Below are 57,671 nucleotides of genomic sequence, written 5' to 3' on the forward strand. Positions count from 1 at the left end.
CTCCAGCAGCACGGACTTGCCTTCCGACAGCTTGAGCAGGTCGTAGTAGGCCCCCAGAGCACCCTTCTCGTGCTCCAGGCTTTCGCGCAGGATGTCGCCTATATCGTGCTTCTCGGTCTCCAGCAAGGCTCCAATCTTGAGCGAAGGGTGGCCACCGAGCAGGGTAACCATTTCACCGGCCTTGTGCGCATGGCCCAGGCTTTCCTCGGCATTGGCTTTAAGCCAGGACACGATGGGAATACGGTTGTAGCCGTACACCATCAGTGAGTAATGGGTGTACTTCACCACACCCGCTAATTCCAGCTCCATGACACGGTTGAGTGCGTCAATGGCAGTTTGGTTCTTTGCTTGTTCCACACAGTGCTCCTGTTAGGTTTGGCCGTTGCCCTGCCTCTATTTGGTCAAAATCAGTTTGCCCTGGGATGTTTGGCGCAAACGGTAGACCGCGCCGTTGTGTTCAATTTCGATTTCCTGGGCACCTTGCAAGATGGCATGGCTTGTAAGGCGCTGGACGCCGGCGGGCAACGCACACGCCACCCGCGAAGTTTGCGGTGGTGGTGCCTGCGCGGGTTCTGCTGCGGTCACGGATGGGGCTTTTGAGTTTGTCATGGGGCCACGTCGTTAGAACCACCCGCCAGGGCAAGTCGCTGACACGCTGCCGACGCACCAACCCAGTGCAAAAAATCATGTTTCTTCATTTTCAGCTCCGAAAAGTACAAGTCTATTGTAAATAACAACGATTCGCATTTAGAATTACGGCATTCTTTTTCGCAAGCCACACCGCCCTGGGGTCCAACCACCTGCGGATTCAGCCAGCCAACAACCCTGACCGAGTCGCACCATGACCCCACACCAAACATTTAAGCAAAATTCGCCTCTAGCCCTCGTGAAATCTACACAGGTAGCTACCAATTCAATAGTAAAAACTGGTGTACACCTGCCGCTGGGTGCCCTGCTGTTGATGGGTTCGCTCAGCGCCATGGCGCAGACCAGCGCACCCGACACCGCAAAGACTCTCAAGCCCGTCGTCATCAAAGAGCGGGCCGAGGCACCCGAGGGCAAAGACGCCTTGCGCGCCACCACCACCACCATCGGCAAGGGCACGCAGGCCCTGCGGGACATTCCCCAGTCCATCACTGTGGTCACCGAGAAGTTGCTGGATGACCGCAACCTGGACACCCTCAAAGACGTGCTGCACAACACGGCCGGGGTTACCTTCCAGGCAGCAGAAGGCGGTGAGGAAGACATACGCCTGCGCGGCTTCTCGCTGGCCACCACGGGTGACATCTTTGTAGACGGCATGCGCGACCCGGCGTTTTATGACCGCGACACCTTCAACAACGACCGCATCGAGTTGCTGCGCGGCTCGGCCTCCATGTTGTTTGGCCGTGGCTCCACGGGTGGTGCGGTCAACCAGGTGTCCAAGGTGCCGCGGGCCATGACCGAAAACGAAGTCAGCACCACCCTGGGCAGCTTCAACTACCGACGCATCACTGGTGACTTCAACATCCACACCGGCGAAGATGCGGCCCTGCGCATCAACGCGATGGCGACCAAGGCCGACAACAATGGCGCAGGCAGCAGCATCGATAAAAAAGGCATTGCTGGCGCCTACCGTTTTGGCATTGGTACATCCGACGAGTTCACACTGGCCTTGTACGCCCTACAGAACGACAACGGCATGAACTACGGTATGCCCTGGATCAAGCCCACTGCCAGCGCACCGGTATCCAGCACCACGGTCAACAACAAGCTCGACCCCAGCGCCTACTTTGGCATGGCCAGCGACTACAACAACGGCAGTGCCAAGTACCTGACGCTGAGCCATCTGCACCGCTTTGCAGACGACAGCGAACTCAAAACCATGGTCCGCAAGGGTAGCTACGACCGCGACCAACGCGCCGGCACCGTGCGCTTTTGCCAGCGCACCACCAACGCCGCTAACGTGGTGAGCAACCCCCAGTGCCCTACTGCAACGGTTGCTCTGGATACCTTCGGCCCGTCCACCATCCTCAACCGGGGCAACAACGCCAAGAACCAGGATCTGGATTCGCTATACGCCCAAACTGACTACAGCCAAAAGTTGACCGCCTGGGGCGTCAAACACGAGGTGATGGCCGGCCTGGACTTTGCCCGCGAGGCCAAGAACGTGTATGCCGCCTCCGCAGTCACCAAACCTCAAACTCTGGCGGGTACGCCTTTTGATGGGATGGCCATCAATGAAGCGGCACGCACGGTGTTGCGTTCCAGCGCCTTTGAGGCACAGAACCTGGGCGTCTACGCCCAGGACATGGTGCACGTGGCCCAGAACTGGAAGGTGTTGGGCGGCCTGCGCTATGACAGCATGCGCGGCAACTTTGACAGCATCGCAACCACTGGCGCAGCCGTTGGCGCGATCAATTCATCCTACGCCCAAACCATTGGCGACTGGAGCCAGCGCCTGGGCGTGCTGTTCCAGCCCAACGAACTGCAATCGTTCCACTTTTCCTGGGGTACTTCGTTCAACACCTCGGCCGACACCTACTCCTACAGCGCGCTGAGCGCCAACACGCCGCCCGAGCAAAGCAACAACATTGAATTGGGTGCCAAGCTGGACTCAGCCGACAAACGCTTTACCACCCGCTTGGCGGTTTTCCAGTCCACCAAGTTCAACGAACGCAACACCGACCCCGACTCTTCTGCAGAAGCCTTCCTGCTCTCGGGCAAGCGCCACAGCAGTGGTTTTGAGATCGACGTTACCGGCCACCTCACACCCAAGTGGGAGGTGTTTGGCTCGTATATGTGGTTGCCCGACGCCGTGATTGACATTGCCTCGCCCACCGCAGCGGCTGGGGATCGCCAGGGCGAGCGTCCCGCGCTGACGCCCGTGCACAGCGGTACGGTGTGGACCACTTACCAAATTGACGCCCAATGGCGCATCGGCGCGGGTGTCAACTTTCGCAGTGAGCAGTCCGCCAACCGCAACCCGGGCTGGATGGCACCAGGATTTACCACGGTGGATGTGATGACCGAATACACCTTCAACGACCGCGTCTCGCTCAAGGGCAACGTCAGCAACATCGGCAATGTGGTCTACGCCGACGCGCTCTACACCGGGCACTACATTCCCGGCGCGGGACGCAATGCCCAGCTCACGCTCAACCTCAAGTTTTAACCAACTTGCCGAAACCGCTGTCATCATGCTGCTCCACCTACCCGATATCCTGACCCCCGACGAGGTGCACCAGACCCAGACCTTGCTGGCGGAGGCACCGTGGAGCGACGGACGCACGGGTGCGGGTGACCAGGCGCGCCAGGTCAAAAACAACGAGCAGTTGGACCACGACTGCACGCAGGCGCAAACCATTCGTGCCCTGGTGCTACGCGCGCTGGACCGCAACCCGCTGTTCTTCTCGGCGGCGCTGCCCAAGCGAATTTTCCCACCGCGTCTGAACCGCTATGGTGGCCAGAGCAACTACTACGGCAACCACATCGACGGCTCCGTGCGCTACCTGCCCGGCAGCGGACAGCGCGTGCGCACCGATGTGTCATGCACCATCTTTCTGGCCGAACCCGACAGTTACGACGGTGGTGAACTCTGCATTGCCGACACCTATGGCGAGCAGGCTATCAAGCTGCCCGCCGGCCACATGGTTCTATACCCCGGCACCAGTCTGCACCAGGTCAAACCGGTGACGCGCGGCCACCGGTTGGCCTGCTTTTTCTGGATTGAGAGCATGGTGCGCAGCGACGAGCAACGTCGCCTGCTTTACGAATTGGACATGAACCTGCTAGCGCTGCGCCAGGAACACGGCGATGGCGCTGAAACAACCGCACTGACCGGCGTGTACCACAACCTGCTGCGCATGTGGGCGGATACCTGATTGAACCCAAATAACACGATAGCCATGGAAACATTCATCTCCCTGCTTCTGAGCTTGGCCCTGTCCGTGGGCTGCGCCTGGTGGGTTTTGCGCAAATGAGCCGCAACCTGCGTATCGTGCTCACCGTGCTACTGCTGCACGGCGCGGCGCTGTGGGCACTGCAAACCGGGTTGCTGCGTCGCACAGCCGAGCTGCTGATACCGGCCATGATGCTGGCAGACATGGCCGAGCCAGCCGTAAAGCCTGAGCCTGAGCCACCTGCGCCACCCGTTCCAGTGCGCCAGCGCGTGGCACCAACCACACCCACGCCGCTGGCGGTAGCCAAGGCCACACCCGAGCCATCGCCCGAAGCGCCAGCGCCGGTCGCGCCTGCTACCCCCGTGGTCGGCAGCGAACGCCCCCTATCTACCAACACGGCCCCGGTGGTCGTAGCCGCTGCACCGCGCATAGAGCTGCCCTCCAGCGATGCGGATTATCTGAGCAACCCCAAACCACCCTACCCACCCATGAGCAAGCGATTGGGCGAGCAAGGCAAGGTGGTGATCCGCACCCTGATCGGCGCCGACGGCGTGGCGCAAGAGGCCAGCATTCACCAATCCAGCGGCTATGACCGGCTGGACCATGCCGCCCTGGCCACAGCGCGCAAGTGGCGCTACGTGCCCGGCAAGCGCGCAGGCGTGGCTGAGGCCATGTGGTTCAACGTACCGTTTACCTTTATTTTGGAGTAATTATGGAATCGCAACTCGGATTGATCACCCTGTGGACGCAGGGCGACTGGGTCACCAAATCGGTCGCACTGCTGCTGTTGGTGATGTCACTGTCTTCCTGGATCGTCATCCTGATCAAGGCACTGGACGTGTGGAAATACAAGTCCCTGGCGCAACGCACCGAAGCCTTTTGGCACAGTGCCGACTACGCGGGTGGCTTAAAAGCACTCGGCCCCCAGCAGGACAACCCCTTTGTGCAACTGGCCCATGCCGGCAGTGAAGCCACGGCTCACCACCGCAACACCCAGACCCAGCTGCACGACACGCTGGACATCAGCGACTGGATCAGCCGCACACTGCGCAACGCGATTGACGACAGCACCGCACGCTTTCAAAGCGGTTTGGCGGTACTGGCATCGGTGGGTTCCACCGCGCCGTTTGTGGGCCTGTTCGGCACAGTCTGGGGTATTTACCACGCTTTGATGGGCATTGGCGCTTCGGGCCAGGCCACACTCGACCAAGTGGCGGGGCCGATTGGTGAATCGCTCATCATGACGGCGCTGGGCCTGGCTGTGGCCATACCGGCGGTGCTGGGCTACAACGCCCTGGTACGTGGTAACAAATCCATTCTGACCAAACTCAACCGTTTTGCGCACGACCTGCACGCCTACTTTGTGACCGGGGCACGGGTGGGAACCACGAAGAAGGCCTAAGGAGAATCCGCTATGGCATTTGGAACACAGGAAGCAGCTCTGGGCGACGACACCGAGGTAATGAACGAGATCAACATGACGCCCCTGGTGGACGTGATGTTGGTGTTGCTCATCATCTTCATCATCACCGTGCCGGTGATGAAACACGCCATTTCAGTGGAACTACCCAGCGCCACGGCGCTGCGGCAGACCATCAAGCCCGAAACCATCGCGCTGAGCGTGGACGCACAGGGTGGTTATTTCTGGAACCAGAACCCGGTCAGTGAGCAGGAACTTGTGCGTTTGCTGGAAATTGAAGCCACCAAAAACCCCCAGCCGGAACTACACATCCGGGGCGACAAGGCGGTGCGCTACGAATTTGTGGTGCAGGCCATGGCGCAAGCGCGCCAGGCTGGTCTGCACAAAATTGGCTTCGTCACCGAGCCCAAGCACTAACGCCGTAAGAGGCTAGCCCGACTCACTCTTCCAGCAGGCTGCGCAGCATCCAGGCGGTTTTTTCGTGCACCTCCATGCGCTGGGTCAACAGGTCCGCCGATGGCTGGTCATTGGCCGCATCCGCAACCGCAAACACCTTACGGGCGGTGCGCGCAGTGGCCTCCTGCGCTGCAACCAGGTGGCGGATCATGTCGTTTGCCAGTGGCACGCCTTCCACCTCTTGGATGGATGCCAGTTTGACAAACTCCTTGTAGGTGCCCGGCGCGGGAAACCCCAGCGCCCGGATGCGTTCGGCAATCAGGTCCAGCGCGTTCCATTGCTCGGTGTACTGCGCCATGAACATCAGGTGCAGGCTGTTGAACTGCGGGCCTTTCACGTTCCAGTGAAAGTTGTGCGTCATCAAATACAGCGTGTAGCTATCCGCCAGCAAGGTCGATAGCCCCTTGACGATCTTTTCGCGGTCGCTGTTCTTGATACCGATGTCAATTTCGGGTGTCTTGGATTTCTTGTTTGACATGCTGACTCCTCTTTCCAATGGTTGAAAATCTAAATATATGGTCTATCAGAGTGTTTTCAACAGCGCAGCGATCGCCGCCGTGGCAATTTGCGCGTCTTCGCTGGACTTGACCCCGCTCACGCCCACCGCGCCCAGACATTGCCCATCTTTGAGGATGGGCACGCCGCCTTCGAGCATGCCGTCCAGGCTGGGGGCACTGAGAAACGAAACACGGCCACCATTGATGATGTCTTCATACACCTTGGTCTCGCGCCGGCCCAGTGCGGCGGTGCGTGCCTTGCCGGGTGCAATGTGGGCGGAAATAGCCGCAGCGCCATCTCCGCGCTGAAACCACAGCAGGTGGCCACCATCGTCCACAATCGCAATGCTAACGGCCCAGTTGTTCTTGAGGGCTTCGGCCTCGGCGGCGGCGGCCATGATTTTGACGTCGGAGAATTCGAGAACGGATTTGGTTTTCATGGCGGGTTGCTCCTCATAGTTGTGAGTTAAGTTGCAAGCATAACGCCCACGTATTCGGCCGTATGCAACCTGAACTGGACAACAGCCTTACGAAAAAAGTGGGCAATGGGCGGCTTGATTTGAGACCTGCCTCTTGAGAAACCCTAGAATTACCCAATCTGCACCGTGCAGATACTGAAGGAGTTTGCTTTATGACTGACCGCACTACGATTTTGACCCCCAACCAGAGTGGTTACCTCGTCTCGGACAACCAGCGCAACAAGGTCTTGCGCAACACCTACTGGTTGCTGGCTTTGAGCCTGATGCCAACCGTACTCGGCGCATGGCTGGGCGTTGAGCTGGGCTTGGCCGCACTGTTTCGCGGCTGGATGGGCATGATTCTGTTCCTGGGCGTGGCCTTTGGCTTTATTTATGGCATCGAAAAGACTAAAAATTCTGCCGCTGGCGTTCCCATGCTGTTGGGTTTCACGTTTTTCATGGGCCTGATGCTCTCCCCCATGATCCAGGCGACGCTGGGCTTCAAGAATGGCCCACAACTGATCATGATCGCGTTTGCCGGCACCGCAGGCGTCTTTATGGGCATGGCGACACTGTCCACCGTCATCAAACGTGACCTGTCTGGCATGGGCAAGTTCCTGTTTGTCGGCCTGATCATGTTGATTGTTGGCGGTTTGATCAATGCCTTTGTAGGCTCAACCGCCGGCATGATCGCGCTGTCAATGATCAGCATCGGCATTTTCAGCGCCTACATGCTGTACGACCTCAAGCGCATCATGGATGGGGGCGAGACCAACTACATCAGCGCCACCCTGGCTTTGTACCTGGACATCATCAACGTGTTCCAAAGCCTGCTGGCCCTGCTGGGCATCTTCGGCGGCGAGCGCGATTGATAGCCAAAACGCGCTATTGACCCCTAAAAAAGGCCCTTGTGGGCCTTTTTTTGTTGCCTAAAACCGGCGGTCATTCAATTTCCGCTCAACCTACCCAGTCAAACACCGCAATGCTTTCCACGTGCGCCGTGTGCGGAAACATATTGACCACACCGGCCGCAGAACAGCGGTAACCTCCCTCGTGCACCAGCACGCTCGCGTCGCGCGCCAGGGTCGCCGGATTACAACTCACATACACAATGCGTTTGGGCGGCGTCCAGGCCACCTCAGCGGCACTGGCCACGCCTTCTGCCACGCGCTGGCGCACACCAGCCAGCGCCTGCACCAGGGAAAAGGCACCCTCGCGGGGTGGGTCCACCAGCCACTTGTCGGCGGTGCCGTCGCCCACCAGCAGCTCGGGCGTCATTTCAAACAGGTTACGCGCTACAAATTTGGTAGCTGCTAACGTATGTTTTGCGAGGGCTGTAGTCTGATTGAGCTTAAGGTTTTCGCGTGAACGCTCAACCAACGCCTCAGCGCCTTCCACACCCAGCACCTCACGCGCCTGGGTAGCCAGCGGCAGCGTGAAGTTGCCCAGCCCGCAAAACCAGTCAATTGCCCGCTCATCACGGCCAACGTTCAAAAGACCCAGCGCCCGCGACACCAGCACCCGGTTGATATGCGGGTTGACCTGGGTGAAATCGGTCGGGCGAAACGGCATGGTGATGCCAAAGTCCGGCAGGGCGTAGGCCAGTTGTGGGGTCTCGTGGCCGGGCAACTCGTCCAGACGGTGCACCGTATCCAGCCCCTTGGGTTGCAACCACCATTGCAAGCCGGGGTTTACCGCGGCAAACTGGCGCAGGCGGTTCAGGTCGCCTGTCGACAACGGCTCCAAATGGCGCAGCACCAGGGCAATCACCTCAGTGCCGACACCGCCCGCAGGCATATCACCCATGGCCAGTTCGAGCTGCGCCAGTGTCTCCCGTGCATCCATCGATTCGATCAACTGGCGCAGCGGCACCAGCATGGCGCTGACCTGGGGTGCCAGCACCGGGCACACCTTCATATCGGCCACGTAACGGCTCTTGCGCTCGTGAAAACCCACCAACACAGCACCCTTTTTGCGCACAAAGCGAACCGACAACCGCGCCCGGTAGCGGTAACCCCACGACGGGCCTTCAATGGGGCGCAGCACGTTATCGGGCTTGACCTTGCCAATGTGCCACAGGTTGTCTTCCATCACCCGCTGCTTGACGGCCACCTGGGCACTGGCGTGCAGATGCTGCATCTTGCAGCCGCCACAGGCCCCTTCGTGCAGACCAAAGTGTGGGCAATCCGGCCGCACACGCTGTGACGATTCTTGGTGAATTACGGTCAGCGTGCCTTTTTCAAAGCTGTTCTTGGAGCGATGGATCTGGGCGCTGACCACTTCAAACGGCAGCGCGCCATCAATGAACACCACCTTGCCATCGGGCTTATGGGCCACGCCCTGGGCTTCCAAGTCCAGGGATTTCACACGCAGCCAGCCGTCTGGCAATACCTCGGGTAGTGGTGTTTCAGTCAAATTCAGGTCAGTCATGCCCCCATTGTCTCAGGTGCGCGACTGTGACAAAGCTCCTGGAAGGCCCACTACGCCGCCAGCGGCTTGGCGATTGCGTCAATGCGCGCGAGCACTTCGGGCGTGAGCTTGGGAGTCAGCGCCAAAGCACCCAGGTTGTCCTGCAACTGGCTCATCTTGCTGGCACCCAAAATCACGCTGCTGACACGCGGATTCTTGTTGGCCCAGGCAATGGCTAACTGCGCCACGTTGCCACCCAGTTCCGTCGCAATGTCACTGAGTTGCCCCACTGCCGCGTTCTTGGCGATATCGGTCAGGCCAGGGAGCAAAAAACTCAGGCTTTCCATGGAACCCCGGCTACCGGCGGGAACGCCGTTGCGGTACTTGCCGGTCAACAAGCCCGATGCCAATGGGCTCCAGGTTGTCAGACCCAGTTGCATGTCGTCATACAGGCGGCTGTACTCTTCTTCCACACGCAGGCGGTGGAACAGGTGGTACTGCGGCTGCTCCATCACGGGCTTGTGCAGGTGGTGGCGTTCGGCAATCTCGTAGGCAGCGCGGATGTCGGCCGCACTCCATTCACTGGTACCCCAGTACAGCGCCTTGCCCTGGGTGATCATGTCGCTCATGGCCCACACGGTTTCTTCAATCGGGGTGAATGGGTCCGGGCGGTGGCAGTACACCAGGTCAATAAAATCGAGCTGCATGCGCTTCAAAGAACCATCTATCGCCTGCGACAGGTATTTGCGGTTCAGGGTGTTGCGCTGGTTGACCTTGAGGCCTGGTGTTTCCAGGCCCCAATAGAACTTGGTGGACACCACGTAGTCCAGGCGCGCCCACTTCAGCGCCTTGAAGGCCTCGCCCATTACCACTTCGCTTTGGCCCTGGGCATAAATCTCAGCATTGTCAAAGAAGTTGATGCCAGCGTCCTTGGCTGCGGCCAGCATTTCGCTGGCGGCTTTGGTGTCCACCTGGTTGTGGTAGGTAATCCAGGAGCCCAGGGAGAGTTCACTTACTTGCAGGCCGCTGCGGCCCAGTCGACGGTATTGCATGGTGTTTCCTTGGGTTGAAAAGGAGTGGGAAAGTGGCAGGAGGAGGCAAGTCGCGCAGTGTAGATCAGGCTGCAAAATGTTGTTTGCCTGTCATTTTTCGACTGATAGCGGCAGAACCCTTTGTAGCGCAGAATAGCGTTACGCAATGCTTTTTGACCCTTTGCTGAACGAGGCGTCCCATGAACCGTCGTAATTTTGTCGAGCGCGTGGCGCTCACCGCTGGCAGCGCCTTGGCTGCTGCCAGTAGCCATGCTGGCGAAATGGCTGGAAGCGCTGCAACCAGCGCGCGTTTTGACGTAACCGAGAAGACTGTGGCCCAGTTGCAGGCTGCCATGCAGGCTGGCACCATCAACGCCCAGCAGCTTGTGCAGCTCTACCTGGCGCGCATTGCAGCGCTGGACAAGGCAGGTCCCAAGCTCAACTCCATCATCGAGCTGAACCCTGAAGCACTGGCCATAGCCAAAGCTCTTGATGCGGAACGAAAAATCAAGGGTGCGCGCGGGCCGCTGCACGGTATTCCGGTGCTGATAAAAGACAACATCGCCACTGCGGACGCCATGCAGACAACAGCGGGCTCGCTGGCACTGGTAGGCGCAAAGCCACCACGTGATGCATTTTTGGTCACCCAACTGCGCAACGCGGGGGCCGTAATTCTGGGCAAAACCAATTTGTCGGAGTGGGCCAATATGCGTTCCACCCGATCCACGAGCGGCTGGAGCGCGCGCGGTGGTTTGACCAGGAACCCCTATGCGCTGGACCGCAACACCAGCGGCTCCAGTTCTGGCTCGGGCTCCAGCATGGCCGCCAGCCTGGCCGCCATTGCGGTGGGTACCGAGACCGATGGCTCCATCACCTCGCCTTGCTCCCTTGCTGGTTTGGTGGGTATCAAACCCACCGTGGGCTTGGTCAGCCGCGCCGGGGTGGTGCCCATCGCGCATTCACAAGACACTGCCGGGCCCATGACCCGCACGGTGGCAGACGCTGCCGCGCTGCTGACAGCGCTGGCAGGCACCGATCCGCGCGACAGCGCCACCGCATTGGCTGACCAGAAGAAGGCCGACTACACCCAGGTGCTGGACCGCAACGCACTGAAAGGCAAACGCCTGGGCGTGGTGCGCAACCAGTGGGCGGCATCCAGCGACATCGTTGCGGCGGCCATTGAATCGCAACTGGCCGTGCTGCTTGCGCAGGGTGCTACGCTGATTGACGTGCCCGAAGTGCCCAACGCCACCAAGTACGGCGACAGCGAAATGACTGTTTTGCTGTACGAGCTTAAAGCCGACCTGAACGCCTACCTGACCGAGTACGCTCCAACCGCCCAGGTGAAAACGCTGGCCGATCTGATTGCCTTTAACCAAGACCACCGCAGCCAGGAGATGGGCTACTTTGGCCAGGAGCATTTCATCAACGCGCAGAGCAAGGGCGACCTGAACACGCAAGAGTACAAAGACGCGCTGGCCAACAACCACCGCTATGCGCGCGCCGAAGGCATTGACAAGGTGCTGCAAGAACACAAACTGGACGCGCTGATAGCACCTACCGGCGGCACCGCGTGGTTGACCGATTTCATCAACGGCGACGCCTCCGGCAGCAGTTTCACCAGCCCCGCCGCGGTGGCTGGCTACCCACACATTACCGTGCCTGCAGGCATGGTTCGCGGCTTGCCGGTGGGCTTGTCGTTTGTGGGAACGGCGTGGACCGAAAGCGCACTGATCGCCATGGCCTATGCGTATGAGCAGGCGAGTCTGCAGCGCAAGGCGCCTACGTATCCCAAGTCGGTGAATATGACGTAGCGAAGTAGCGGGTCGCTGGTGCGGCCCATTACCACTAGATCAACTTATCCTGCGTAATGCCCCGCCGGCCCAGGTAGCGTTTGAGCTTGAGCAGGGCTTCGTTCTGCACCTGGCGCACCCGCTCACGCGTAAGCCCCAGTCGCTCGCTGAGCACGTCCAGAGTCTCTGGGTCGTGCCCGTGCAGGCCATAGCGCGCTTCGAGCACCTCTCGCTCGCGCTGGGTCAGGGTGCCAATCCATTCATCCAGCAGCGCATCCACCTCGTGGGACAGGGTGACTTCATCGGGGGACAGCGTTACATCGTCCACCAGTCCATCGCCCAGGGTCTGGTCATCGCCGGCGAGGTCCAGCGATGCATCCAGCGAGCGCGGCGCCTCGGCCATGGACAGCAGATCGGCCACATGCTGCGGATCAGTACCCAGCAAGGCTGCAATGTCGTCGACACGAATCCCTTCGGGGCGCCTGGCCAATAGCTCGGAATCGTTTTCGAGCAAGCGTCGGGCACGCAACACGTGCTGCAATTCGCGCACCACATTAACCGGCAGTCGCACGGCGCGGCCCTGGTACAGGAGGGCGCGGTCTACCGACTGGCGTATCCACCAGGTCGCGTAGGTGGAAAAGCGAAAGCCCCGCTCGGGCTCGAACTTGTCGATGGCGTGCATCAAGCCCAGGTTGCCCTCTTCCACCAGGTCGGCCATGGGCACACCGCGCCCCATGTAACCCTTGGCAATGCTCACCACCAGGCGCAGGTTGTGCTCGATCATGCTCTGGCGGGCAGCAAAGTCACCGGCGCGGGCGCGCTGCGCAGTCTCAAATTCTTCTTCCGGGGTAAACAGCGCGGTGCGGCGAACGCCGCGCAGGTACAAAGACAGGGCGTCGGCCGATTCATCGGCCACGACATCACTACCGGAGTCGTCCTGCACAAGTGGCTTCAACGCCTGTATCGCTATCAGATCAATAGCGGGTTGTGTAGATTTGACGAGGGCTGATAGCGCTTTTCTCTCCAGGAGTTGGCCCACCACCTCCTGGTTGGCAGCGTTGCTGGCCGAACCGGGGTTGCGGGGCTTTCTCATGGTGACAGTCGCTACCGGGGCGGCAGGTATTTAAGCGGGTCCACCGGCTTGCCCTGGCGGCGCACCTCAAAGTGCAGCTTTACCCGGTCGGCATCACTGTTGCCCATTTCGGCAATCTTCTGGCCTTTTTTGACCGATTGGTCCTCTTTAACCAGCAGGGTCTGGTTGTGCGCGTAGGCCGTGAGGTAGATGTTGTTGTGTTTGAGAATGATCAGGTTGCCGTAGCCACGCAGGCCGGCGCCCGCATACACCACCTTGCCGTCGGCCGAGGCCAACACTGCCTCACCCGCGTTGCCACCAATGTCCAGGCCCTTGTTCTTGACTTCGTCGAATCCAGCCAGCACGGTGCCGTGGCTGGTGGGCCAAATCCAGCCCATGTCATCGTCACCAGCAGCAGGAGGCGCCGTCGCTGCGGCGGCCACCGGGGCAGACGTTGCGCTGGCCCCAGCAGATTCCGGCTTGGCCGATCCCGCCGCAATGGGCGTGGCGGTGGCAGCGCTGGTGGTCACCGGTCTGGTCATAGCCACCCCTTCGGCCACCGGTGGCACTACGCGCAGCACTTGGCCAATTTCAATGCGGTTGGGGTTTTCCACATTGTTCCAGCGGGCCAGGTCTTTGGGGCTCTGGCCAGTTTCCAGACCAATGGCGATCAGCGTGTCTTTGGGCTTGACGGTGTAGTAGCCGGGCTTGCCGGCATTCTCACTACCAGGGAGAAGCTTGTCATTCGGTTGCTGGGGTAGCGGTGCGGTCACAATCATTTTGCCGGACACCGAGGCGCGATCTTCCACTGGCGCGCGGTTGATGGGCTTGGAACTGCACGCAGACAGCACCACCATCACAAAACCCAGCAACCACCCAGCACGACGCAAAGAACCGGTCATAAAAACTTCCTTCAAGCAACACCCGATTTTAGAGGGACAAAATGCACCGCCTCCAGAATGGTCTGGCGCACGCCCTGGGCGGTCTTGTCCAGCACCAAAAGGGCCTGCGATCCGGGTGCACCAGCGGTAACCACAGGTGCCACCAGACGACCACCCACGGCTAACTGGTCTACCCAGGCCTGGGGCACGGCCTCGCCGCCAGCAGCGGCAATGATGCCAGCATAGGGCGCACCCTTGGCGTAACCCACCATACCATCACCAAACAACAAATGCAGATTGGCCAGGCGCAGGGGGCGCAGGTTGTCACGCGCCTTGTCGTGCAGGCCGCGCAGGCGCTCGATGCTGTAGACCTCGGTGGCCAATAGGCTCAGCACTGCGGCCTGGTAGCCGCAACCTGTACCGATCTCCAGCACCCGGCCCAGCTTGGCGGGGTTACCCAATTGCGCTTGCAGCAGCAGTTCCAGCATGCGCGAGACCACGCCGGGTTTTGATATGGTTTGCCCCAAGCCAATGGGCAGGCTGGTGTCCTCATACGCTTGGTTCACTAAGGCGCTGTCGACAAAACGGTGGCGTTCAATGGCACCCATGGCGCCCAGCACCTGAGCGTCCGAAATACCCTGGGCCGCCAGCTTGTGCACCATGCGATGGCGAACGGCGCTGGAGTCCATGCCATGCCCAGGCTGTGGGGTCGGTTGCTGCGCGGCCTTGATGCGACTGGGAGCGGCTGCCGTTGCTGGCGCATTGGGCAACTTGGTGGGTGTTGCGTGTGTTGTCGGCGCAGGTTTGCCCACGGCATTGGGCCGGTTCATGGCCAGGGTGGTGTCCAACCTGGCGGGGAAAGTTGGGCGCTGCTTCATGGGCACTGGGCGGTCGGGCTGGCCATGGACAGGCGTGAGACGCTTTGCGCCCAATAACCCAGGTGGTCGTGGTCGGTCAGGTCCACCTTCAAGGGCGTTATGGAGATATGACCCTGCGCCGTTGCGTGGAAATCCGTGCCTTCGGCATCGTCCTTGACCGCGCCTGCCGCACCAATCCAATACATGGTCTCTCCGCGCGGGCTTTTTTGCTGGATGACGCTTTCGGCCGCATGGCGCCGACCCAAGCGGCACAGCTTGGGGCTGCCGATCTGCTCGTACGGCAGGTTGGGAATGTTCACGTTCAGCAAAAAAGGCGCGGGGGTAATCAACTGCTTCTGGTGCATGGACTGCACCAGTTCGCGCACCTTGCGTGCCGCGCTGTCCAGGTGCAACCAGTTATGTTCTACCTGCGAGAAGGCAATGGATGGAATGCCAAACAAAAACCCTTCCATTGCGGCTCCCACGGTGCCAGAGTAAATGGTGTCGTCTCCCATGTTGGCGCCGTTGTTGATACCCGATACCACCAAGTCCGGGCGGTAGTCCAGCAAACCGGTGAGTGCGATGTGCACACAATCGGCCGGGGTGCCGTTCACATAACGAAACCCGTTTGCGGCGCGGTTCACTGACAGGGGCGAATGCAGGGTCAGCGCATTGGATTTGGCGCTGTTGTTCTGCTGCGGCGCAATCACCTCCACCTGGCCCAGGTCTTTTAACGCTTCATACAGCGCTTCTATGCCGCTTGCCTGGTAACCATCGTCGTTGGAAATGAGAATTTTCATAAGTTCGGGGGGAATTGCCGTCCATTGTAGGGCGCGGGTCGGTTCACCACAGGGCCGAGGGCGGGTCACCCCAGCGACAATTTTGACCATCGTCAAGGCCTATGATGCGTCCACCTTTTTTGGAGACTCCCATGCACGCCTGGCTTTGCGAAAACCCCACCGGTATTGACGCCCTGAATTGGAAAGAACTGCCCACGCCAGCACCCAAGGCAGGCGAAGTACTGATTGCCATCAAGGCTGCCAGCCTGAACTTTCCCGACATCCTGATCGTGCAAAACAAGTACCAGATGAAGCCCGCCCTGCCCTTTGTGCCGGGTTCAGAATACGCGGGTGTGATCGAGGCCGTGGGCGAAGGTGTCAAGCACCTCAAGGTCGGCCAGAGCGTGGCCTGCTTGAGTGGCACGGGCGGCTTTGGCACCCACACCATTGCACCAGCGGCCCTGTGCATACCGCTGCCCCCGGACTTCCCGTTTGTGGATGCGGCGGCCTTCATCATGATCTACGCCACCTCCCACCACGCCCTGGTGGACCGCGCACAACTCAAGGCCGGCGAGACCGTGCTGGTGCTGGGTGCCGCCGGCGGCGTGGGCACGTCGGCCATCCAGATCGCCAAGGCAATGGGCGCCCGGGTGATTGCTGCGGCATCGACCCAGGAGAAGTGCGATTTATGCAAAAAAATCGGTGCCGACGCCACCATCAACTACACCACCGAGAATCTGCGCGACGCCATCAAGGCACTGACCGATGGCAAAGGCCCGGACGTGATTTATGACCCCGTGGGCGGCGAATTTGCCGAACCGGCCTTTCGCTCCATTGCCTGGCGTGGCCGCTACCTGGTGGTGGGTTTTGCCTCCGGCACCATTCCCGCCCTGCCATTGAACCTGCCGCTGCTCAAGGTTGCGTCCATCGTGGGCGTGTTCTGGGGCGCGTTTGCCAAGGCGGAGCCCAAGGCCAATGCCGCCATGCTGGGCGAGCTGGTCCAGTGGTACGGCCAGGGCAAGATCAAGCCAGTGATTGACCGCACGATGCCCATGTCGGAGTTGAAGGCCGCCTACGCCCATATGGGTTCACGCGGGGTCATGGGCAAGCTGGTGATGGTGAACCCCTAGTCATACTCCGGCGGACGAAACTACCGGGAATGCTCTCCCGGCACGAGTCTGAGACTGCAAAGTTACTATGAAAACAGTAGCGCCTTACGTAACTCCGACGAGGGCTAACACGACCTTTTAGCGCATAGATACGCAAAAATTCGTTAAATCCTTCACGCAACCATTGGCGGCATCGCCTGGGGGCGGTTGCTGCACGAATCGGGCGCCAACCAGGCCTTTGGACCCATTTGGCACAATAGCCTCCATGGACATCACCGGACTCATCCTTGCAGGCGGGCGAGGCTCCCGTATGGGCAGCGTCGACAAGGGTCTGGTGCCGCTGAACGGCAAGCCCATGGTGGCACATGTGCTGGAGCGGCTCACCCCTCAGGTGCAGCATTTGCTGATCAATGCCAACCAGAACCAGGAGGCCTATGCTGCCTACGGTGTACCGGTCTGGCCCGACGCCCTGCCCGACTTTGCCGGCCCGCTGGCTGGCCTACAAGCGGGACTGATGCACTGCGAAACGCCCTACCTAGTCACCGCACCATGCGACTCACCCTTTTTGCCTGCCGATCTGGTCGCACGCCTGGCCCAGGCCCGGCAAGCGCAGGATGCTGACTTGGCCGTGGCCGTAACCGGTACGGGTGATACACGCCAGCTGCACCCAGTGTTCTGCCTGGTCAAGACCGCGCTGCTGCCCCACTTGAATGCCTACCTCGAAGGCGGTGGCCGCAAGATGGGCAGCTGGTTGGCCAGCCTTAAAGTGGCTGAAGTGCAATTCGAAGACGAATCCGCATTTCACAACATCAACACCGCAGACGAGCTGCGCATGCACGACTCGGACCGTGCCCTTACCGTTGCGCAGGCGCAGCGCATCATTCAGGACTTGGTGCAACCTATCCACGGCCAGGAACTGGTCCCAACCCGGGAAGCCCTGGGCCGTGTGCTGGCCCATGATGTGGTGTCACCCATCAGTGTGCCGGCGCACGACAACTCTGCCATGGACGGTTTTGCGTTCCAGGGCGCGGACCTGGCAACCAATGCGGCCACCACGCTCACCATCATCGGCAGCGCCCATGCTGGGCACCGCTTTGACAGTGCTGTCGGGCATGGGCAGTGTGTGCGCATCATGACTGGTGCGGTTATGCCGGCTCTGTGTGACACCGTCGTGCCCCAGGAGCTGACGCAGGCGCTGACCGATACCACAGTGTCGATCCCGGCGAGCACGATCCAGACCGGCGACAACCGACGTCTGAAAGGTGAAGACCTGATGGAAGGTAAACCCGCCCTGAGCCGCGGCCGCGTGCTGCGCCCGGCTGATATGGGCCTGCTGGCATCGCTGGGCATAGCTGAGGTGGCGGTGCAGCGCCGGCTCAAGGTCGCATTTTTCTCAACAGGGGACGAACTGCGCTCCCTGGGGCAGCCACTGGATGCTGGTTGCATCTATGACTCCAACCGCTACACCCTACTGGGCATGCTCACCCGTCTGGGTTGCGAGCTGATCGACATGGGCGTGGTCAAGGATGATGCCCAATCTCTGGAGGCGGCCTTGCGAACGGCCTGCGAAAACGCCGATGCCGTCATTACCTCGGGCGGCGTGTCGGTGGGCGAAGCCGACTACACCAAACCCATCATGGCCAAACTGGGCGATGTGTCCTTCTGGAAAATCGACATGCGCCCGGGCCGGCCCCTGGCCTTTGGCACGGTTGCTTCCAACGGCAAAAGGGCCTACCTGTTTGGCTTGCCGGGCAATCCGGTGGCGGTGATGGTCACCTTCTACTTCTTCGCTCGCGACGCCCTACTGCGCATGATGGGCGCCCACAACACCCCATTGCCGCACCTGCGCGCGGCCTCACAAGCCAACATCCGCAAGAAACCCGGCCGCACCGAATACCAGCGCGGCATCCTTTCCACCGACGCAACAGGCAACCCGGTGGTGCAAATCACGGGCGCGCAAGGCTCGGGCGTGCTGCACAGCATGTCGCAGGCCAACTGCATGGTGGTACTGCACGACGAACAAGGCCCCGTGCGTGCCGGCGAGATGGTGGATGTTGTGGTGTTTGACGGGTTGGTCTGACTTTGCGGCCATAGTCTCACCACTATTTCTACAATGACAACGGGCGTAAGCGGGCAATTTATGCAGGGTATTGCCTAAAGTTCTGCCAGATGCTGCAATTAAATGCATCATTGCGGTGACCAGTGCACCAAGGAACCCCCATAGACCGGCTTTATCTTGGTAAGATTCTGCCGGAAAGCAAATGAAACAGCAATTTCACCGCAAGCACAATGGTGCATGTGGGCAATGGGTGTGGTGCTTGTTACGCACGTCAGGGAGGCCTTAAATGGACGAAGTCAGTATTTCGGGCTTGAATATGGAACTGGACACCGGCAAAACCTATGGTGATTACCTGCTCAAGCTCGGTGAGCGGGTCCGCAGAATTCGCGCCCAACGGGGCATGACCCGCAAAATTCTCGCCCGTGACTCAGAAGTGTCCGAGCGCTATTTGGCCCAACTGGAAATGGGTCGGGGAAACATCTCCATCAACCTGTTACGTCAGGTAGCCCACGCCCTGGCAACCCCGCTCGCAGATCTGCTGCAAGAAGAAGAAGTTTCCGTAGAAATGAAACTTCTGCATGAGTTTTTGATGCGCCTTGACCAGAAACAGCTACAGAAAGTGTGGGATTTGCTGTTTGTCGAATTTGGCAGCATGCATTCGCAAGGCAAACGCGAGCGCATCGCACTCATCGGTTTGCGCGGCGGAGGCAAAACCACATTGGGAACCCTGCTGGCAAAGCGCCTCAATATCCCCTTTATCCGTTTGAGCCAGGAAATCGAACACGAAGCGGGTACATCGATGGACGAAGTATTCTCCCTCTATGGCCAGCCAGGCTATCGCCGCTATGAAAGGCGCGCACTGGAGACCGTTGTCACAAAAAACAAGCGCGCTGTCATCGAGATCCCAGGCGGGCTGGTGACGGAGCCCGCCACATTTGAGTTGCTGTTGTCGTCCTGCATGGTGGTATGGCTGATGGCATCGCCCGAAGAACATATGGCACGCGTCATTGCCCAAGGCGATTACCGCCCCATGGATGACAACAACGAAGCCATGGAAGATTTGCGCTCGATTCTGCAGGGACGCGCTCCGCTCTATGGCAAGGGAGACATCATTTTGAGCACATCCGGCCAGACCGTTGCACAGAGCCTGGATGCCCTCAGCAATGCAATAGAAACACACTATTCGGCAGGCAGCGGCACTGCCTAGCGCTGACGGGGACGCGATTCGGACCGAATCCCACTGCTAAATTCCAGTCCTAGCCCTCGTAGAATATACGTATAAAGCTATATATTTTATAGCATATCGTCCGATCAGTCGCATCGAAATGGCAACTGACTCCGGCCTGAGTCTGCACCACGAGGAGACTTTTCAGGTTACCTGAATCTCCCGAAAGCACGCCAGGACATGAAAAACCCCATTCGCCTGCAAGAAATTGTTAAATGCATTATTATTCATTTTCTAATTTAGATTAATGAAGAATGATGCATTTTCTGAGTGTGTATACGGATGTATGCGACCTGCAACATTCGCAATGAATTGGCGGAGACAGACCACATGATCACTTTTGACACCCATCCCGACCGCTACCGCCACTGGAAGCTTTCCTTTCAAGGCACAACGGCAACCTTGGCCATGGATATTGATGAAGACCAGGGCCTCAAGCCCGGGTACAAACTCAAACTTAATTCCTATGATCTGGGCGTGGACATTGAGCTACACGATGCGATCCAGCGCATACGCTTTGAGCACCCTGAGGTCAAAACCGTCGTACTGACCAGCGCCAAGGCGCGCATGTTCTGCTCCGGTGCCAATATCTACATGCTGGGCAGCTCTACCCATGCATGGAAGGTGAACTTCTGCAAATTCACCAACGAAACCCGCAACGGCATGGAGGATGCCAGCCAGCACTCCGGCCTCAAATTTCTTGCGGCGCTCAACGGTATAACGGCCGGTGGCGGCTACGAATTGGCGCTGGCTTGCGACGAGATCTTGATGATTGATGACCGCTCCTCGGTAGTCAGTCTGCCGGAGGTTCCGTTGCTGGGTGTATTGCCCGGCACGGGCGGGCTTACGCGCGTGATTGACAAGCGCCAGGTTCGCCGCGACCACGCCGACATTTTTTGCACCATGAGTGAAGGGCTACGCGCCGACCGCGCCAAGGCCTGGAAGCTGATTGACCACAGTGCAAAAGCACAAGAGTTCTCTGCCGCCGTGGACGCGCATGCCGCGCGCCTTGCCGATTTGAGCGACCGCCCCGGGCAGGGTGCGGGCGTAACGCTGACTCCGATTGCGCGCACCGTGGACGATGCCGGCTACCACTACCGCAATGTCGATGTTGCAATCGACCGCAAGCTGCGCACAGCGACACTCACACTTCAGGCGCCGGCGGGCGAACAGCCTGCTGACATCGGCAGTGTTGTCGCGGCTGGGGGCAACTGGTGGCCTCTGGAGCTGGCGCGGGAACTCGACGATGCCATCTTGCTGCTACGCACCAATGAGCTGGAAATTGGCACCTGGCTGCTGAAGTCCCGTGGTGATGTGGCTGCGGTGCTGGCGGCAGATGTGATGCTGGATTCAAACCGGGATCACTGGTTCGTGCGCGAGACCATCGGGATGCTGCGGCGCACTCTGGCACGGCTCGACGTGACCTCGCGCACCTTGTTTGCCATTGTCGATCAGGAGTCTTGCTTCGCAGGCACCCTGCTCGAAGTGCTGCTGGCCTGCGACCGCAGTTACATGCTGAGCCTGCCCGACCAAGAAGATGCCGAGCCACAACTGGCGCTGTCTGCACTCAATTTCGGCAGCTATCCCATGGTCAACCATGCCAGCCGTCTATCCACCCGGTTTTATGGCGACGCGTCGCAACTGGATTGCCTGCGGGCATTGGTCGGCAAATCAATCCGCACAGAAGACGCTGCAACGCACGGTCTGGTCACGGTGACACCAGACGATATTGATTGGGATGAGGAAATCCGGATCGCCATCGAAGAGCGTGTCAGCCTGTCACCCGACGCGCTGACCGGGCTGGAGGCGAGCCTGCGTTTTGGCGGCGCAGAGACCATGGAAACGCGTATTTTCGGCAGATTGTCAGCCTGGCAAAACTGGATATTCATCCGGCCCAATGCGGTCGGCGAGTCTGGTGCGCTCAAGGTGTTTGGCACCGGCAACAAGGCCCAATTCAACTGGGAACGCGTTTAACGCTTTTTATTGATTCGCTTGACAGGAGCAATGTGACATGAACATCGATTACAACGAACGGATTCCGAATAACGTCAATCTTTCCAGCGACCGCACATTGCAGCGCGCACTGGAGAAGTGGCAACCCAATTTCCTGAACTGGTGGAGCGACATGGGCCCCACCGGGTCCAGCAACTTTGATGTCTATTTGCGCACAGCAGTCAGCGTTGCGCCAAGCGGCTGGGCCAATTTTGGCCACGTCAAAATGCCCGACTACCGCTGGGGCATTTTTGTCCCAGAGGCCGACCCGAACCGCATGATTCATTTCGGGGCGCACAAGGGTGAGGCCGCCTGGCAAGAAATTCCGGGTGAATACCGCGCCAATCTGAGCCGCATCATCGTGGCACAAGGTGACACCGAACCCGCTTCGGTCGAACAACAGCGCCATTTGGGCCTGACAGCACCTTCGCAATACGACCTGCGCAACCTGTTCCAGGTGAACGTTGAAGAAGGGCGCCACCTATGGGCCATGGTCTATTTGCTGCACCGCTACTTCGGGCGTGATGGTCGGGGGGAAGCCGATGCCATGCTGGAGCGCCGCTCCGGCGATGCCAACAACCCGCGCATCCTGAATGCCTTCAATGAACGGACACCCGACTGGCTTTCGTTCTTCATGTTTACCTATTTCACTGACCGCGATGGCAAGTTCCAGCTGTGCGCCTTGTCCGAGTCGGCCTTCGATCCGCTGGCACGCACCACGCGCTTCATGCTGACCGAAGAGGCACACCACATGTTCGTGGGCGAATCCGGCGTGGCCCGCACCATCCAGCGCACCTGCGAGGTAATGAACCAGCTCAAAACAGACAATGTGCAGAGCTTGCGTTCCGCCGGCGTTATCGATCTGCCCACCATCCAGCGCTACCTGAATTTCCACTTCAGCGTGACCATTGACCTATTTGGTGCCGACCAGTCCAGTAATGCTGCGACGTTCTATACCACCGGGCTGAAGGGTCGGTATGAAGAAGGCAAGTTGGACGATGACCATTTACTCAAAGGCGACATCTATCCGGTTCTGAGCATTGAAGGAGGGCAAATCGTCTCGCATGAAATTCCGGCCTTGCTGGCCATCAATGAGCGGCTGCGCGATGACTACATCCGCGATTCAAACGGGGGCGTGCAGCGCTGGAACAAGGTTATAGAGAAGGCTGGTTGCGACTTCCGTCTGAACGTTCCCCACAAGGCCTTCAACCGCAAGATTGGTACTTTTTCCGAGGTACGCGTATCGCCAGAAGGCAATGTCATTGCTGAAGAGCAGTGGACACAGCAGCAGAGCAACTGGTTGCCAACGCCTGAAGACAGAGCCTTTGTAGCATCGCTGATGGGACCCGTCACCGAACCCGGCAAGTTTGCCAACTGGATTGCGCCGCCACCAATGGGCATCAACAAGCAGCCGATCGACTTTGACTATATTCGGTTTGCCTGAACCAGGGCTTGCGATGCAAGGAGGACGATGAATGACGGCCCATGAAACCGGCGTGGCACTTGCGCGCCAGCACCTGATCGATCCAGAGGTTTGCATCCGCTGCAACACGTGCGAAGACACTTGTCCGGTCAAAGCCATCTCACATGACGGCCGCAATTACGTTGTGCATTTAGACCTGTGCAATGGCTGCAACGATTGCATTTCGCCCTGCCCGACTGGCGCAATCGATCACTGGCAACAGGTCAAGAGCAACCAGCCCTGGACCACGTCAGAACAATTTGCCTGGGACGCCTTGCCCGTAGCGGCGCACTTCACTGAAAACGAGGTCGGTGCGGCCATCCCTGATGATGTCCTGCGCATTACCGACGAAGCTTCGGCAGGACAAGGTGGGCCCGTCTGCGCGCCATGGTCTGCGGCGCAGCCATATACGAGCTTGTATGCGGTTCAGGCACCCGCTATCGCTACCGTGATGGGCAATTTTCAATTGACTCATAACAACGCTGACAGCGATATCCGGCACATTGTTCTGGACTTCGGAACGCAGGCCTTCCCGGTGCTGGAGGGGCAATCGATCGGAATTCTCCCCCCGGGTACCGATGCACAAGGGCGCCCACACCACATCCGGTTGTATTCAGTGGCCAGCCCGCGCGATGGCGAGCGCCCTGGTTACAACAACCTGGCCCTGACCGTCAAGCGCGTAACGCAGGATGAAGATGGGAATCCATGGCATGGCATTGGATCGAACTACCTTTGCGACCTCAACCGGGGCGATAAGGTGCGGGTCACCGGCCCCTACGGCCTGACCTACCTGATGCCGAATCACCCTGGCACCAGGTTGATGATGATCTGCACCGGCACCGGAGCCGCACCCATGCGCGCCATGACCGAGCAACGCAGGCGCCGTCTGAGTCAAAAAGAAGGTGGAGAAATTTTGCTGTTTTTCGGTGCGCGCACGCAAGACGAATTACCGTATTGCGGACCACTGATGAAGCTGCCGAAAGAACTGATCGACGTTCAGGTGGCATATTCCCGCGAGCCCAATCAACCCAAGGAATATGTGCAGGACCGCATCCGCAGCCAGGCGGAAAAGGTCGCACATTGGCTAAGGGACGAAAACACCTACATCTACATTTGCGGGCACAAGAGAATGGAAGAAGGCGTGCATGCGGCGATGACGGACGTCTGTCGACAGTACGGCCTGGATTGGGCCTCCCTGATCCCGCAGTTGCGCGATGCTGGACGCTTTCATGCCGAGACCTATTGAGAAGCCAAGAGTAGCAAACGGTCAATTTTGAACTACCAGAAGAGGCCGTTGCACGTGACACGTCAGACGCGATCCAGTTCAAAGAGGTAGTGCGTATGGAAACCATCAATCCCGTGTCAAAACCGTCAATGCCGCATTCAGTGGCTGAGCCCAAATTTGAGGGGCTACAGGATTACCGACTGGACGACAACCTGACCTGCGACGGTGGTCGCATCCTGATTTCAGGCACGCAGGCGCTTGTACGCCTGACGTTGATGCAAGCACGATTGGACCGTGCCCGTGGCTGGAACACGGCAGGGTTCGTCTCCGGGTATCGAGGCTCACCCCTGGGTGCAGTGGATCAGGCATTATGGAAAGCGCAGGCACTATTGGACCAAAGCAGGGTGCGCTTCATGCCGGCGATCAACGAAGAGCTGGGCGCGTCGGCCGCACTGGGAACCCAGCGTGTGGCCGGTGACCCGCTACGACGCGTTGAGGGCGTCTTCGCAATGTGGTACGGCAAGGGGCCTGGTGTCGATCGGGCTGGCGATGCCTTGCGCCACGGCAATGCCTATGGTTCGTCACCGCGTGGCGGGGTCCTTGTCGTGGCGGGGGACGATCACGGTTGTGTGTCGTCGGGTCTTCCATTTCAGAGTGATCTGGCGATGATGGCTTGGAGCATGCCCGTTTTGCACCCCGCGAACGTGGCGGAGATGATCGAATACGGTCTGTTCGGTTGGGCGTTGTCGCGGTTTTCAGGTGCTTGGACGGGACTGATTGCCTTGTCAGAAACCGTTGAGGGAATTGCGACGGTTGATCTTGACCGCCTACGCACCACGTTTGACGCGCCCGTTGAACTTCCAGCCCATCCGGGGGGCTTGCATTACCGGATGCACGACCTGCCCGGGCTCGCAATTGAAGCGCGACTGGCTGCCAAACTGGATGCCGTGCGCGCCTTTGCTTATGCAAACCCCATTGATCGCCTGGTTGTATCAGCGCCGCGAGCCACTGTCGGCATAGTGACATGCGGCAAGGCCCATTTGGATTTACTCGAAGCTCTGCGGCGACTTGACATTTCGCTCGATGGACTAGAAGCGGTAGGCGTGCGTGTCTACAAAGTCGGATTGGTATTCCCACTGGAGCCCCGGCGCATGCTCGACTTTGTGCGTGGGCTTGGCGAGGTTTTGGTCGTAGAAGAAAAAGCCGCAGTCGTCGAAAACCAACTGCGGGCACTACTCTACAACCAGCCTACTACCCATCGCCCACGACTACTTGGCAAACTGGATCGTAACGGTCAACCCCTGTTGTCGGCGGTTGGAGAGTTGCGGCCTTCACGCATCATGCCGGTTTTGGCGCAATGGCTGGCAGGGCATTTTCCCTCCGTGGACCGCTGTGACCGCGTTCCTGCGTTCGTAGCCACTGCGATGCTCGCCAACTCGGCCGACGGGGTGCGACGTATCCCGTATTTTTGTGCAGGATGTCCGCACAACTTATCCACCCGTGTGCCTGAAGGATCTGAGGCCAACGCCGGCATTGGTTGCCACGCCATGGCGGGGTGGATGGACCGGGACACCACGTTTCCCCAGGTTCCGATGGGCAGTGAAGGTATTGACTGGGTGGCGCAGTCCTACTTTACCGATGCAGTGCACCGCTTTCAGAATATGGGCGATGGTACTTACTCGCATTCTGGCTACCTCGCCATCCGCCAGGCGGCAGCCACGGGGGTCAACATAACGTACAAAATCCTGTACAACGATGCAGTCGCCATGACCGGCGGCCAACCCGTGGATCGACGGCTCTCGGTACCCGAAATTGCACGCCAAATCGAGGCCGAAGGCGTAGCCCGAATTGCGGTGGTAACAGAAGATGGTGATCAATGGCTGCCACGCCGAGCCGAGTTCCCCGCGACCACGACCTTCCATGCACGCGGCGATTTGGACACCGTGCAGCGTACACTGCGTGAGACACCCGGCGTGACAGCGCTGATTTATGACCAAGTGTGTGCAACAGAGCAACGCCGACGCATTAAACGTGGGCTGGTCAGCCCGCGAACAACACGCGTCTTCATTCATCCGGACATTTGCGAGAACTGCGGCGACTGCACCGCAGTATCAAACTGCGTCGCCATCCGCCCCTTGTCAACCGAGTTGGGGCGAAAAAGGCAAATTGACCAAACGGTATGCAATCAGGACTACTCTTGTCTTGAAGCACTCTGCCCTGCCATCGTCACAGTGACAGGGGCTGAACTGCGCAAGCAGGTTGGAGTGGGTGTGGCGAAGGAAGCGCTGACCAGCGCCATCGCGGAACTCGACCAGCCACAGCCCTGGAAATGGGTGGCGCCCTATGACCTGGTCATTACCGGGGTTGGAGGCACAGGCATTATCACCGTTGGGGCCCTCATTGCCACCGCCGCACACCTGGAAGGGAAGAGTGCGTCGGTCCTGGATTTCATGGGCTTCGCACAAAAGGGGGGCGCTGTCATAGCTTTCGTGCGCCTTGCAACCAGTGCCGACTTGCTCAATCAGGCACGCATCGACACGCAGCAGGCGGACGCCATGATTGTCGGAGACTTGGTGGTGGGTGCATCGAATGACGCCCTGCAAAGCGCTTCACGTGGGCGAACCCGCGTTGTCGCAAACCTCAACCAGATACCAACCTATGCGTTTGTTTCCGACCCGGACGCAGACTTGCATGGGCCTGATTTGCTGGCAAAAATCGAGCACGCGATTGGAAGCAGCGCAGTTGCCACCTGTGATGCACAAGCATTGTCCGCGCAATTGCTCGGCGACACGTTGACAGCAAACGTTCTATTGCTCGGCTTTGCCTGGCAACAGGGACTGGTGCCTTTAAGCCGGGCCTCAATCGAACGTGCTCTGGAGCTCAATGGCGTATCTGTCGAAGACAACATATTTGCGTTTGCCTGCGGGCGTCTTGCTGCTGCGAACCCAGCTAGGCTCGACACCCTCTTGGGCGTTGCGAAGCCCGTCGCAGAGCCCACTGAGGCAGACAAGATTGATGCGATCATCAACCGAGCTCGACAGCGCCTGACCGACTACCAGAACGCCGCTTACGCGCTAAAGTACCAAAACTTTGTGGATCGTGTACGGACTTCAGAACGCGCAGCGTTGTCGGCAGGATCCCATCTGGAATTGACACGACAAGTAGCCATCAACTATGCCAAATTACTGGCACGAAAAGACGAATACGAGGTGGCGCGTCTCTATACCAACGGAAGTTTGGAGAGTGCCCTGCAAGAACAATTTACGGGAGACTATGCGGTGCAATACCATTTTGCACCTGCGTATTTTGGAACATCTCGAAAGGATGGGCAAAGGTCCGGCAAACGGCAATTTTCGTTGGGCGCGCGGTTTGGGTTAAGACTGTTGGCCAGTCTGCGTGGCCTGCGCGGTTCGATGCTGGACCCATATAGTTGGTCACAGTCCGCTCAGAGTGAGCGTGCCTTGGCAGGCGAATATGCCCTCACTATAGGTCAGTTGCTGCCAACACTCAACGCTGGCAATATGGGGGCAGCAGTTGAAATTGCCGCCTTGCCTGATCATGTCCGTGGTTATGGCCGAGTCAAAGAGAAGAGCATGCTACAAATGCGCGAGCGGATGGAAAGCTTGGTGCAAAGAAGATAGTTGACGCTCTGCCAATGAATTCAATTTTGGCTGTTGAAGTGGGCCTGTTGTAAGCGTCGTGATGCAATTGAACATAGGCGTTGTGGCCCGACTGCAGCACCAACCGGTTCAACCTGACGACAGGCGCGATTCCGACTTTCAACCTCAAGCATCGGCACAATAAGTAGGATCTGCGTACTGGGTCGGCGTGCAGCCGAAGGTGCTTCGAAACAGGCGATTGAAGTAAGACAGATCATTGAAACCACAGCTATAAGCAATAGTCGATATGAGTGGTTTGCTGTCACTCCGATGTCGATATTTCAGCGACTGACAAGCAAACGCCAAGCGCTTTTGTACCAAATAATCGGTTGGCGTGGTGTTCGTGGAGAGAAACGAGCGCTGCAACTGTCGGCTGGAAACCTTGAGATCCCGAGACATGCGCTGAATCGACAAATCGCTGTCGAAGAAGTGGGTTTCAATATAGTCCAGCGCACGTTCCAGTAGTTGTGCACTGCCCACTTCTGCGTCGATTTTTTGAGACTGGATGCCATCTCCGCCTGCGTACAACATGGCGCCTAGCAATCCATACATCGCGTCACGCAGGTACCCAGTTTGTGTCTGGTTGCCTCCGCGCTCGAACGCTTTGGCGAGCACAGCACAAATGCCCAACGCCGTGTGATCGGATCCGGACAAAAACATTCCCCCACGCAAAACGTCGCCAAAACGGGCCTGCAGCTCGGCACGGGGCAGGTGAACCGATAGCTGCCGGCTGTGACGGTTGAAATAAGTGAACTCCGAGGGCTCCGCACTGTCAATGAGGATGAAGTCCCCTGGCCGTAGGAGACGCGCCGTATCGCGTTGACTCATTAACGCTCGCCCTTCCTCTTGAAGAATGAGGAAATAGTGTTCGGCATGGTCTTGCACAAGCTCTCGCTTGGTTCTGCGAATAGTCTGGAGTTCATCAACGGCGACATGTGCGAACTCCATTCCACACCGCTCCTCCAAGCAGACAGCACCGCGCATCATGGTCTGGCTTCTTGCGGGATTCAGCTGAAAAGCGCCACAGATCGAACGCAGATCGGTTTGAAATTGATCAATCGGGAGATACGTTTTTGGAAGTTCCGTCAGCATTCCGAATTTTTTGTTTCATCCTTGGTCGCACGCCATCGGTAATTACCCGCGACTATGTTGAGCAGTGAGGCCCGATGTCGCAATGGTCCTATTCTCTTGTCGCGCTACGCCAAGACCGCTAAACCACCGTGCTTCTACGATGCATTGCCTGAATGAGGCTACAACTACAAGGATTGAGACAACATGACTGAATTTGCAATGATCATTGGCGGTACTCGGGTTCGTGCCGCATCTGAGTTTGATGTGATGAACCCGTCCATCGGCAAGCTGATTGCCAAAGCACCCAATGCCAGCGCGCAGGATCTGGATCGCGCTGTGGCCGCCGCTACTTCGGCTTTTGAACTGTGGTCCAAGCGAACGGATGCGGAGCGTTCGAAGGCATGCCTGGACATTGCTGGAAAAATTGGTGAGCATGCTGAAGAGTTGGCTCAGTTGCTGACTCAGGAGCAGGGCAAACCTCTCAACGGTCTGGGATCGCGCTTTGAATTGGGCGGCGCCCAGGCTTGGGCAGCCTACACGGCCAGCTTGTCGCTACCCGTGAAAACATTGCAAGACAACGAGCAGGGGCGGGTCGATTTGCATCGCAAGCCTCTGGGTGTCGTAGGGTCGATCACACCCTGGAACTGGCCGGTGATGATCGCGGTTTGGCACATCTTGCCTGCCGTGCGCACCGGCAACACCGTAGTCATCAAGCCGTCACCGTTTACCCCTTTGTCAACCATCCGGTTGGTTGAAATCATGAACGAGGTGTTGCCAGCAGGCGTAGTCAACGTGGTGACCTCAGACGATCGGCTAACCAACATCGGTGCTGCAATGGCTGCACACCAAGACATCCGCAAGATCGTCTTCACGGGCTCGATCAACACCGGCAAAAAAGTAATGGCAACAGCTGCCGACACGGTGAAGCGGCTGACTCTGGAGCTCGGTGGCAACGATGCGGGCATCGTTCTGCCCGATGTGGACCCCGAGGCGATTGCCGAAGGTCTGTTCTGGGGGGCGTTCATCAACAACGGTCAGACCTGTGCGGCCATGAAGCGGCTGTATGTGCACGAAAGCGTCTATGACCGCGTGTGCAACGCGCTGGTGGCCTTTGCGCGCAACATTCCAGTGGGTGACGGTCAGGACGAGAAGTCGATTCTGGGCCCGATCGCCAACCAGATGCAGTTCGACAAGGTCAAACGCCTGGTCGACGCGGCCACGCAAAAAGGACGCGTTTTGCTGGGCGGTCAGCCAGGACAGGGCCTGTTCTTCCCACCCACGCTGATTGCCGACCTTACCGCCACCGATCCGCTGGTGTTTGAGGAGCAGTTTGGCCCAGCGCTGCCCATCATTAAATACAGCAATCTGGAAGATGCCATTGCACAGGCCAACGACAGCCCCAACGGTCTGGGCGGTTCGGTCTGGTCCAAGGACATTGAAAAAGCCAAACAGGTGGCCAATCGCCTGGAATGCGGTTCAGTGTGGATCAACAAGCACGGCGCCATTCAACCCAATGCACCTTTTGGTGGCGTGAAGTCCTCAGGGTGCGGTGTCGAGTTCGGCGAAGAAGGACTGGCAGAGTACACCGACATCCAGGTGGTGTTCAGCTAAAAGGCATCTAACGGCCACAGCCAAACTTTAGTGCGGTGCTGCCTCAGAGCACCGCACTAAAGACGTTGGGCCGCTGCGTAGTTGCCCAAAGGCTGCGGTCGCGGAAAATTTCGACGGTTACCCAGATGCACCATTGTGCTTACTGTGAAATTGTTGTTGTATTGAATTTCCGTCGGCAACATATCAGCGAAATGCCGCCCTGTGGGCTTACGTAGCCGTTCTGACAGCTGAAACGACACCCCTATTTATAGCTTCTATCAGTTATTTAGGCATTATTTTGCGTAAATGCTTGACATTCTAAAACATCCGTCACTATTATGTGCATTATAGTGCACCAAATTCCAAGTGTGCACTGAAATTGCATGTGCAAATCGGCGCTGCATTCACGGAGAGATCAATGATGCTTGCGACCCAGACAGAGAACGCCAAACTCGGTGCACTTGGTATTGAATTTCCGCAGCCTTATAACGCGGCGGTGGACCTTGTTGAGCGCAATCTCCGTGCCGGTCGTGCGGACAAAATTGCCGTCCTTGATGATCAGGGAAGCTATACCTATGCACAAGTTGCGGATCGGGTCAACCGTTTTGCCGGGGCACTAACCGCGCTCGGTGTCTGCACGGAGCAAAGGATCTTGCTTTGCCTGCACGACTCCATCGATTTCCCAACAGCTTTTCTTGGTGCGATAAAAGCGGGCATTGTTCCAATTCCTGTCAACACGCTTTTAACGAGCAAGGACTACGACTTCATGCTGCGGGACAGCCGTGTACAAGTGCTGGTGGTATCTGAAGCTCTAGTCGATACGCTCAAACCAATTCTGTCAGGACAGCCCTATTTGAAGCACGTCATTGTGTCGGGTGAAAAATCGGGCGAGTACTTGCTTTTGTCCGACCTGACCGCTGCCGCATCGCCCGATTTTGACACTGCGCCTACGAGTAGCAACGACGCGTGCTTCTGGCTGTATTCGTCGGGTTCAACCGGGTCGCCGAAAGGCACGGTGCACTTGCACAGCAGCCTGATCTATAGCGCCGAAACCTACGCTAAACTGGTTCTGGGCATTCAGGAGAGCGACCTTGTCTATTCGGCAGCAAAGTTGTTTTTCGCGTATGGGTTGGGTAACGGTCTGACCTTTCCGTTTTCGGTCGGTGCCACCACCATTTTGACCGCCGAGCGGCCAACACCTGCAAGCGTGTCACGCATCTTGCGTCAGCGCAAGCCAAGCATCTTTTATGGTGTCCCTACTTTGTACGGTGCGTTGTTAAGCAGCCCGGACATGCCCAGCCCCGATGAACTATCGCTCAGACGCTGCACATCGGCCGGCGAAGCGCTGCCGCCGGATATCGGACGACGTTGGACTGACGCGACCGGCATTGACATCCTGGACGGTATTGGTTCGACCGAAATGTTGCATATCTTTCTGTCCAACCGTCCTGGCGACGTGCGCTACGGAACGACCGGCAAGCCGGTACCCGGCTACCAGGTCAAAATCGTTGACGAAAACAATGTCGAGGTTGCTGTGGGTGAAATCGGCGAGTTGCAGGTTCTGGGTCCGACTGCTGCGACCTGTTACTGGAACAACCCTGAGAAGAGTTGCAATACCTTTTTGGGTCAGTGGACCCGCTGCGGCGACAAGTACGTGCAGTCTGAAGACGGTTACTTCACGTACTGTGGACGTAGCGACGACATGCTCAAGGTGGGAGGCATCTATGTGTCGCCGATTGAGGTCGAAGCCAGCTTGTGCTCGCATGAGTCGGTACAGGAAGTAGCGATTGTTGGCCAGGCTGATGCCGATGACTTGATCAAACCAAAAGCCTACGTGGTCTTGCGGCCCGGGGTGGATCCAAGCCCGGAACTTGCGTTGGCTTTGCAGTTGCATGTGAAGCATCAGATTGCGCCGTTCAAGTATCCGCGCTGGATCGAATTTATTGCGGAACTCCCAAAAACAGCCACAGGGAAGATTCAGAGATTCAAGCTCCGCAGTACGCCACCGGACGCCGAGTCCGCCACAAACAAGCCTTGAGGCTTCAACCACAACACCTATCAGGAGACGAGCATGCGTAAATTCCTTACTTCGCTGAACACCCGCCGAAACTTTCTCACCACCGCTGGTGTGCTATCTACTGGAGTGCTTGTTCCAGCCTCCGTTGCAATGGCACAAAGCGCCAAGATCCGGGTAGGGCTGATGCTGCCCTACACCGGTACCTATGCGCCCCTGGGTAACGCCATTACCAATGGTTTCAAAATGGCGGTTGCGGAGCGGGGCGGCAAGCTCGGCGGGCGGGAGGTGGAATACTTTACCGTAGACGATGAATCAGACCCAGCCAAAGGCCCTGAAAATGCCAACAAGCTGGTGCAACGGGACAAGGTCGATGTGATGATCGGGACGGTTCACAGTGGTGTGGCGATGGGCATGGTCAAAATCGCACGCGATACCGGCACGCTGCTGATTATCCCCAACGCAGGGGTCAATGCGGCCACCGGCGCACTGTGTGCCCCCAACATCTTTCGCACGTCTTTCAGCAGTTGGCAAACGTCCTTCCCGTTGGGCAAGGTGATGGTCGATCGGGGACACAAGAACGTCATTACGATTGCGTGGAAATACTCGTTTGGCGAAGAGTCCGTCAGTGCATTTGCCGAGGGTTTTACCAAGGCCGGCGGCAAAATCAGCAAGGAACTGTGGGTGCCGTTTCCAACGGTCGAATTCCAGGCCTTGTTGACACAAATCGCCACCCTCAAACCTGACGCGGTGTATGCATTCTTTGCCGGTGCAGGGGCTGCCAAATTTGTCAAGGACTACGCTGCAGCAGGCCTCAAAGGCAAAATCCCACTGTTTGGAAGCGGTTTTATTACCGATGGAGTCCTGGAGGCGCAGGGTGAAGCTGCAGAAGGCATTGAAACCACATTGCATTACGGCGACGACATCGACACGCCACGAAATCGCGCGTTCCGGCTGGCGTATGCCAAAACATTCAAGAGCCAGCCCGACGTCTATGCAGTTCAGGGTTACGACAGTGGTCTGTTGCTGGCTGCCGGGCTCGACGCGGTCAAAGGCAATGTGGGCGACAAGGCTGGACTCATCGCTGCGATGGAAAAAGCCCGGATTGACAGCCCCCGCGGGCCGTGGACGATGTCCAAAGCACACAACCCGATTCAGGACATCTATTTGCGCAAGGTGGTTGGTAAAGAAAACAAGGTCATCGGCATCGCAGCCAAGGCGGTCGAAGATCCGGCGACCGGATGCAAGCGGGTCTGAGCCCGGTTATACCCGTTGAAGCCGACGCTTTATAAGCCCGCACCGGCCGCTGAGTGCTGCTGCCGGTGCAATCTGGACTGCCCGTCGCGATGGAATTTCTGATTCAACTGCTCAATAGCATCCAATACGGGTTGCTACTCTTTCTGCTGGCCAGTGGTTTGACACTGGTCTTTGGCATCATGGGCGTTATCAACATGGCCCATGGCAGTTTTTACATGATTGGGGCCTACCTTGCCTACTGGCTCACATCAAAAATAGGTAATTTTTGGCTGGCGATTCCGCTCGGACTCGCGATCGTCATATTGCTCGGTGTGGTCATTGAAGGGGTGCTGTTTCGACGTCTCTACCGACGCGACCATTTGCAGCAGGTACTACTGACCTTTGGTCTGATCCTGATCTTTGAAGAGCTGCGCAGTATCTTGTTTGGCGATGAGGTGCAAGGGGTTGCCGTTCCTGCGATCTTGAACAACTCGATACCTCTGACCGACAACCTCAGTTATCCCGTGTACCGGTTGTTTATATCGATGACATGCTTGCTGATCGCCGGCGCAATGTATTGGCTCATCCAGAAGACGCGGCTTGGCATGATGATCCGGGCCGGCAGCAGCAACAGAAGGATGGTGCAGTCGCTTGGGATCAATATCAACCGTATTTACAGCCTTGTTTTTGCCGTCGGCCTCGCATTGGCGGCGTTCGCCGGCATGATTGCTGCGCCAGTTTCATCTGTCTATCCCGGTATGGGCAATCAGATTTTGATTATCTGTTTTGTTGTCGTGGTCATCGGCGGCATCGGCTCCATCAAGGGTGCACTGGTGGCAGCACTGATGATTGGCATTACCGACACGCTAAGCAAAGTGTTCTTACCCGATTTTTCCGGCTTCGCCGTATACCTGTTGATGGCGATCATTCTATTGTGGCGCCCGCAGGGCCTTTTCAAAGGGGTTTGAAAAGCCATGCGTCTGCCGCCATCAACCACGCCCGTTCTGCTGGCGGTGGGTGCCATCTGCCTGGCGCTGGTTCCGCAGATTGGATCCACCTTCTACCTGCAACTGTTCAGCAAGATCATGATCATGGCGATCTTCGCGATGAGCCTGGACTTGTTGGTAGGGTATGCCGGTTTGGTGAGTCTGGGGCATTGTGCCTACTTCGGGTTGGCGGGCTATGTGGTCGCGCTGGCATCGCCGCAGTATGCGGCGGCCAGTCTGCTGGTAACGCTTCCACTGGCAATGCTGGCATCGGGGGTTGCGGCTTTGGTCATTGGGTTGCTGGTGCTGCGCACGTCGGGGGTGTACTTCATCATGGTCACACTTGCCTTCGCGCAGATGCTTTACTACATCTTTCACGACACCGCCCTGGGCGGAGGCTCCGACGGTATCTATATTTATGTGAAGCCGGAGCTGGTCATTGCCGGCACCAAATTCTTGAATCTGGACAGTCCCGCTCAGTTTTATTACTTCATATTTGGCTTGATGCTAGTCGTCTATATTGGATTGCGGGTAATTTTGCGTTCCCCATTCGGGCATGCGCTGGTGGGTATCAGGGACAACGAGAACCGCATGCGATCACTGGGCTTTCCGGTGTTCTTTTACAAGCTTGGCGCTTTCGTTTTGGCCGGTACGCTGGCCGGCATGGCAGGTTACCTGGCGGCCTGCCAGTTTGGTTACGTCAATCCCGAAATTCTCTCCTGGCACAATTCCGGCAATGTTCTGATGATGCTGTTACTGGGTGGAATGGGCAACCTGTATGGAGCGATCATCGGGGCATTTTCGTTGGTGCTGGTACAGGAATTGTTCTCCAGCGAGGCGCTCTTGGGTTCGATCGCCAAGCACTGGCAACTCGCCATGGGAACTTTCATCGTGCTAATCGTTTTGCTACTGCCCAATGGCCTGTCTGGCCTATTGGGTCGGCGCGAAGAACCTGCTGTCAATGAGGCCGAAGATGGCTGAACTGGCACTCAAAGTTACTGCGCTGACAAAACAGTTTGGTGGGCTGGCTGCCGTCAATGATGTGTCGCTGCAAGTTGCCAGAGGCACGCTGCATGCAGTGATTGGCCCCAACGGCGCTGGCAAGAGCACCCTGATTCATCTTTTGTCTGGCGATTTGTCGCCCACCAGTGGCAGTGTCGCCCTCAATGGGAGTGATATCACACACCTCGCGCCGGACCAGCGCTCGCGTGCTGGCATTGGGCGCAGCTACCAGAAAACCAATATATTTCCCGCCTTTAGTGTGTTGGAGAACTGTCGCCTTGCCGCTCAATCGCGTGAGCCGCATGCGTTTAACCTGTTTCGCTCAGCCGCTTCGTACCTTTCGATCTCGCAAGCAGCAAACGAGGCCCTTGACGCCGTCGGACTACAGCACCGGGCGCGCATCAAAGCAGGGTTCTTGAGCCACGGTGAGCAGCGCCAGCTGGAAATTGCGATGTCGTTGGCGACCAAGCCGCAAGTGCTATTGCTCGATGAACCCTTGGCTGGCATGGGTGCGCAGGAATCCACAAAGATGGTGACCCTACTGCAGAAATTGATCAAGAATCACGCCGTGTTGCTGGTCGAACACGACATGGATGCCGTATTCGCCTTGGCCGACGTGCTGACAGTGATGGTCAACGGACGTGTGTTGGAGTCGGGTACGCCCGAGCAGATTCGCAACAGTGCGCAGGTGCAGCGTGCTTACCTCGGAAATGAGGAGGCCGAGCATGGCTGATACGCCCATCATTGAAGCGCGCGGATTGAACACGTACTATGGTGCAAGCCATGTTCTTCACGATGTCAATTTTGCGGTACAGCCAGGAGAGACAATTGGCTTGATGGGGCGCAATGGCATGGGCAAGTCCACGTTGTTGAACAGCCTGGTGGGTCATGTGCGGCCGCGCACCGGAGTGGTGACGGTTAACGGAAAGGATATGACCCAGGCCGAACCGCACCAGATAGCGCAGCAAGGTATCGCCTATGTGCCCGAGGGTCGCGGTATATTTCCCAATCTTTCGGTGCGTGAAAATCTCATCATGGCGGCCCGCACCGGCAAGAACGGTCGTAACGAATGGACCTACGAACGAATACTGCAAACATTCCCCCGCCTGGCCGAACGGATTGAGACTGGCGGGCAAAAGCTGTCTGGGGGTGAGCAGCAAATGCTCACCATTGGCCGCGCACTCATGACCAACCCTGATCTGCTCATTCTCGATGAAGCCACAGAAGGATTGGCGCCAGTGATCGCACGCGACATCTGGAATATCGTGAAGACGATTCGAGCCACGGGCATTGCAACCATCATTGTCGATAAAAATTTTGCTGCAATTTCCGCCATCACGGATCGCAATGTCATTCTGGTCAAGGGCCGGGTCGTTTTTGACGGCAGCAGCCGTGTACTAGGCGAGCAACCGGAGCTTCTGCAACGCTACCTGGGGATTTAAGCGTGCCTAAATTGATTGCCGCTGGCCATCCACTGTAATTCCAATGGATTGATCCACTAATCGACGACGTCAAATCGGCTGAGGCGGCTGCCCTTGTTTTTTTGCGTGAGGCCTTGGGATCGCTTACGCGGTGGAAGGCCCGAAACCAGCCGATCGCTGCACGGGTTCCACCTCAGGTTTAGTCGAACGCCTACGCCTTCAGGACGGCTGATAGAGTCCACGTTTGTCGATCACGCGGCGTGCCTTGCCCACGGCGGTGCGTTCGATCGTCTCGGCGGCCTGCACCTTCACGATGGTGGTAATTCCGACAAGTGTTTTAATATGGTGCTGCAATTCGCGGCCGATGGAATCCATTTCCAGTTCGGTCATCCGATGTGAAAATTCAGGCCGCAACTCCGCAATGACATTCAGCGTGTCCATGTGGCCGTCACGCGAGACCACCAATTGATACTGGGGCGCGAGGTGTTGCTGTTTAAGAATGAGTTCTTCTATTTGGGTTGGGAACAGATTTACGCCACGGATGATGAGCAGGTCGTCTGAGCGACCGGTGATTTTGTCAATACGGCGCATGGAGCGCGAGGTGGGAGGCAACAGGCGGGTCAGGTCGCGCGTACGGTAACGAATGATGGGCAGGGCTTCCTTACTGAGCGAGGTAAACACGAGTTCGCCTTCTTCCCCGTCAGCTAGTACTTCACCCGTTTCCGGATTAATGATTTCCGGATAAAAATGGTCTTCCCATACGACTGGGCCATCCTTACTCTCAACGCATTCGCATGCAACACCCGGCCCCATCACTTCGGACAAGCCGTAGATATCGACGGCATCAATGCCAGCGCGCTGTTCAATTTCAGTGCGCATCGCATTGGTCCACGGCTCGGCGCCAAAAATGCCGATTTTGAGTGAACTGTCTGCCGCATCGAGTCCTTGGCGGGCAAACTCTTCGATCAGGTTGAGCATGTACGACGGCGTCACCATGATGATGGACGGTTTGAAGTCTACGATCAGCTGAACCTGCTTTTCGGTCTGCCCACCGGACATAGGAATGACGGTGCACCCCAGTTTTTCGGCTCCATAGTGCGCTCCGAGTCCACCCGTAAAGAGCCCATAGCCGTAGGCGTTATGCAGGATGTCGCCAGCCCGTCCCCCTGCCGCCTTGATCGAACGCGCTACCACACTCGCCCAGGTATCGATGTCCTTGCGGGTGTAGCCCACGACTGTTGGTTTGCCGGTGGTCCCACTGGATGCGTGGATGCGAACGACTTGTTCGCGCGGGACTGCGAACATGCCATATGGGTAATTGTTGCGTAAATCCGATTTGATCAGGAATGGAAACTTGGCCAGATCGCTCAAGGACTTTAGGTCAGACGGGTGGACACCCTTCGCATCGAATGACGCCCGGTAATGCGGAACGTTGTCGTATGCGTGCTGCAACGACCACTTCATGCGTTCCAGCTGAAGTGCCTGTAGCGCATCAGTGCTCGCCAGTTCAATCGATTCCAGGTCGGTGGGCCTGAGTCTGCTTTGCTCCATGGATGTCTCCTGTATTTATATCTGATGCAAGGCAGTACGGTGGTCCGTTCTACCTGGCGTCGACCGGGGACGATCCAGATAGGGCTATCGCCAGGAGCCAATTGCCGCTGGGTTCGAGCACCATCCATACAAAAGATGCACTATTGTGCATTATTTTTTGTGATTTACCATAATAAATATCAATTAAATGACTATTTCAGGGAAAACATGTAATATAAAGTCACAAATAATCGCTGAGATGGTCGGTAGCTTGCCCTGATTCCGGCGCACTACTAGCACAGAGAATTGCTCCACCCACTGGTCGCGGGTCTTATGGGCCAGAATTGTTGGTCGCCCTCAAGACCGATTGACTCGGGTTCACTTCAGACGATGGGGATGCGTGAATGCTGTAAGTCGGTCGTTGCGCACGAAACCACACAAGGTGATGCCAAGGCGGTCGGCCGCCTCGATCGCCAATGACGATGGAGCAGATACCGCACCCACCATTTCTATTCCGGCACGTGCCGCCTTGACAATGAGCTCCAGGCTGACGCGGCCTGAAAGCGTGACAACGCAACCAGCTGTGTTGATCCGATTCAACAGACAGCTCCCAATCACTTTGTCGAACGCGTTGTGCCGACCCAGATCCTCTGCACAGGCCAGCATGACGGCTTGAGGCGAAAACAGGGCTGCGGCGTGGGTTCCGCCGGTGAGATTAAAGACCGATTGACAGCTTTGCATGGCTTGCATCAGCGGTTCAAAACGGGCGGGTTCGAGACACAGGGTCTCGGGTACACGCGACAACCCACCGTATAGATCAGCAGCTTGGTCAATGCCGCCGCATAGACCGCATGAACTCGCAATCAATCCACTACGCCGGTTGCTGCGTACGCGTGAAGGGTCGACCAGAACCACCTTCACCACATCGGGAGCATCCGGACAAACTGCCAGCGATGCAATGTCGTCGATCGTATCGATCATACTTTCGGTTAACAAGAATCCAGCACATAGCGCGAGTGCCTCTGGCACCATCCCCTCGTTCAGAAGTCCCTCCTGTGGCAGGAAACCTGCTTCACCTGCTGCGTCGGTACGCGTCCACATCATGGTGTAGAGTCCAACTCCTTCGACATCGACAAACAGCGCCTGCTCATCAACGACCCAGCAGTCTTCCGATAGAACGGGTTGCGTGGAAGAAGGAAACCGATGCGCTCCAACTTGACGCATGCCACCGTACTGCGGTTGCATTTCAATCAGATCCACTCTGCGCATGATTCATCAAACTCAGGCTGGAACTGCCGCAGTCATGCGTCTGACGCTGACGCGCACGATGTCCGCACCAGAGCCGGTAGCATCGGTCAGTTCGAGCGACATCGGCGTAATAGCGTTCATGGTGGGCGCCTTAATTTTGGTCGCGTAAGGCGTTGCCCAATGGCCAAACTGACCCACAATGACCAAGGTGTCGGGTCGGATGCCCTGCGCTACGATGGCCGCGCCTTGGGTACTCCCAAGCACAGAAGTGATCTCCAACATATCGCCATCGTCAACACCGAGTCGGGCCGCAGCAGCCGTATTGATCATGATGCCACCGTGGCCCCTTACATTGCGCGAGAGCTCATCCATGAGTTGAATATCGACATTGCCACCTGCGTGATATTGCATACTTTTGGTAGCGATCAGCCAAAACGGAAAATCCTCTGGCTTTTGACCCTTGCGCACCAGCTCCCGCTCCCACAGCTCCGGAAAATCGTGCCAAACCGGTAGTGCCTGGTATTCCCCGAGTTGCTCGTCCCACCATCCAACATCGCCTTCATGCAACCGATTACCGAGCTCGCGCCCTGCGCGCATTAGACGCTCCTGATAGGGTAGTTCGAAGCGCAAATTGTTCTTTTTGATTGTCGGATATAGATACCACCCAGCCTTCGGATACGGTCGAGTCATAAACCCGTTGGTCTTGAACCAATCAAGACCATGAACCTCTTCTCCCTTCGTCAGGTCATGGCTGGCAGCATGGCACACTGCATTCCAGATGGAGTCGACAGAATGAACAACTGCAGGGTCGACCGAAAAATCTCGATCTTCAGTACGCAGCGGCACACCACAGGCGCCACTATTGATTGCCTTGTTGTACGCTTCGAGCAGGTTGGTGCGCTGAGCCAATTCTGTTGCTATCCACGTAAAGTCGCGCGCTTCGCCCTGTGGAGCCACCGCAGGTTGCCGCAGTATGTAACCTTGATGCTGCCAGTACTGTTCCATGAACTTGGTCTTGCCGAGACGTATCAACTGCGTGCTCTCCAGGTCACTGGCCTCTGGCAACAAGATGTCGGCCATGTGGTTGGTCTCATCTGGTGTGTAGACAAAACACACAGTGAACGGAAACGTTGCAATCGTCGCAGCTACAGAATCAGTATCCCAAAACGAAATCGCCGGATTGGTCCTATAAGCAAACCAGATCTCTGGCTTGCTCGGTGTATGCCAATTGGGTGGAACCTCTTTCTGAAACATCCAAGCCAAGTGCGTTGGACCCAACGCCTGGCTCCACGGCCCGTTGTTGCCAACGATAGGCACCAGCGTGCGGTGGGCATTGCGTCCACTAGGCGTCTTAAGCCAAGTCTCTTTCCCGGTCGGGTTCAGCTTGTTCAGCATGAAGCCGTCCGGACCAGGGGCCACACTTTGGTGTCTATCGTCGTGGGGTTTATTCAAGCGAACGGTGGTGCCCAGCGTGCCGCCGGGAACCTCAAGTGCACCAACCAGTACAGCCAGCATCGTTCGCGACCAGCAACATTCATAGGCGCCCCAACCATTGTTGACGGTTTTCCCTAACGTCACCGCGACGGGTCGATAAGGCAGCAACTCGCCATCCACCTCCACGGTCTGACCAACGCAGGCTTGATCAAGAAACTCGTTGGCAATACGTCGAATGGTTGATGCGGGTACATCACAAATTGCGGCTGCCCACTCAGGGCTGTACTTGTGCATGTGAGAAACCAGCATGAAAAATGAGGTCTCCGCAGAACAGTCTGTGTGTCGCCAGCGCTCTTCATCGACCCCAATCTCGATTGCATGCGCCACCACCACCCGCCCCTCCAACATAGGTTCAATGCCTGGCGTATCGTGAGGCACGGCCGCATTGCGGCTACTGTCCCATATCAAAGGTTTGAGACTGTCTGGGTCCCGCATGAAGTAGCCGTGAGGACCAACCAGATAAGGAGACGACGTAGTGTCACGTAAAAAGACAAGATCAAGACGCTCGCGTGGGTTCTCGTGCACCAGTATGTGAATCATGGCAAACATGAACGCTGGATCGGTCTTGGGTTTGATCGGCACCCATTCAGCCGAAGCCCCGGCTGTAATTGACAAATGCGGTTCAATCTGAACCCGTTGCGCGCCACGGACCCGCGCGGACGCATGGCGCGCCGCTGCGCATGGGCCGCCAGTGATTTCAACATTGGCGCCAAAAGACACAATGTAGTTGGCGTTAGGCGTATCGGCTGATACGGTGAAAGCGCGGTGCCAATACTCTCCGTAGAGGTGCTCCGAGTGCACACACTTGACGCCTTGACCGGACCCGAAGCTGTAGTCGATCATGCCCCAGGCCGACAAATAGGCTGGGAACGCGCCCATATAGCTAGCGGGCGTGCCACCATGACCAAAAGTGGCCGCCACGCGCGGCAGGCCTACTTCATCGATTAACCCACGGGCGCGAATATCGTTGAGCTTGGCCGCAACCAGATCAAGTGCCTCATCCCAACTAATGGGAACAAAACCAGGATCTTCGTTCCTCCCCTTGTTCGGGTTGGTGCGCTTCATCGGTGTCAGGATTCGGCTGGGGTTGTAGGTCTTCTGGATCAACCCATAGGCTTTTACACAGGGTTTCCCGTCAGCCGGGTGCATTCCAACACCAGAAAAATTGGGTCCAATTTCAGTGGCGACGCCGTCCGTCACCTTTACCGACAGAAGATCGGGGCCCGAAACACAGTTGTAGCAGTAAGTAGGAACTTGTCGGGTTCCAGAAGGCACCGTGCTGGTCATGAAAACTCCTTCGATAGGGTTTTATGGATTTATGCACTCACAATATAATGCAATATTTCCGTATGGTACACAAAATATGTATCATGTCAGCACTATTTGTTTTGTTTTTTTGCAAACCCCAGATATGCCTCAATGACTTTCGGATTTTTTGCCAGTTCGGCTGCAGCACCTTCCAGCACGATCTCGCCAGTTTCCAACACGTAACCGTAATCTGCCAATTGCAAAGCCGCACGGGCATTTTGCTCAATGAGCAAAGTGGCGACGCCGGTCTCACGCAATCGATCGATGATGTGAAATAGGTCTTTGACGATTTTCGGTGCCAGTCCGAGACTCGGCTCGTCCAGCATCAGCAGCTTGGGTTTGGCCATCAAGGCTCTACCCACCGCCAGCATTTGCCGTTCGCCCCCAGAAAGCGTCGCCGCATCCTGTTTCCTGCGTTCCAGCAACCGCGGGAACAACTGAAATACGTAATCCATCTGATCGGCATAACCAGGAGCACGTGTTCGGTAGCGGGGATAGCTGCCCAGCAACAAATTGTCTGCCACGCTCATGCTCCCAAACAACTCCCGCGTTTCCGGCACCAGGCTCATTCCCCATGCGACACGACGTTCGATGGCAAGGTCGCCCATATTTTGACCCTGAAATACCACTTCGCCACGCCCTGGCAGGCAACCCATGATCGCATTGAGCATGGTGGACTTACCCGCGCCATTGGGACCGATAACGGTAACAATCTGGCCAGATTGAACGCGGATGCTCGCACCATGCAGTGCCTCAACTTTGCCGTAACCCACACGCAGATCACGGACTTCAAGAATGGGATTACTCATCGATTCCACCCAGGTAGGCTTCTAGCACTGCGGGATTTTGCTGAATTTCCGCCGGTAAACCTTCAGCAATTTTGGAGCCAAATTCCATCACCACCAAGCGGTCTGTAAGGTTCATCACAAAGTCCATGTCGTGCTCAACGATCAAAATACTCATCCCTTCCGCCTTGAGCTTTTTAAGCAACTCAGCCAACGCAAGTTTTTCCTGGTACCGCAAGCCAGCCGCTGGCTCGTCTAGCAGGAGCAATAACGGATCACAACACAGTGCCCGCGCGATCTCCAGAATGCGTTGTTGTCCGAGTGCGAGGCTACCGGCCTCCTCGTACATGCAGTCCTTTAGTCCGACACGCTGCAACTGCCGTGCAGCCTCATGCAGCAGCGCTGCCTCCTCCTCTTGATTAGCGCACACGATACTGCGTGCAACGCCAGCGTGTCCGCGCAGATGCGCACCGATAGCAACGTTCTCAAGCACAGTCATGGTTGGCAGCAACTTCACATGTTGAAAGGTGCGGGCTATGCCTCGGTTGGCAATCTCACGCGACTGAAGTTTGTCGATGGGTTCGTTGCGAAACAGAATTTCGCCAGAGGTCGCTGGCAGCACGCCTGTTACCAAATTGAACATGGTTGATCTGCCGGCACCGTTTGGCCCGATCAGGCCATGATTTCGCCAGTCTTGACGATAAAGGAAAGGTCCTTTAATGCAATCAGTCCGCCGAATTGCTTGCGCGCATTTTTGACTTCAAGAATGGTTGTGCCAACAGTCGGCTTTTCACGTGCGGGAAGTTCGGCTGCCTGATTCGGAGCTGTTACGGATCGCGCCTGCGGGAAAATACGTCTTATAAATGGCCATAGCCCATCAGGCGCGTGTTGCAGCAACACAATCAGCAAGATTCCAAACACGATCATTTCGTAGTTTCCTGAGCCACCAATCAGCGCCGGCAGTATCCCCTGCAATTGGTCTTTCAGGATGGTCAGTAGCGATGCCCCAAGGATGGCCCCCCAAATATGGCCGGCGCCACCAATGACAGCCATGAATAGGTACTCAATACCGATATTGAGACTAAACGGACTGGGGTTAACGGAGCGCTGTAGGTGGGCGTACAGCCAGCCGGAAATCCCCGCAAGTACGGCAGCATAGACAAACACCACCGTCTTCATCCACGCCGTATTCACACCCATGGACTCTGCCATGACGCCGCCGCCTTTGAGGGCACGAATGGCGCGCCCAGGACGCGAGTTCAGCAGGTTGCGCGATGTAATGATCGCAACTATGACGACGATCCATATCAGGTAGTACATCTGGCGACCACCAGAAAGCGCTGTTCCGAACAAATGGATCGGCACGATGCCGCTAATGCCGTCGTACTTACCCAGGGATTCGAGATTGCCGAATAGGTAGTAGATCGACAAGGCCCAAGCAATCGTTCCGAGTGGCAGATAGTGCCCTGAAAGCGGCATCGTGATCGCGCCCAGCGCAAAAGCTGCCGATGCAGTGAGCGCTACGCCGATCAATAACGTAATCCATGGATCCAGTCCATAGGCGGTTGTCAAATATGCCGTGGTGTAAGACCCTATCCCCACAAATGCCGCCTGACCAAAAGACGTCAAGCCGGCCACGCCTGTCAGCAACACCAGTCCGATGGCTACCAAGCTATAAAGGCCGATATAGTTGGCCAGGGTAATCCAGTACTCTGGTGACGGCCCTACTGGCAGGAAGAGAACCAGTGCAATGAACAAAAGGAATGCAAAATGTTTCATGACAACTACTCTTCGTCCGTATGGCTGGAGGTGAACGACAGCCACAGCAGCACTGGAATGACCAATGTGAAGACAATCACTTCCTTGAAGGCGCTGGCCCAGAAGGATGAAAACGATTCCAACAACCCCACAGCGATCGCTCCAACCGCCGCAGCCGGATAACTTGCGAGCGCTCCGATGACGGCTGCGACAAATCCTTTGAGTCCGATCAGAAATCCGGAGTCATAGTAGATGGTTGTTACCGGCGCAATCATGATTCCAGAAATAGCACCCATGCCGGCAGCCAATGTGAAGGCCAATCGCCCTGCCTGCACAGTGCCGATTCCCATGAGCTGGGCACCCACACGGTTGATCGCGGTGGCGCGCAAGGACTTGCCGGGAAGTGTGTGCCCGAAGAACACATACAAAGCACCCATCAAGAGCAACGACACCAGAACGATGGTTATGCTTTGGCCGGTAATGGTAACGCCACCCAATTGAAATTGAGCATCGGAAAACGGTGCGGTTCGTGAACCTTCTGCCCCGAACATGACCAGACCAATGCCGACCAGCGCAAAGTGCACTGCGACCGAAACAATCAACAGAACTAGGACGCTTGCATGTGCCAGTGGCTGATAGACCACGCGATACAGCAGTGGCCCCATTGGCACGACAATCGCAAGCGTCAATCCAAGCTGAATGAACATAGGCAAATCGGCACCGATAACCGATTTTGCGATAGCGTACATGATGATCGGCAGCAGTAAATATTTGCCCGCGCAGAGTATCAACGTCCAGGGTAATGCACCCACACGTCTGGTTGCAAAATATCGCTTCCCAGCCTCGATCAATTCCATGATGAATGCGACAACTCCCAGAGCAACCAGTAGAGTTGCTGCTGATGCGAATTTGCCGCTTTGCAGAGCAGCCATCGTTAGCGCACCGTAGGCGACGAACTCACCCTGCGGTATAAAAATGACCCGTGTTACAGAGAACAGCAGTACGGTTGCGAGCGCCAGCAACGCATAAATGGCGCCTGTCGAAATGCCATCTTGCGCAAGAATGGCAGCGATTGAAAAATCCATGACGTCCTCTTCTTGGTGCCGATCGGAACAATCCGTTAGATGGCAACCGTGCATGTGTAACTTGCAAGCCAAAAAAACAGGGATAGTTGCCTATCCCTGCGGACGTCGCAATTATTTTGCTTCGCCGACGTACTTCCATTTACCGTCGACTACTTGCACCATGACGCGTGAACGCTGATCCAGGCCAAGGTGGTCGGTTGCGGTCATATTGATAATGCCGTGCGATGCGGCCAGGTCTTTGGTGTTTTCCAAGGCATCACGCAATGCTTGCTTGAATTCCTTTGTACCAGGCTGACCCTTTTTCAGCGCAGCAGGGACAGCATTTGCAAGGAGCAAACCGGCATCCCAGGCGTGCCCGCCAAATGCGGAAACCGAGCCAGGTCCATATGCAGTTTCATAGGCTGTTTTGTAACGCATTGAAGATTTCTTGACAGGATTGCTTTCTGGCAACTGTTCCGCCACCAGCAAAGGACCTGCTGGCAACAGAAGGCCTTCGCAATCTTTGCCGCAAACGCGCAGGAAATCATTATTGGCCACACCGTGAGTCTGGTATATCTTGCCTTTATAGCCACGCTCCACCAGCATTTTCTGCGGCAACGCGGCGGGTGTTCCAGAACCCGCAATTAAAACTGAATCTGGGTTGGCTGCCATGATTTTCAGCACCTGCCCCGTGACTGACGTATCGGTGCGAGCAAAGCGTTCGTTGGCGACAAGTTTCAAGTTGCGTGCTTCGGCGAGCTTGGAAAATTCGCGGAACCAACCCTCGCCGTAAGCATCCGAAAAACCAATGAATGCTGTGGTCTTGAAACCAGAATCAACCATGTGCGACGTAATTGCCGTCGCCATTTGCGCGTCATTTTGAGGGGTCTTGAAGACCCAGTGGCGCTTTGCGTCCATTGGGCCCACGATTGCAGCGGACGCTGCCATAGAAATCATCGGCGTTTCTGATTCCGCTGCCACATCCAGCATAGCCAACGAGTTTGGCGTTACGGTGGATCCAATGATTACATCGACCTTGTCTTCCGAGATCAATTTTCGGGTGTTCTTGACGGCAGTTGTCGTGTCGGATGCGTCGTCGAGCACGATGTATTCAACTGTCTTGCCGCCAATCTCTTTGGGCATGAGCCCAAACGTATTTTTCTCGGGAATTCCGAGAGATGCAGCCGGCCCGGTGGCACTCACCACTACCCCAACCTTGATCTGCGCCCATGCAGCACCGCTGCCTAGCAGCACTGCGACAGCGCTCACCTGAACCAATGTATTGCCTATTGCTCGTTTCATGTGTTGTCTCCTGTGGGTTAACTACTCTGTATCTTCTTCTACCGCTGCTATTTCAACATCTCTTCACGCCATTCAGTCAGCATGACGATCATGTTCACGGTCAGCAGCATCCCGTTACTCAATTTGCAGGCATCTGGTTTTGACAATTTTTCTGGTTTTGCTCTGCAAGCCGCAAGTGCGACTGTAACGCAGCAGAGACTACCACCAAATCAACTGTCGGATCAAATCAATATGCATTATATATCACTTTTTATGCAAAATAATGCTTTTTCTTTTTATTAAAATGTACTATGATTCATTTTTCAGAAATCCCGAGACACCAATCGGTGCAATGAGTGCCGTGCGTTGAACCGAGACTAAATAAGTAACCAACGAGGCTAAGGAACAAAGTGGCTACTCCTATTACATGGTGGAAATCAGGCAAACCTGTGACACAGGCAGGCATATACGGGCCACTTGTCACAATCACCATTGATGGAAAGCAGGCCACGGCTCCTGCCGGCAGTTCAGTTCTGTCTACCGCCGTCGCTGCTGGCGTCTACATCCCCGCGTTGTGCGCGCATCCGGATTTACCACCCTCTTGCCAGCGCGGCACGGACGATGGTGACGGTGCGTGTAATTTGTGCGTGGTGCAGGTGGCTGGACACCAAGGTCTGCAGAAATCCTGCTCGTTGCCAGTGGAAGCAGGCCAGGTCATTTCCAGCACAACACCGGAAATACAGCGACTGCGTGAACAAAGCATCGCCAAAACGTTGGGAACGCATCCACATGTCTGCTTGACATGCCCCCAACGCGATGGCTGCAGTCGCACAACCTGCTCTTACGGTAACCCGGTAGAGACCCGCTGCTGCTCTATATTTAATAGCTGCGAGCTGCGCAAGGTGAGCGATTACGTTGGAATCCCCAATACCACCCCGCCCTACAAGCCAATAGCGTTGCCCGTGGTGCTGGACGAGCCATTCTATGACCGCGACTACAACCTATGCATTGACTGTCGGCGTTGCCTGGTCGCGTGCAACGACGTGCGTGGCGTCGGATGCCTGGAGATCAAGGAGACCAATGGTCGCAAATGGGTCGGCACGATTGCACCGACTCTGATTGAGTCAGGTTGCAAATTTTGCAGTGCCTGTGTCGAAGTTTGCCCTACTGGTGCACTGATGGATCGCACCCTGAATGTTTCTCGCAAGCAGGAAACACAAGTACCCTGCAAGGCCACCTGTCCAGCCGGCATCGATGTTCCCCGCTATGTCCAACTGGTCGGACTCGGAAAATACAGCGAAGCAACCGCGGTAGTGCGGGAAAAGCTTCCATTTCCCGGCATTCTCGGACGTGCCTGTTTCAGCCCCTGCGAGACGGCTTGCCGCCGCAAGCACCTGGACGAACCGCTGTCCATTCGCAGCTTGAAGCGCATTGCCGCTGACAACGACACCGGCCTGTGGCGCGCGATGTCCAAACAACTGCCACCCACCGGGCGACGCGCTGCAGTCATCGGCGCCGGGCCAGCTGGCCTGACCGTAGCCTTTTATCTGGCCAAAAAAGGGCATTCCGTTACCGTTTTCGATGCGCTCGCTGCGGCCGGTGGCATGGCGCGTTATGGAATACCGTCCTATCGTATCCCCTTGCATGTCATCGACAATGAAGTGGCCGAGGTTGAAAAACTGGGCGTCGAGTTCCGCTTCAATACCCGCATCGAGAAAATCGCAGATCTGCTGGAGCAAGGCTTCGAGACCGTCTTTATCGGCATCGGAGCGCAAGGTGGCGACAAGCTAGGCATCCCCGGTGACGACTTGCCCAATGTAGTGGACAGCCCGACCTTCCTGCGCGCCGCCACACAGGGCAAAGTCAATACACCAGATTCCAACATCAGTGTTGGCCTGCGAGTCGCCGTCATCGGAGGGGGCAACGTCGCCACCGACAACAGCCGGACCTCACGGCGGTTGGGCGGCGCGCAGGTGGACATGGTCTACCGCCGTACGCGCGATGAAATGCCAGCGCGTGAGGATGAGGTCCAGGGCTGCCTCGACGAAGGCGTAAATCCACGCTTTTTGACGACGCCCAAGAAAATCGAATCTAACGCCAGCGGCACCAGTCGGCTCACCGTTACCTACGCCAAGATGGCACTGGGTGAGCCCGATGCCAGCGGACGGCGCAGACCAGTGGAACTTGCCGACAGCGAATTTCAGGAAGATGTTGACCTGGTCATTGCCGCCATTGGCCAGCATGCGCAAAGCTTTGACGGTTTTGGCGTACAAGTTGGCAAGGCCGGACGCATACAGGTGCGTGAAGACTCGATGCTGACCAGCCGCCCAGGCATATTTGCCGGTGGTGATGTGGTTCTCGGCCCAGCAAGCCTGATTGAGGCCGTGGCACAAGGACGCAAGGCAGCTGGCGCCATGGACGCTTTCCTCGGTGGCGATGGAAACATCGAAGAAAAACTATTGCCAGAAGAGTGGGATACCGACCCGTACATTGGACGTGATGAGGGCTTCAACCAAGTCCGTCGCCACCACCCGATCTTTATTGCGAAAGACCAACGCGATAACTGGGACGAGGTGGAACTCGGCTTTGATGCAACGACTGCGCAGGCCGAAGCCTTGCGTTGCCTGAAATGCAACTTGGCTAACCAACTCGAAGGCATGGCTATGCCACCCGAAGCGTGGCTCGATTTTGTGGCCAATGTAGTGGCCACAACAACCGAAGTATCCGGAGTGTTCCACCTGCTTGACGCAGACAAGAACGTACTGATGATCAAAGGTGTCGAAAGCCTGCGGCAAGGACTCTCCGAACAGTTGGGCCGTAACGAAGCGGCAAAGTTTTTCACACTGGAAGAAGCGCCCATGTATACGCAGCGTGAAAGCCAGTTCATGCAGGCCTATTTGCAGCAGCACGGCAAGATGCCCGGTGGCGGATCGGATGAACTCGATGACCTCTTTTGAAGCCACCGAGAAGACCTACCCCATCCAAATCAATTTTACCCAAGAGAAGACCGTATGACCGAATGGAAAACCATCACCTGCACATCCGTCGATGGCCTCGCCACGTTGACGCTTAACAAGCCGCCATTTAACGTACTCGATATAGAAATGATGGTCGAGATCAACGCGGCGTTGGATCAACTTGCGAGTGACAGCAGCGCACGCGTTCTGGTCATTACCGGCGCTGGCGAAAAGGCATTTTCAGCAGGAGTTGATGTGGCTGACCACACGGCGGACAAGGTGGACCGCATGATCGAGGTTTTCCACGGAATCTTCAGGCGGCTTGAGCAAATTACGGTGCCAGTCATCGCGTCACTGAACGGCGTGGCATTGGGCGGCGGATGTGAATTGGCATTGGCCTGCGACATGATCGTCGCGTCGAGCCATGCCAAGGTTGGCCAGCCCGAGATCAAACTGGGCGTTTTCCCGCCGATTGCCGCCATTCTGTTACCACGCATGCTGCCACCCACGAAAGCCTACGAAATGTTACTGGGCGGTGGCAACATCGATGCGGCAGAGGCCTATCGACTCGGCCTCGTCAACAAAGTAATCCCCAAAGAGACGTTCACCCAAGAGAGCGGAGCGTTCGTCAACCAGTTTCTCGGGTTAAGTAAAACCGCTCTGGTTTACACCAAAAAGGCGATTCGAGCGGCGGCAGGCAAGTCGTTCAGTGATGCACTGGCGGTCGGTGAAGCGATATACCTGCAGGAATTAATGCCCACTGCGGATGCCAACGAAGGGCTCAATTCCTTCATGCAAAAGCGTCCCCCGGTTTGGCAACACCAATAAATAGTGACACCTAGGAGAAATACATTGATACCAACCCATATTGACTGCTGGCAGATGACAGAGCCCGGCACGCTCACCCAGACACGCGTTCCCATGCCGGCGTTGCAGGCCGGAGAAGCCTTGGTCGAAGTCAGAGGATGCGGCGTATGCCACACCGACATTTCCTACTTTTACATGGGTGTTCCAACTGAACACAAGCCGCCACTGACCCTGGGGCACGAGATCAGCGGTGTAGTGGTCGCTGGTCCTGCCAATCTGATTGGCAAGGAAGTGATCGTGCCAGCCGTCATGCCCTGCAATGAATGCGAGATTTGCAAGTCTGGACGTGCCAATCGTTGCCTCTCCCAAAAAATGCCAGGCAATTCATTGGGCATATACGGTGGATTTGCCAGCCACATCCCGGTACCGGCTGCAGACCTGTGCATTGTGGGTGACCGCGGTGGCGTGCCACTGGAACACCTGTCGGTGGTTGCCGATGCGGTAACCACGCCCTATCAAGCAGGCGTACGTGGACGCATCAGCCCGGGCGACCGCGTCGTGGTTGTTGGCGCAGCAGGCGGCGTCGGCAGCTTCATGACGCAAGTGGCCAAGGGCATGGGTGCAACCACCGTGATTGGCATTGATGTCAACGAAGACAAACTCAAGACGATGCTGAACTATGGTGCCGATTTCACCATCAACCCACGCGGCAAGACCAACAAAGAGGTCAAGGAAGCGATCAAAGCCTATTGCAAAGAACAGAATATTCCGTCCAATTACGGTTGGAAAATTTTCGAAGTGACCGGCGTCAAAGCAGGTCAAGAACTGGCGCTTTCGCTACTGTCCTTTGTTGGCACTTTGGTGATTGTTGGATACGGCACCGACGAAACCAGTTACATGCTGTCGCGTCTTATGGCCTTTGATGCTGAACTCATCGGCACCTGGGGTTGCTCGCCACACGCCTATCCCAAGGTACTGGAAATGTGCCTAGATGGCCGCATCGAACTCGGCGCATTTGTAGAAACACGGCCCATGAGCCAGATTCAGCAGGTTTTTGAAGCAGCACACCACGGCAAGCTCGCAAAGCGCGTCATTCTCACCCCCGATTTCAACTGAAGGAGCATCACCATGACCGACATGTCACTAAGCTGGTTACCCCGAGAAAACACTCTCAAGGACCATCAACTCTTCGATAACCAGCGCTTTTCTGATTCGGCGCCCGGCGTAATCTACGAAGCACGGCCAGTGCTTGACGCCAACGGAGCAGCCGTTGACGGATTGTTCTCCGCATGGATATGGCTCAACAATCCGACGCAATACAACTCCTATACGACCGACATGGTCAAGGCCATTATTGCGGGCTTTCAGAAAGCATCCAGCGACCGTACGATCGTCGCAGTGGTCTTTACCGCTGTCGGCGACAAGGCATTCTGCACGGGCGGCAATACGGTCGAATACGCCAGCTACTACGCCAAGCGCCCCAACGAATACGGCGAATACATGGACCTTTTCAACGCCATGGTCGACGGCATTCTCAATTGCAAAAAACCTGTCATCTGCCGGGTCAACGGCATGCGCGTCGGTGGCGGTCAGGAAATTGGAATGGCGTGCGATATCACCGTTTCCAGCGACATGGCGATCTACGGTCAAGCTGGCCCCAAGCACGGATCTGCACCCGACGGTGGTTCAACCGACTTCCTGCCCTGGTTTCTGTCGATGGAAGACGCGCTTTACAACTGCGTCTCATGCGAGACCTGGAGTGCCTACAAGATGAAAATGAAGGGCCTGATCACCAAGGCGGTGCCGGTATTGAAGAAGGACGGCAAGTTCATCCGCAATCCGCAAGTCAAGACGGCCGACTACCTTGAAGACGGTGAAATCGTCTACGGCGAGCCAGTAGCGGCTGCCGACGTTGCCAAGGCCAAAGAGTTGATCGCGTCTGCCACGGTTGACTTTGAGCTGCTCGACAAAGAAGTCAATGGGTTGATCTGGAAGTTCTCCAACCTGTTCCCGCACTGCCTGATGAAGTCCATTGACGGCATTCGTGGCAAGAAGAAGTTCTTCTGGGATCAGATGAAGTTGCCAAATCGCCATTGGCTCGCTGCCAATATGAACTTCGAGGCTTACCTCGGCTTCAATGCGTTCAGCACCAAGAAGATCACCGGCAAAGATTTGATCGACTTCATCAAGTATCGCCAGATGATGGCTGAGGGCGCGCCTATGGATGATGCGCTGACCTCCGCTGTGCTGGGCAAACCAAAGGCATAACACGACAACGCGGGCGCATGGGTGCGCTCGCGCGTCAAAGGCCGTGCAGCGCACCGCCTTATAAGGACTCGCATGCTACTCAACAAAAAAGTGGCTCTCATTACGGGAGCTGGACAGGGTTTGGGCGCGGCAATTGCGCAGGCATTTGCCAAGCAAGGTGCCCTCGTAGCCGTAGCCGACATCCATGCTGCAGCGGCAGACGGCGTCGCGGCAGCGATCAACGCCAACGGCGGAACGGCGCTAGGCTTTACCTGCAACGTTGCTGACCGTGCGCAAGTCAACGCCATGGCCGCAGACATTGCCGCTCGCCTGGGCAAGATCGACATATTGGTCAATAACGCCGGAATCATCCGCCCGGCCATGCTGCACAAGATGAGTGAAGAAGACTGGAATGCAGTGCTCGATGTGCACCTCAAAGGCAGTTTCAACTGCTTGCAGGCCGTGGTAGCAGGCATGATGGAAGCGCGCAGTGGTCGCATCATTAACGTGACCTCCACCGCCGGCGTGCTGGGCACTATCGGCCAGATCAACTACAGCGCAGCCAAGGCGGGCATCGTCGGCATGACAATGTCTGCAGCCAAAGAACTGGGCAAATTCAACATCACCGTCAACGCCATTGCACCCGGTGCCGCCACACCCATGACGGAAGTGATACGCACCGATGATCGTTTCAAAGACGCCTACCTGGCGCGCCTTCCCCTGGGACGATGGGCACAGCCAGACGAGGTGGCGCCGGCCTTCGTTTTCCTGGCTTCTGACTGGGCCAGCTACGTCACTGGTCAAATTCTGGGCGTTGATGGCGGTCTGACGATCCGCTAAATTGTCGCCTCGACAGCACCGGGGTTAGCGTGCCCTAGTTGCCAGATTTACGTAAAAAAAAATGGCTATAGCCCTCGTAGAATATACGTAGCCAGCTCTCAAAGATATAGCATTTCTTGGTCTACGTACCGACTGAGCGTGATGCCAACTTTGACCCGTTGGCATGGTTGCGGTATCTGCCCACGACACCAACCATATTCCAAAGCACCGAACAGGATGCCAAGCCAAAGCACAGCGCAGCCGGGTAGGAAAACACCGTTGGCCACAATGCTGCGGCGGCACATGCCGCCAATGCAACAAGATGCAATCGCAGTTGCTGGCGCTGTGCTTTTTCTGGCAAGAGCGCCTTGACGTTAGGCACCTCGCCTTTAACGTCCGAGCGGGACTGCAAATGGAACCATACAAGAAAAGGCACGATCTTGCACAACATGCCGTTGATGAAAGACAGAGCTGCGCCAAAGATGGCCAAAACCCCGAGAAGTACACCCGATTGCGGAAAGTTCAACACGGAAAATTGTTGTGAAATCCAGACCAATGCTGCAAGTACCACACTCACCATGCCGACGCGCCAGTACTCCAGAGTGACATCGGGAAGCCGCCGGCGGCGGCGGCGTTGCAGATTGAGCGTAATGCCCGCCAGAAGGCAGTAGGCACCCCCAAGCATGCAAGTGAATAACAGACCCATCCCCTGCCACACCGCACCAGTGCCGTGCCATTTGACAAAAGACCACGCCAGCAATATCAACAAAATCGCAGGCGAGAGTCTGCGCACCAGCCACTGCGGGTAATTGGCGGTCATCTGAAACATGGGCACGATGTGGTAAGCCACTCCTGCCAACAGCAGCCCGGTCCATCCCATCAACCCCCACGCTGGATGAAGGTCTGCCAATGACAAATTGGGTAGCGCCAATCCCCATGCTCGACTCACGGCCAAGGTCAGGCCTAGCACCATCGTGGCGCCGAGGGCCACGAGGGCCAGAGCCATGGCAATAGCCGTGTCGGTCCAATTACCCGTGCGCGACAAAACCACGAGCATGACCACCACAAATACCGTTAACCCAATGCCCAGCATCGTGATAGCCAGTTTCAAGATGTTTGGCGATTCAAACAGCAGACCGCCAGCAAACAGCAGGACACCCAGCACCAACGCAACATGCACGATGCCTGCAAACAACCTGGGTCGAGGCACCGGGGTTCCCGCCAGCACCGGAAGCATCTGGATCATGGCCCCTGCCATCACCATGGCCATGTAGCCCAAAGTCAGCAAATGAACCGCTGCCAAGGTGGCAGGCGACCATCGCGATGCCATCAGGTCCTCACCGCTCCAAAGCAAAACAATCGATGAAAGCAGTGCAAACAGGGGTGCGCTAAGGAAAAACCGCAAAGGCACCGAAATTGGCGGAGCCTGTTGAAAATTGAGACCACTCGGCTGCATAGCTATGTCTGACCTCCCACCCGATATCAGGTAGCAGCCTACAAGGCCGCACCGGCACGCGTCAGCAATGCAGTCGCTTCTGCTCCAAAGGTCTGGTCCATCATGTGATAGAGCATTTGCTCCTCTTTCATGTTGTGTTGCTGCGTTAGCACCATCAGCGTTTCGGACAGTCCCAGATACCCATCACGGTCGTTGGTTTCGACGCTTTGCGCCATATCCGCGATAAGCTTTCTCATCTGCTGATGCTCCGAACGCATGACAACAGTCGGGCCCCCTTGCATCCCGGACTTGGTTTCAAAGGCCGGGAATAGAATTTCTTCCTCCATCACGAGATGGCGTTCAATCTCTGCACAAAAGTTCGCGAACTCGGTCTTCGCTTTGGGCCACTTGCCATTGGCAACGCTCTCCTCGGCAAGGGCAAAAATGTCATCACAAGCGCGATGGTCATTCGTCATGAAGTCTGTAATGCTGGCCATGTGGTCTCCTTGTTTAAGCCGCAAATCTTATGCGGTCCACACCCTGCAAAGCCTTGATGTAAATTAGCTCTGTGTCACAGCGCCACAAGTTATCGCATTTGTTTTTCCACTGGATTAGCCCCAGTATTGCAACCCGTAATCCCTGGTGTTGCCCGTGCCAACCAGAATATGGGTTTTCCAGAATCGGGATTGCCGGTCTTCTGGAGCATCGGTTCTGCATCGGGATCTGCTAGTGACGCAATGCGCGCTCGGCGAATTGCAGCGCTCAACTTCTTGGGATCAGACTCGGTACCGCTTTCGATAACCTTTTCGAACAGCGTCTCGAACTGCTGGATGCCGATGCGACGCGTCTCGCCGGAGCCCACTACCAGGCGTGCGCATTCGACAATTTCCAGTGCCAATTCGACATCCTGCACCGCAAATCCGAGCCGCTTGACCGCGCCTAACCAGCGTTCAATCAACGACTGCTCAGCTAGATAGCGCGCGGTGTCCCGCGTTTTGAGATCGACCACCCGAATGGCGTTTTGAACGCTCATCCATGCAGCCAGGTGTCGTCCGGCCTCGCGGGTCAACTGGTACCCAGTCGCGATGCCACCGGCCTCGCGATCCAGCGCCAAAATGCCTTCGAGTCGGTCAAGGTAGAGCGTGGCGTAGGCTGCGTCTTGGCAGTCAATCAGCCGCGCCACACCGGTGTCGAGCACAAAGTGCGTCTGCTCAGGAAACTTCTGGTATACACGTTCAAGGGGCGTCATAACAATACGAACATGCGTTGCAACCGAACCTTGTGACCTCTTCCGCAACACCAGCAGGAATATGAGCGCGGTTTCGATAGAAAATCGTGCCGCGCCTTCGGGTA

48 protein-coding genes and 2 pseudogenes (1 of these 50 running past the window's edge) are annotated in these 57,671 nt (G+C 57.0%); 28 read left to right on the forward strand and 22 right to left on the reverse strand.

Annotation, left to right across the window (positions count from 1 at the left end):
* Positions 1–357 carry the 5' portion of a ferritin-like domain-containing protein gene (locus tag IPI80_RS13710; RefSeq protein WP_413860990.1) on the reverse strand. 99 nt of this gene lie to the left of the window's left edge, so 357 of the gene's 456 nt are visible here — the first part of the coding sequence; the start codon lies at positions 355–357; the stop codon falls past the left edge of the window.
* Positions 358–393: 36 nt separating this feature from the next.
* Positions 394–609 (reverse strand): hemin uptake protein HemP, encoded by a 216-nt coding sequence (gene hemP / locus IPI80_RS13715; RefSeq protein ID WP_413860992.1) that lies wholly within the window; start codon positions 607–609, stop codon positions 394–396.
* A 232-nt stretch (positions 610–841) separates the two neighbouring features.
* Between hemP and IPI80_RS13720 the strand changes: the two genes are divergently transcribed.
* From IPI80_RS13720 to IPI80_RS13740, 5 genes are all read left to right on the forward strand, one after another.
* Positions 842–3,154, forward strand: coding sequence for a TonB-dependent receptor (locus tag IPI80_RS13720; RefSeq protein ID WP_413860994.1), 2,313 nt, complete (start codon positions 842–844; stop codon positions 3,152–3,154).
* Positions 3,155–3,179: 25 nt separating this feature from the next.
* On the forward strand, positions 3,180–3,863 hold the full coding sequence (locus IPI80_RS13725) for a Fe2+-dependent dioxygenase (protein WP_413860996.1): 684 nt from the start codon (positions 3,180–3,182) through the stop codon (positions 3,861–3,863).
* A gap of 95 nt (positions 3,864–3,958) precedes the next feature.
* Positions 3,959–4,591 carry an energy transducer TonB gene (locus tag IPI80_RS13730; RefSeq protein WP_413860998.1) on the forward strand — a complete coding sequence of 211 codons (633 nt, stop codon included), beginning with the start codon at positions 3,959–3,961 and terminating at the stop codon, positions 4,589–4,591.
* Positions 4,592–4,593: 2 nt separating this feature from the next.
* Positions 4,594–5,283, forward strand: a complete 690-nt coding sequence (locus IPI80_RS13735) for a MotA/TolQ/ExbB proton channel family protein (protein WP_413861000.1) — start codon at positions 4,594–4,596, stop codon at positions 5,281–5,283.
* A gap of 12 nt (positions 5,284–5,295) precedes the next feature.
* Positions 5,296–5,718, forward strand: a complete 423-nt coding sequence (locus IPI80_RS13740) for an ExbD/TolR family protein (RefSeq protein ID WP_413861001.1) — start codon at positions 5,296–5,298, stop codon at positions 5,716–5,718.
* 22 nt (positions 5,719–5,740) lie between these two features.
* On the opposite strand, the gene IPI80_RS13745 is transcribed toward IPI80_RS13740, so the two are convergent.
* Together IPI80_RS13745 and IPI80_RS13750 are read right to left on the reverse strand one after the other, a co-directional pair.
* Positions 5,741–6,235, reverse strand: a complete 495-nt coding sequence (locus IPI80_RS13745) for a Dps family protein (protein ID WP_413861003.1) — start codon at positions 6,233–6,235, stop codon at positions 5,741–5,743.
* Between the two features lie 45 nt (positions 6,236–6,280).
* On the reverse strand, positions 6,281–6,694 hold the full coding sequence (locus IPI80_RS13750) for a GlcG/HbpS family heme-binding protein (protein ID WP_413861005.1): 414 nt from the start codon (positions 6,692–6,694) through the stop codon (positions 6,281–6,283).
* 191 nt (positions 6,695–6,885) lie between these two features.
* Here IPI80_RS13750 and IPI80_RS13755 point away from each other — a divergent pair, with 191 nt between their 5' ends.
* Positions 6,886–7,584: a Bax inhibitor-1/YccA family protein gene (locus tag IPI80_RS13755; protein WP_413861007.1), complete on the forward strand. Its 699-nt coding sequence runs from the start codon at positions 6,886–6,888 to the stop codon at positions 7,582–7,584.
* Positions 7,585–7,669: 85 nt separating this feature from the next.
* Here the strand turns inward: IPI80_RS13755 and rlmD are convergent, their stop codons facing one another.
* Both rlmD and IPI80_RS13765 read right to left on the reverse strand, forming a co-directional pair.
* Positions 7,670–9,142: a 23S rRNA (uracil(1939)-C(5))-methyltransferase RlmD gene (gene rlmD / locus IPI80_RS13760; RefSeq protein WP_413861009.1), complete on the reverse strand. Its 1,473-nt coding sequence runs from the start codon at positions 9,140–9,142 to the stop codon at positions 7,670–7,672.
* A gap of 50 nt (positions 9,143–9,192) precedes the next feature.
* Positions 9,193–10,173 (reverse strand): potassium channel beta subunit family protein, encoded by a 981-nt coding sequence (locus IPI80_RS13765; protein WP_413861011.1) that lies wholly within the window; start codon positions 10,171–10,173, stop codon positions 9,193–9,195.
* Positions 10,174–10,352: 179 nt separating this feature from the next.
* On the opposite strand from IPI80_RS13765, the gene IPI80_RS13770 reads away from it, so the two are divergent.
* On the forward strand, positions 10,353–11,966 hold the full coding sequence (locus tag IPI80_RS13770) for an amidase (RefSeq protein ID WP_413861013.1): 1,614 nt from the start codon (positions 10,353–10,355) through the stop codon (positions 11,964–11,966).
* A 34-nt stretch (positions 11,967–12,000) separates the two neighbouring features.
* Here IPI80_RS13770 and IPI80_RS13775 read toward each other — a convergent pair whose 3' ends face one another.
* The 4 genes from IPI80_RS13775 to surE are packed head-to-tail and all read right to left on the reverse strand — an operon-like array spanning position 12,001 to position 15,555.
* Complete coding sequence (locus IPI80_RS13775) at positions 12,001–13,038, reverse strand: sigma-70 family RNA polymerase sigma factor (protein WP_413861015.1); 1,038 nt, start codon at positions 13,036–13,038, stop codon at positions 12,001–12,003.
* Positions 13,039–13,049: 11 nt separating this feature from the next.
* The gene (locus tag IPI80_RS13780; RefSeq protein WP_413861017.1) at positions 13,050–13,919 is read right to left on the reverse strand and encodes a peptidoglycan DD-metalloendopeptidase family protein; all 870 of its coding nucleotides are present in this window, start codon (positions 13,917–13,919) and stop codon (positions 13,050–13,052) included.
* A gap of 11 nt (positions 13,920–13,930) precedes the next feature.
* On the reverse strand, positions 13,931–14,776 hold the full coding sequence (locus tag IPI80_RS13785) for a protein-L-isoaspartate(D-aspartate) O-methyltransferase (RefSeq protein WP_413861019.1): 846 nt from the start codon (positions 14,774–14,776) through the stop codon (positions 13,931–13,933).
* A complete protein-coding gene (gene surE, locus IPI80_RS13790; protein ID WP_413861021.1) occupies positions 14,773–15,555 on the reverse strand; it encodes a 5'/3'-nucleotidase SurE in 783 nt (260 codons plus the stop codon). The genes IPI80_RS13785 and surE overlap by 4 nt, the downstream gene beginning before the upstream one ends.
* Before the next feature lie 131 nt (positions 15,556–15,686).
* Here surE and IPI80_RS13795 point away from each other — a divergent pair, with 131 nt between their 5' ends.
* From IPI80_RS13795 to IPI80_RS13825, 7 genes are all read left to right on the forward strand, one after another.
* Entirely contained in the window at positions 15,687–16,664 is a 978-nt protein-coding gene (locus IPI80_RS13795) for an NADPH:quinone oxidoreductase family protein (RefSeq protein ID WP_413861023.1), read from the forward strand.
* Positions 16,665–16,908: 244 nt separating this feature from the next.
* Positions 16,909–18,723, forward strand: a complete 1,815-nt coding sequence (gene glp / locus IPI80_RS13800) for a gephyrin-like molybdotransferase Glp (protein ID WP_413861025.1) — start codon at positions 16,909–16,911, stop codon at positions 18,721–18,723.
* 265 nt (positions 18,724–18,988) lie between these two features.
* Complete coding sequence (locus IPI80_RS13805) at positions 18,989–19,909, forward strand: helix-turn-helix transcriptional regulator (protein ID WP_413861027.1); 921 nt, start codon at positions 18,989–18,991, stop codon at positions 19,907–19,909.
* Positions 19,910–20,257: 348 nt separating this feature from the next.
* A complete protein-coding gene (boxC, locus tag IPI80_RS13810; RefSeq protein WP_413861029.1) occupies positions 20,258–21,901 on the forward strand; it encodes a 2,3-epoxybenzoyl-CoA dihydrolase in 1,644 nt (547 codons plus the stop codon).
* Between the two features lie 37 nt (positions 21,902–21,938).
* Positions 21,939–23,363 (forward strand): benzoyl-CoA 2,3-epoxidase subunit BoxB, encoded by a 1,425-nt coding sequence (gene boxB / locus IPI80_RS13815; protein WP_413861031.1) that lies wholly within the window; start codon positions 21,939–21,941, stop codon positions 23,361–23,363.
* Positions 23,364–23,394: 31 nt separating this feature from the next.
* Positions 23,395–24,627 (forward strand): benzoyl-CoA 2,3-epoxidase subunit BoxA, encoded by a 1,233-nt coding sequence (boxA, locus tag IPI80_RS13820; RefSeq protein ID WP_413861033.1) that lies wholly within the window; start codon positions 23,395–23,397, stop codon positions 24,625–24,627.
* Between the two features lie 128 nt (positions 24,628–24,755).
* Positions 24,756–28,247, forward strand: a complete 3,492-nt coding sequence (locus IPI80_RS13825) for an indolepyruvate ferredoxin oxidoreductase family protein (RefSeq protein ID WP_413861158.1) — start codon at positions 24,756–24,758, stop codon at positions 28,245–28,247.
* A 144-nt stretch (positions 28,248–28,391) separates the two neighbouring features.
* Here IPI80_RS13825 and IPI80_RS13830 read toward each other — a convergent pair whose 3' ends face one another.
* Positions 28,392–29,357 (reverse strand): helix-turn-helix domain-containing protein, encoded by a 966-nt coding sequence (locus IPI80_RS13830; RefSeq protein ID WP_413861035.1) that lies wholly within the window; start codon positions 29,355–29,357, stop codon positions 28,392–28,394.
* A 183-nt stretch (positions 29,358–29,540) separates the two neighbouring features.
* On the opposite strand from IPI80_RS13830, the gene IPI80_RS13835 reads away from it, so the two are divergent.
* The 7 genes from IPI80_RS13835 to IPI80_RS13865 all read left to right on the forward strand — a co-directional run bounded on the left by IPI80_RS13835 (position 29,541) and on the right by IPI80_RS13865 (position 37,606).
* Positions 29,541–30,947 (forward strand): aldehyde dehydrogenase family protein, encoded by a 1,407-nt coding sequence (locus tag IPI80_RS13835; RefSeq protein ID WP_413861037.1) that lies wholly within the window; start codon positions 29,541–29,543, stop codon positions 30,945–30,947.
* 397 nt (positions 30,948–31,344) lie between these two features.
* Entirely contained in the window at positions 31,345–32,964 is a 1,620-nt protein-coding gene (locus IPI80_RS13840) for a benzoate-CoA ligase family protein (protein ID WP_413861039.1), read from the forward strand.
* Positions 32,965–33,018: 54 nt separating this feature from the next.
* Complete coding sequence (locus IPI80_RS13845) at positions 33,019–34,197, forward strand: ABC transporter substrate-binding protein (RefSeq protein WP_413861160.1); 1,179 nt, start codon at positions 33,019–33,021, stop codon at positions 34,195–34,197.
* Positions 34,198–34,286: 89 nt separating this feature from the next.
* Positions 34,287–35,144: a branched-chain amino acid ABC transporter permease gene (locus tag IPI80_RS13850; protein WP_413861162.1), complete on the forward strand. Its 858-nt coding sequence runs from the start codon at positions 34,287–34,289 to the stop codon at positions 35,142–35,144.
* 6 nt (positions 35,145–35,150) lie between these two features.
* A complete protein-coding gene (locus IPI80_RS13855) occupies positions 35,151–36,143 on the forward strand; it encodes a branched-chain amino acid ABC transporter permease (protein ID WP_413861041.1) in 993 nt (330 codons plus the stop codon).
* Positions 36,136–36,897, forward strand: coding sequence for an ABC transporter ATP-binding protein (locus IPI80_RS13860; protein WP_413861043.1), 762 nt, complete (start codon positions 36,136–36,138; stop codon positions 36,895–36,897). The genes IPI80_RS13855 and IPI80_RS13860 overlap by 8 nt, the downstream gene beginning before the upstream one ends.
* Positions 36,890–37,606, forward strand: coding sequence for an ABC transporter ATP-binding protein (locus IPI80_RS13865; protein WP_413861046.1), 717 nt, complete (start codon positions 36,890–36,892; stop codon positions 37,604–37,606). Before IPI80_RS13860 ends, IPI80_RS13865 begins: the two co-directional genes overlap by 8 nt.
* 198 nt (positions 37,607–37,804) lie before the next feature.
* Here IPI80_RS13865 and paaK read toward each other — a convergent pair whose 3' ends face one another.
* The 7 genes and pseudogenes from paaK to IPI80_RS13900 form a co-directional block, all read right to left on the reverse strand.
* A complete protein-coding gene (paaK, locus tag IPI80_RS13870) occupies positions 37,805–39,136 on the reverse strand; it encodes a phenylacetate--CoA ligase PaaK (protein WP_413861048.1) in 1,332 nt (443 codons plus the stop codon).
* Between the two features lie 357 nt (positions 39,137–39,493).
* Positions 39,494–40,375, reverse strand: a complete 882-nt coding sequence (gene fdhD / locus IPI80_RS13875) for a formate dehydrogenase accessory sulfurtransferase FdhD (RefSeq protein WP_413861050.1) — start codon at positions 40,373–40,375, stop codon at positions 39,494–39,496.
* 21 nt (positions 40,376–40,396) lie between these two features.
* Positions 40,397–43,144 carry a molybdopterin-dependent oxidoreductase gene (locus IPI80_RS13880; RefSeq protein ID WP_413861052.1) on the reverse strand — a complete coding sequence of 916 codons (2,748 nt, stop codon included), beginning with the start codon at positions 43,142–43,144 and terminating at the stop codon, positions 40,397–40,399.
* 92 nt (positions 43,145–43,236) lie between these two features.
* Positions 43,237–43,974, reverse strand: coding sequence for an ABC transporter ATP-binding protein (locus IPI80_RS13885; protein WP_413861164.1), 738 nt, complete (start codon positions 43,972–43,974; stop codon positions 43,237–43,239).
* A pseudogene (locus IPI80_RS13890) lies at positions 43,967–45,729 on the reverse strand (ABC transporter permease subunit). The gene IPI80_RS13885 and the pseudogene IPI80_RS13890 overlap by 8 nt, the downstream one beginning before the upstream one ends.
* Positions 45,730–45,734: 5 nt before the next feature.
* Positions 45,735–46,793: a branched-chain amino acid ABC transporter permease gene (locus IPI80_RS13895; RefSeq protein ID WP_413861054.1), complete on the reverse strand. Its 1,059-nt coding sequence runs from the start codon at positions 46,791–46,793 to the stop codon at positions 45,735–45,737.
* A 111-nt stretch (positions 46,794–46,904) separates the two neighbouring features.
* Positions 46,905–48,074 (reverse strand): ABC transporter substrate-binding protein, encoded by a 1,170-nt coding sequence (locus IPI80_RS13900; RefSeq protein WP_413861056.1) that lies wholly within the window; start codon positions 48,072–48,074, stop codon positions 46,905–46,907.
* 81 nt (positions 48,075–48,155) lie between these two features.
* On the opposite strand from IPI80_RS13900, the gene IPI80_RS13905 reads away from it, so the two are divergent.
* Together IPI80_RS13905 and IPI80_RS13910 are read left to right on the forward strand one after the other, a co-directional pair.
* Positions 48,156–48,356, forward strand: a complete 201-nt coding sequence (locus IPI80_RS13905; protein WP_413861058.1) for a hypothetical protein — start codon at positions 48,156–48,158, stop codon at positions 48,354–48,356.
* A 146-nt stretch (positions 48,357–48,502) separates the two neighbouring features.
* Positions 48,503–48,724: pseudogene (locus tag IPI80_RS13910) on the forward strand (2Fe-2S iron-sulfur cluster-binding protein); the annotation flags it as partial.
* Here the strand turns inward: IPI80_RS13910 and IPI80_RS13915 are convergent.
* A complete protein-coding gene (locus IPI80_RS13915; RefSeq protein WP_413861170.1) occupies positions 48,644–48,838 on the reverse strand; it encodes a hypothetical protein in 195 nt (64 codons plus the stop codon). The pseudogene IPI80_RS13910 and the gene IPI80_RS13915 sit on opposite strands and share 81 nt — an antisense overlap.
* Before the next feature lie 117 nt (positions 48,839–48,955).
* On the opposite strand from IPI80_RS13915, the gene IPI80_RS13920 reads away from it, so the two are divergent.
* From IPI80_RS13920 to fabG, 5 genes are all read left to right on the forward strand, one after another.
* Positions 48,956–51,010 carry an FAD-dependent oxidoreductase gene (locus tag IPI80_RS13920; RefSeq protein WP_413861166.1) on the forward strand — a complete coding sequence of 685 codons (2,055 nt, stop codon included), beginning with the start codon at positions 48,956–48,958 and terminating at the stop codon, positions 51,008–51,010.
* 54 nt (positions 51,011–51,064) lie between these two features.
* Positions 51,065–51,838 carry an enoyl-CoA hydratase/isomerase family protein gene (locus IPI80_RS13925; RefSeq protein WP_413861060.1) on the forward strand — a complete coding sequence of 258 codons (774 nt, stop codon included), beginning with the start codon at positions 51,065–51,067 and terminating at the stop codon, positions 51,836–51,838.
* A gap of 24 nt (positions 51,839–51,862) precedes the next feature.
* The gene (had, locus tag IPI80_RS13930; RefSeq protein ID WP_413861062.1) at positions 51,863–52,933 is read left to right on the forward strand and encodes a 6-hydroxycyclohex-1-ene-1-carbonyl-CoA dehydrogenase; all 1,071 of its coding nucleotides are present in this window, start codon (positions 51,863–51,865) and stop codon (positions 52,931–52,933) included.
* A 12-nt stretch (positions 52,934–52,945) separates the two neighbouring features.
* On the forward strand, positions 52,946–54,085 hold the full coding sequence (oah, locus tag IPI80_RS13935; protein WP_413861064.1) for a 6-oxocyclohex-1-ene-1-carbonyl-CoA hydratase: 1,140 nt from the start codon (positions 52,946–52,948) through the stop codon (positions 54,083–54,085).
* 72 nt (positions 54,086–54,157) lie between these two features.
* Positions 54,158–54,904, forward strand: a complete 747-nt coding sequence (fabG, locus tag IPI80_RS13940; RefSeq protein ID WP_413861066.1) for a 3-oxoacyl-ACP reductase FabG — start codon at positions 54,158–54,160, stop codon at positions 54,902–54,904.
* A gap of 121 nt (positions 54,905–55,025) precedes the next feature.
* On the opposite strand, the gene IPI80_RS13945 is transcribed toward fabG, so the two are convergent.
* The 3 genes from IPI80_RS13945 to IPI80_RS13955 form a co-directional block, all read right to left on the reverse strand.
* Positions 55,026–56,213: a hypothetical protein gene (locus IPI80_RS13945; RefSeq protein ID WP_413861068.1), complete on the reverse strand. Its 1,188-nt coding sequence runs from the start codon at positions 56,211–56,213 to the stop codon at positions 55,026–55,028.
* A 164-nt stretch (positions 56,214–56,377) separates the two neighbouring features.
* The gene (locus tag IPI80_RS13950) at positions 56,378–56,815 is read right to left on the reverse strand and encodes a hemerythrin domain-containing protein (RefSeq protein WP_413861070.1); all 438 of its coding nucleotides are present in this window, start codon (positions 56,813–56,815) and stop codon (positions 56,378–56,380) included.
* 89 nt (positions 56,816–56,904) lie between these two features.
* A complete protein-coding gene (locus IPI80_RS13955; RefSeq protein ID WP_413861072.1) occupies positions 56,905–57,567 on the reverse strand; it encodes a DUF6537 domain-containing protein in 663 nt (220 codons plus the stop codon).
* Positions 57,568–57,671: the final 104 nt, after the last annotated feature.

This window comes from Candidatus Aalborgicola defluviihabitans, from assembly GCF_016705985.1.
GTDB classification, from domain to species: domain Bacteria; phylum Pseudomonadota; class Gammaproteobacteria; order Burkholderiales; family Burkholderiaceae_C; genus Allorhodoferax; species Allorhodoferax defluviihabitans.

Bases quoted from the DNA above. Each gene is read 5' to 3' on its own strand.
- IPI80_RS13735 (WP_413861000.1), top strand. From the start codon at position 4,594: ATGGAATCGCAACTCGGATTGATCACCCTGTGGACGCAGGGCGACTGG.
- IPI80_RS13925 (WP_413861060.1), top strand. From the start codon at position 51,065: ATGACCGAATGGAAAACCATCACCTGCACATCCGTCGATGGCCTCGCC.
- rlmD (WP_413861009.1), bottom strand. From the start codon at position 9,142: ATGACTGACCTGAATTTGACTGAAACACCACTACCCGAGGTATTGCCA.
- IPI80_RS13915 (WP_413861170.1), bottom strand. From the start codon at position 48,838: ATGCGTTCCCAACGTTTTGGCGATGCTTTGTTCACGCAGTCGCTGTAT.
- boxC (WP_413861029.1), top strand. From the start codon at position 20,258: ATGATCACTTTTGACACCCATCCCGACCGCTACCGCCACTGGAAGCTT.
- IPI80_RS13755 (WP_413861007.1), top strand. From the start codon at position 6,886: ATGACTGACCGCACTACGATTTTGACCCCCAACCAGAGTGGTTACCTC.
- fabG (WP_413861066.1), top strand. From the start codon at position 54,158: ATGCTACTCAACAAAAAAGTGGCTCTCATTACGGGAGCTGGACAGGGT.
- IPI80_RS13855 (WP_413861041.1), top strand. From the start codon at position 35,151: ATGCGTCTGCCGCCATCAACCACGCCCGTTCTGCTGGCGGTGGGTGCC.
- IPI80_RS13840 (WP_413861039.1), top strand. From the start codon at position 31,345: ATGATGCTTGCGACCCAGACAGAGAACGCCAAACTCGGTGCACTTGGT.
- boxA (WP_413861033.1), top strand. From the start codon at position 23,395: ATGACGGCCCATGAAACCGGCGTGGCACTTGCGCGCCAGCACCTGATC.
- IPI80_RS13775 (WP_413861015.1), bottom strand. From the start codon at position 13,038: ATGAGAAAGCCCCGCAACCCCGGTTCGGCCAGCAACGCTGCCAACCAG.
- hemP (WP_413860992.1), bottom strand. From the start codon at position 609: ATGACAAACTCAAAAGCCCCATCCGTGACCGCAGCAGAACCCGCGCAG.
- IPI80_RS13850 (WP_413861162.1), top strand. From the start codon at position 34,287: ATGGAATTTCTGATTCAACTGCTCAATAGCATCCAATACGGGTTGCTA.
- paaK (WP_413861048.1), bottom strand. From the start codon at position 39,136: ATGGAGCAAAGCAGACTCAGGCCCACCGACCTGGAATCGATTGAACTG.
- IPI80_RS13770 (WP_413861013.1), top strand. From the start codon at position 10,353: ATGAACCGTCGTAATTTTGTCGAGCGCGTGGCGCTCACCGCTGGCAGC.
- IPI80_RS13880 (WP_413861052.1), bottom strand. From the start codon at position 43,144: ATGACCAGCACGGTGCCTTCTGGAACCCGACAAGTTCCTACTTACTGC.
- IPI80_RS13860 (WP_413861043.1), top strand. From the start codon at position 36,136: ATGGCTGAACTGGCACTCAAAGTTACTGCGCTGACAAAACAGTTTGGT.
- IPI80_RS13945 (WP_413861068.1), bottom strand. From the start codon at position 56,213: ATGGCATCGCGATGGTCGCCTGCCACCTTGGCAGCGGTTCATTTGCTG.
- IPI80_RS13780 (WP_413861017.1), bottom strand. From the start codon at position 13,919: ATGACCGGTTCTTTGCGTCGTGCTGGGTGGTTGCTGGGTTTTGTGATG.
- IPI80_RS13825 (WP_413861158.1), top strand. From the start codon at position 24,756: ATGCCGCATTCAGTGGCTGAGCCCAAATTTGAGGGGCTACAGGATTAC.
- IPI80_RS13900 (WP_413861056.1), bottom strand. From the start codon at position 48,074: ATGAAACGAGCAATAGGCAATACATTGGTTCAGGTGAGCGCTGTCGCA.
- IPI80_RS13720 (WP_413860994.1), top strand. From the start codon at position 842: ATGACCCCACACCAAACATTTAAGCAAAATTCGCCTCTAGCCCTCGTG.
- IPI80_RS13865 (WP_413861046.1), top strand. From the start codon at position 36,890: ATGGCTGATACGCCCATCATTGAAGCGCGCGGATTGAACACGTACTAT.
- IPI80_RS13765 (WP_413861011.1), bottom strand. From the start codon at position 10,173: ATGCAATACCGTCGACTGGGCCGCAGCGGCCTGCAAGTAAGTGAACTC.
- IPI80_RS13830 (WP_413861035.1), bottom strand. From the start codon at position 29,357: ATGCTGACGGAACTTCCAAAAACGTATCTCCCGATTGATCAATTTCAA.
- IPI80_RS13750 (WP_413861005.1), bottom strand. From the start codon at position 6,694: ATGAAAACCAAATCCGTTCTCGAATTCTCCGACGTCAAAATCATGGCC.
- IPI80_RS13905 (WP_413861058.1), top strand. From the start codon at position 48,156: ATGACGATCATGTTCACGGTCAGCAGCATCCCGTTACTCAATTTGCAG.
- boxB (WP_413861031.1), top strand. From the start codon at position 21,939: ATGAACATCGATTACAACGAACGGATTCCGAATAACGTCAATCTTTCC.
- IPI80_RS13955 (WP_413861072.1), bottom strand. From the start codon at position 57,567: ATGACGCCCCTTGAACGTGTATACCAGAAGTTTCCTGAGCAGACGCAC.
- IPI80_RS13745 (WP_413861003.1), bottom strand. From the start codon at position 6,235: ATGTCAAACAAGAAATCCAAGACACCCGAAATTGACATCGGTATCAAG.
- IPI80_RS13835 (WP_413861037.1), top strand. From the start codon at position 29,541: ATGACTGAATTTGCAATGATCATTGGCGGTACTCGGGTTCGTGCCGCA.
- oah (WP_413861064.1), top strand. From the start codon at position 52,946: ATGACCGACATGTCACTAAGCTGGTTACCCCGAGAAAACACTCTCAAG.
- IPI80_RS13885 (WP_413861164.1), bottom strand. From the start codon at position 43,974: ATGAGTAATCCCATTCTTGAAGTCCGTGATCTGCGTGTGGGTTACGGC.
- IPI80_RS13730 (WP_413860998.1), top strand. From the start codon at position 3,959: ATGAGCCGCAACCTGCGTATCGTGCTCACCGTGCTACTGCTGCACGGC.
- IPI80_RS13950 (WP_413861070.1), bottom strand. From the start codon at position 56,815: ATGGCCAGCATTACAGACTTCATGACGAATGACCATCGCGCTTGTGAT.
- IPI80_RS13805 (WP_413861027.1), top strand. From the start codon at position 18,989: ATGGACGAAGTCAGTATTTCGGGCTTGAATATGGAACTGGACACCGGC.
- IPI80_RS13795 (WP_413861023.1), top strand. From the start codon at position 15,687: ATGCACGCCTGGCTTTGCGAAAACCCCACCGGTATTGACGCCCTGAAT.
- glp (WP_413861025.1), top strand. From the start codon at position 16,909: ATGGACATCACCGGACTCATCCTTGCAGGCGGGCGAGGCTCCCGTATG.
- surE (WP_413861021.1), bottom strand. From the start codon at position 15,555: ATGAAAATTCTCATTTCCAACGACGATGGTTACCAGGCAAGCGGCATA.
- IPI80_RS13725 (WP_413860996.1), top strand. From the start codon at position 3,180: ATGCTGCTCCACCTACCCGATATCCTGACCCCCGACGAGGTGCACCAG.
- IPI80_RS13785 (WP_413861019.1), bottom strand. From the start codon at position 14,776: ATGAAGCAGCGCCCAACTTTCCCCGCCAGGTTGGACACCACCCTGGCC.
- IPI80_RS13740 (WP_413861001.1), top strand. From the start codon at position 5,296: ATGGCATTTGGAACACAGGAAGCAGCTCTGGGCGACGACACCGAGGTA.
- IPI80_RS13895 (WP_413861054.1), bottom strand. From the start codon at position 46,793: ATGGATTTTTCAATCGCTGCCATTCTTGCGCAAGATGGCATTTCGACA.